We start from the raw sequence: 57,671 nt of genomic DNA, 5'->3' as shown, positions 1-57,671 counted from the left end.
GTGAGACTCTGACTTGTCCTTGTCCACCGCAGGTAGAACATGTTTCAACTTTAGTTCCAGGCTCTGCACCAGACCCAGTACAAACTTCACAGTTATTCCAACCAGGTACACGAATTTGAGTCTCGTGGCCTTTTGCAGCGTCTTCTAAAGAGATTTCCATGCTGTAACGTAAGTCGCTACCACGATACACCTGTGGTCCAGAGCGACCGCCACCACCCCTTGCATTACCAAAGATATCACCAAAAATGTCGCCAAACGCATCACCAAAACCTTGGGCTCCGGCACCGCCAAAGCCCCCCATATTCGGATCGACACCAGCATGACCATACTGATCATACGCTGCCTTCTTTTGCGGATCAGACAACATCTCATAGGCTTCTTTAGCCTCTTTAAAGTTAGCTTCCGCATCCTTACTGTCCGGGTTTCGGTCAGGATGATACTTCATTGCCATTTTTCGATAAGCTTTTTTTATCTCATCGTCAGTGGCATTTTTAGCAATACCTAAAATCTCATAAAAGTCACGCTTATTAGCCAAAGGATTTCCTTCAATTTACTGTGTTGAATTATTTTTTATCGACTTCTTTAAAGTCCGCATCAACTACATTATCGTCTTTTGGCTTCTGGTTTGCATCAGCAGATCCTGCAGCACCTGCTTGCGCATCTTGTTGCATTGATGCGTAAACCTTTTCGCCTAGTTTTTGACTTACTTTACCTAGTTCTTCAGTTTTCGCTTCGATTTCTTCTTTCGTACCAGTCTTTGAAGCTTCTTCCAACGTCTTCAACGCTTCTTCAATCTTCTCTTTTTCACCAGCTTCTAATGAAGCACCATGCTCGTCTAAAGATTTTTTAGTCGAATGAATGAGTGCGTCAGCCGAATTGCGGGCATCCACTAGTTCACGCAATTTACGATCGTCTTCAGCGTTCACTTCAGCATCTTTGACCATTTGTTGAATTTCTTCCTCAGATAGTCCAGAGTTCGCCTTAATCGTAATTTTATTTTCTTTACCAGTTGCTTTATCTTTCGCGCCAACGTGGAGGATACCGTTTGCATCGATATCAAATGTGACTTCAATCTGAGGTGTGCCACGGCTTGAAGGTGGAATACCTTCTAAATTAAACTCACCTAAAGTTTTATTGGCACTCGCCATTTCACGCTCACCTTGATAAACCTTAATCGTTACAGCCGGTTGATTATCTTCAGCAGTCGAAAACACTTGAGAATACTTAGTAGGAATGGTTGTGTTTTTGGTGATCATCTTTGTCATTACACCACCTAAAGTTTCAATTCCCAAAGACAAAGGTGTTACGTCTAACAACAACACATCGGTACGGTCGCCAGATAATACTGATCCTTGAATAGCAGCTCCAACAGCAACTGCCTCATCTGGGTTCACGTCTTTGCGTGGATCTTGGCCAAAGAATTCTTTTACTTTTTCCTGCACTTTTGGCATACGTGTCATACCACCAACTAAGATCACATCTTGGATATCAGTTAATGAAACACCAGCATCTTTCATCGCAATCCGACAAGGCTCAATCGTGCGAGCAACTAAGTCTTCGACTAAGCTTTCGAGCTTAGCACGGTTCATCTTGATATTTAAGTGCTTAGGTCCACTGGCATCAGCAGTGATATAGGGTAAATTAATATCACTTTGCTGACTTGAAGACAACTCAATTTTCGCCTTTTCAGCTGCTTCTTTGAGACGCTGGAGTGCGAGTACATCCTTACTTAAATCAACACCCTGCTCTTTTTTAAACTCAGCAATAATGTAATCAATAATACGTTGGTCGAAGTCTTCACCACCTAGGAAAGTATCGCCATTTGTTGAGAGAACTTCGAACTGCTTTTCACCGTCTACGTCAGCGATTTCGATAATTGAAACGTCAAAAGTACCACCGCCTAAGTCATAAACTGCAATTTTGCGATCGCCTTTTGATTGCTTATCTAGACCGAAAGCAAGTGCCGCTGCGGTTGGCTCATTAATAATACGTTTTACTTCTAGTCCAGCAATACGACCCGCGTCTTTTGTTGCTTGTCTTTGGCTATCATTAAAGTAAGCTGGAACTGTAATTACGGCTTCAGTGACTTCCTCACCTAAATAATCTTCAGCAGTTTTCTTCATTTTGCGTAAAACTTCAGCAGAGATTTGTGGTGGTGCATACTTTGTGCCACGGATGTCAATCCAAGCATCACCATTGTCAGCTTTAGAAATAGCATAAGGCATCAAATCGATGTCTTTTTGTACTTCTTTTTCTGAAAATTTACGCCCGATCAAACGCTTCACTGCATAGAGTGTGTTTCTTGGGTTTGTCACTGACTGGCGTTTAGCGGGAGCACCAACTAAAATTTCGCCGTCTTCCATGTAAGCAATAATTGAAGGGGTTGTGCGTGCACCTTCTGCATTTTCAATCACCTTAGGAGTATTGCCTTCCATTACTGAAACGCAAGAATTGGTAGTTCCTAAGTCAATACCGATAATTTTTCCCATAATATGTTTCTTTCAAAAAAGTAATTTAGTTAATTATTAAATAAGGTTGAACTTAACAATTTCAAGAGTAACAACTCGATTTATTTATTTTTTCTTGTCTTGTTTATTTATTTTGGTTGACTAACTGTCACAAGAGCAGGACGTAATACCCGATCAGCAATGGAATAACCCCGTTGCAACACTGTGACAATCGTGTTCGCTTCTTGCTCTGAAGGCACCATGGAAATGGCCTGGTGAAAATGAGGGTCAAACTTAGCACCCGCTTCAGGGTTAATTTCTAAGACTTTACCCTTTTCAAGAGCGCCAGAAAGTTGTTTTAAAGTCAGTTCAACACCTTCCTTTAATTTCTCTAGATCACCTTGATGGTGACTTAGAGCGGCATGCATACTATCCATAACAGGTAATAAATGCTCCGCAAAACTCTCAATTGCAAACTTGTGGGCTTTTGAGACATCTTCGATGCCTCTTCTGCGCATATTTTCAGTTTCAGCTTTTGCTCTTAAATGTGCATCACGAGCTTCGTCTAATTGTTTTTTTAGTTCTTCGATTTGAACTTCTAAGGTGAAAGTTGTCGACTGCTCGTCATGTAATGCGCTCACAGGAATTGTTTCATCTACAAAAGCTGTTTCAGATTGTTTATTTTCTTCAGTCATATCAATGCTTTACAAAAAAATTAAAGGATTAGTAACCACTATTACTCTATAAATAGGGTCAATTCGAATGAATTCAAGAGGAAATTAAAGAATTTTTGAAAAAAATTCTTAATTGGCTAACAGGATTTTTTCAACCGCTTGTCCCATAGCAATTCGATCTGCTATTTCTGCAGTGGATGGCACTTGAGTTTGCCAACCGCCAATATTCTCAAGAACAATAGTATGTAATCCATCTATCCAGGTTTCGTGGTCATTTAAACAAGGAATCACGTGGTATGTCTGTCCACCAGCATGGGTAAAAATTTCCTTACCTTCCATGGCTATTTCTTCTAATGTTTCTAAACAGTCTGCCGGAAAACCGGGGCAAAAGATATCAACTCGATTGGTTTTAGCTTTTCCGAGGGATTCTAATAATGGTGCAGTGTAAGGTTTTAACCATTCAGCTTTACCAAATCGAGACTGAAAACTTAAGATTGCATCCTCAGCAGAAAGTCCAAGCGCTTCTCTCAATAATCTCCCGGTCTTATAGCACTCACAATGATAGGGATCGCCTCTTAATAATGTTCTTTTTGGCACACCATGAAACGACATCACAAACTTGTCGCCATTTTTAAAGTCAGGGGTTCCGTGCACCTCCCAATAAGCTTGTACCCGTGCGGCTAAAGATCTAATGTAAGCTGGGTGATCATGATAATTTTTAACCATCCTCAAAGCAGGCGGGTTTCTTTTTCGCGAATGCACTTCAAAAACTGCATCAAAACTAGATGCCGTCGTAGTAGCTGAGTATTGTGGGTAAAGTGGCAGGACCAAGAGGCGATTTACTCCATCACTCTCTAATTCGTTCATGACTTTTTCAATCGATGGATTGCCATAGCGCATCGCCACAGCTACTTTGACATCTTTAGTTGATGCATTATTTGCCAGTTTTTTTTGTAACCCAATACTTTGATTTCTGGAATGGACTAGTAAAGGTGCACCGCCGCCTTCGGATTCATTTATCCAAACGCTGGCATATTTTTTTGCTGAGGCACTCGAGCGAAAAGGCAAAATAATGCCATTTAAAATGAACCACCAGATTAATTTGGGAACTTCTACAACCCTCGCATCAGAGAGAAACTGTTTTAGATAGGGTCTGACGGCTTTAGCCGTTGGGGCATCAGGAGTTCCTAAATTGATTAATAAAACACCAACCTTTTGGGACACTGCATGCGCTTTATCTTTATCTAAAATTAAATTTTCCAAGCAATTCTCTCTTAATTATTTTGACTCAAAGCGCTAGTTAATAATTTCGAAGTAATATCTACAATCGGAATTACTCTATCGTACGCCATACGAGTTGGTCCTATTACACCGAGTGTTCCAACAATAATATTATCCACTTTATAGGGGGCTGTTATTACTGCCATCCCATCAAGTGGGACTAAATCGCTTTCGCCACCAATAAATATTTGTACACCCTCAGCTCTACTAGAGACATCTAATAGTTGCAATAAGCCTGTACGTTTTTCAAAAACTTGAAAAAGTCGTTTGATTTTATCCATATCGGAGACAAATTCCCCTATTTCAAGCAGTTTCTTCTCGCCTGATATCACCATATTATTTTGGGGATCCGCTAAAGTATTTGAACTAGCTTCAACGGCTTGGTTCATTAAAGCTGTAATATCCTCGCGTAAGCCCTCTAATTCGTTTTTTATGCGATTACGCACTGATTGCAATTCCAAACCTGCAAAGTTTGTTGTAATAAAGTTACTCGCCTCAACGAGTTGAGAGGGTGAATAATCTTTGTTTGTGATCAGTATCCTATTTTGCACATCACCTTGCGGGGTAACCATAATCAGCAAGATTCTTTTCTCAGACAAGCGCAAAAACTCAATTTGCTTGAATACCTCGCTTCGCCTAGGAGTCAAGACAACCCCAGCAAAGTTCGACAATTGTGACAACATCTGAGCTGCCCCAGCAATCACCCTTTGAGGAGAATCTGGCACAATTTCAGCGGATAATTCCCGGTGACCAACCTCGTCTAGGGGTTTGATGGTCAACATCGTATCCACAAATAAACGATAAGCCCGAGGAGTAGGAACTCTTCCTGCTGAGGTGTGAGGACTACTGACAAAACCTAGTTCTTCTAGATCAGCCATCACGTTACGAATGGTTGCAGCGGACAAATCTAAACCGGAATGACGAGAAAGGGTACGTGATCCGATTGGTTGCCCTTCGGAAATGTGTCGTTCAATCAGTGTTTTTAATAGTTCGCGAGCTCTTTTATCCATCATGCAGACATTTTAACAAGAAGCTTTCATTTTCGTCACAGAACCTTGGAATGATTTCGGTGCAGTCTTACTTCAACATCATGGTTTATATTTTTCACAAGAAAAAATTCGCTTTTAAAATGACTAAGTACTCTTAAAGGCAAATTTAAAATATTGTAAGAGCAATGTCTCTATGGTTTAATCGAACTATGTCTATCCAAAATAATCCTCGTTTACCCTTCGCCAATGTTGCACTTGTTGGCAAATTTCAAGCTGAAGGGGTTGATCGCATTCTAGAAAATGTTTCCAAAATTATTTTGGAGAATGGTTTTAATGTTTATTTAGAATCCGAGACGGCCGAACATACTGGCATGAAGTCCGTTCCAATGTTAAAAATAGACGATTTTGCTGGCAAGATTGATATTGTGGTGGTGATTGGTGGAGATGGTACCCTTCTTGGCTTAGGTCGCAGAGTTGCAGGCTTAAATATTCCAATTATTGGCATTAACATGGGTCGACTAGGATATATGACCGATATCCCGCTAAATGATATTGAGGTGCATTTACCTGCCATGTTAAATGGAGCTTATGAGTCAGATACCCGAACCTTATTAGAATCACAAGTCATCCGGAATGGCTCTCCCGCCCATCAAGGAACCGCATTAAATGATGTGGTTGTGAACCGTTCAAGTCGATCAGGGATGGTCGAATTAGCAGTTGAAGTAAATGGTAGCTTTATGTATAACCAACGCTCTGATGGCCTAATTGTCGCAACGCCTACTGGCTCTACTGCTTACAGCTTATCTGCTGGTGGTCCAATTTTGCATCCTAGACTGGCTGGGATCGTATTAGCGCCTGTTTCTCCGCATGCTTTGTCAAATCGCCCTATTGTATTACCAGATGACGTCCTCATTTCTATTGAGATTACTGGAGGACGTGACGTAACAGCACACTTTGACATGCAAACCCTAGCGATTTTGCAAACGGGAGATCGCGTCACTGTCAAAAAATCTGCCCGTACCGTCATCTTATTACACCCAGTTGGTCACAGTGATTACCGAACACTTCGCGAAAAACTTCACTGGAACGAGTATCCTAGTAATTTTTGAATATGTTACAAAGTTTAGATATTCGTGATTTTGTGATTGTTGATCACTTAGAACTTGAACTTGGATCAGGTTTTACAGTGCTAACGGGTGAAACCGGCGCAGGTAAATCTATTTTGCTCGACGCACTCGCTCTAGCAATGGGTGAGCGAGCTGATATTAGTCAAATCAGAGAAGGATGTTCGCGTGCCGAAATTTCTGCTTATTTTTCAGTTAGCGATCATTTACTAACTTCGGTAAGTACTCTTTTAGAAACCTATGACTTCCCAATTGAACAAGAGGGTCGATCCGTCCTTTTGAAAAGGACAATCGACCAGTCAGGTCGAACCAAAGCATTTGTTAACGGTAGCGCTGCAACACTAAGCCAATTAAAAGAAATTGGCGAACACTTAGTTAATATTCATGGTCAACATCAGCATCAACTTTTACTAAAACCTGGTGCTCAGCGCGACTTATTAGATAGTCATGCCAACCTTTCTCAACAAGTTAATAAAGTTTCCGCAACTTATCGAGATTGGCAAGTCATTGAAAAGCAAATTCAATTAGCCAAGACAGCAGGTCTCAATCTTGTCAAAGAAAAAGAGCAACTAGAGTGGCAACTCGAGGAGCTAAATGTTCTTGCCCCGATCTTAGACGAGTGGGATGATCTACAGCTTGAGCACTCAAGACTATCTAATGCAGCTTCCCTAATTGAGGGCTCTCAAGAACTCGTCCAATTACTATCTGAGTCAGAGAATTCCATCTTAGATCAACTAGCAAAATCGCAAGGTTTACTGGATGATTTATCAGAGATGGATATATCGTTAAATGAAGCGAAAGAAGGTTTAGATTCTGCGCATATTCATTTAAGTGAAGCAACTCATACCATCAACCGATATCTGCAAAAACTAGATTTAGATCCCGAGCGTTTGTCGGAATTAGAGGAACGTGTTCAGGGTTATTATCGTTGCTCTAAAAAATTTCACTGTAGCCCAGATGAATTACCCACAAAATGGGCTGAGTTAAAAAATCAACTCTTTAACCTGAATGCTGCTCAAGATATTGAGTCTTTATTAAAAGATTCTAAAAGCAAAGAGAGTACCTATTTAAAATTAGCCCATGATTTAAGCAAAGCACGCCAACAAGCTGCGCTGAAATTTTCTAGTGCCATTACTGATTCGATGCAAACCTTGGCAATGAGTGGTGGAAAGTTTGAAGTAGAGTTACTCGCCCTTGACAAACCAGGTCCCCATGGACTAGAGCAAATTGATTTTTTGGTGGCCGGTCATCCAGGAGTTAAACCGCGTCCAATCTCAAAAGTGGCATCAGGTGGTGAGCTGGCTCGAATCAGCTTAGCGATTGCGGTGATTGCTAGTAAATCTAGCGCAACCCCAACATTAATTTTTGATGAGGTCGACTCTGGAATCGGTGGTGCTGTAGCTCAAACTGTCGGCGCACTCCTTAAACAGCTAGGGCAATCTCATCAAGTCCTTTGCGTAACGCATTTACCGCAAGTAGCCGCACAAGGTGATCATCAATGGCGCGTTCAAAAATCTTTAATTGATGGCAAAACGATTAGTAAAATCGAAGTTCTCGGCAGATCAGAACGAGTCGATGAAATTGCTAGAATGTTAGGTGGCGTTGAAATGACCCCAACAACCCTGCGTCACGCTAGAGAGCTACTAGACATTTAGTAATAATCGATTCCATAGATTTTTCACCGTTTGTCGAGCCGTTTCAATTTCTTTACTCATTACATCATCTTCTAGCTCTCTAATTTGCAAACCGTTTAGGCGTGTTTGATGTTGTAATTTTCGAAATAAGCGATAGGCATTGGCGACACTGAGTGCTTCCTCATCTGATATGAGATGACATTTTGCGCATTCATTGAGCAATGCTATATTACCAATATTTTGAATGAGCGACGGCTCTTGGTGTGCGTTTTTCAAAATCAAATATTGAATCATAAATTCGATATCAATCATGGCACCCACATCATGCTTTAAGTCAAAACTGTTTCCAGTTTGAGGATGACCCTGATGGAGCTTTTCTCGCATTGAAATCACTTCTTGAGTCAGTACCTTTCCATCCCGGGGAAATGATAATACGTCATTACGAATTTTTTCAAATTGCATACCAGTGCGTTCGTCCCCAGCGCAAAATCTTGCCCTAGTTAAAGCTTGATGCTCCCATACCCAGGCAGTATTTGCACCCACTTTCTTTTGATAATTTTCAAAAGACTGCACATTTGTTACTAATAATCCTGCCTCGCCATTGGGCCTCAGACGGGTGTCGATATCAAATAATACGCCTGCTCGGGTAGCGGTTGTAAGAGCTAAGATAAATTTACGTACCAAATTAACAAATATTGGTTGTAACTCATCACTCGACAAAGGGGTTAAGGTCTCATCATAAATAAATACTAAATCTAGATCAGAGCCATAGCCCAATTCTTTGCCACCCAACTTGCCATAGGCAATCACAGCAAAACCGAATTGATTTAATGGGGCTGTAATCTGATACTTCTTTTTAAGTCCTTCCCAAACGAAATTCAAAGTAACTGCAATAATAATATCCGCCAAGATGGATAACTGATCACTGACTTTTTCAATCGATAATTTAGGGGTACTAAAGCCACCCAAATCGGCTAGTAAGATTTGAAATATTTCTGATTGATGAGCTTGCCTTAATGTGTTCCAAACCGCTTCCTCATCCTGATCGGTATGTAAAATAAAATAGATTTTCTTTTCTAGATCAGCTTGCCAATCAACCCAATAGGTATCGACCTCTTTCTCAAAGCTTCGCTCATTACTGCTTAACAATAAATCATCTAGTAAGTGAGGATGTTTCATCAAGTATTGAGCCGCCCAATTCGATGCCTCCAATAAACGAATGACGCGTTCAATTGCCTTCGGATACTCTTTCAGCAAAGAAAGGTAGGATGATCTTCGAAAAATCACTTCTAATAAATCAAGTAGCTTCAGTAATGTATCCTCTTGAATTTGAGCATAGTGATCTAAGACATACAGTAGGATAAAGTCAAAATTGTGCTTACTTGTATCACTAATGAGCGCGAAACGATTAGTAGATTTGACTTGCTCTAATTTTTGTTGAAATTGTGGATATTGCTCAAAGCTGCCTGATGGACTTAACTGCATCAGCTCTTCATCTTGAGAGTCAAGGGTAAAAGCTTCTGAGAAATACTGAGCAACCATCATCTGATGCCCGGCTAACTCCTCTTCGAACTGCTCTTTACTTACAAATCCTAAACGTAGTGCAATTTGTAAAACCACTTCGGGGATATTGGGCAAATAATGGACTTGTGCATCATTTCGCCATTGCAATAAATGCTCTAATTTTCTCAAAAACGCATAAGCGCTAAGTAAAGTCTTTGCCTTATCACTTGGTATAAGTTGCAAGCGCTCAATATGCCCAATGACTTTTACGGTCGAACGGGTCCTTAAGCTACTTTCTTCGCCACCTCGGATCAGTTGGTACATTTGAGCTAAAAACTCAATTTCACGAATTCCACCTATCCCTAGTTTTATGTCAAAAGCCCGATCTGGATATTGACGGGCACGCAAGTTGGCCTCATGTCGAATTTGTCGATGCAGTCTTCTGATGGAATCAATAATGCCAAAATCCAAGTATTTACGGTAAACAAAGCGGCTGACAATTGCGTGTAAGTTTGTTGGAAAGCCGCTCGCATCAGCTGTCTCTAGTGGATAAACCAAGCGTGCTTTGATCCAGGCGTATCGCTCCCATTCGCGTCCTTGTACTAGAAAATACTCTTCTAACATTTCTAAACTAGAGACTAATGGCCCAGAATCCCCATTCGGTCGTAAACGCATATCCACTCTAAATACAAAACCCTGAGGAGTCATCTCAGTTAAGTAGCGAATAATTTTTTTACCTTGTAACTCAAACCATTCATGGTTCGAAATGGACTTATTACCACCAACAGTTGTTCCATCACATTCATATAAAAAAATCAAATCAATATCTGAACTGACATTGAGTTCTTTAGCTCCCAACTTGCCCATGCCAATAATCCACAATGGGATAGGCTGAGCCTCGGCATTTTGTGGCAGTCCATATTGAACACTTAAAGCATTTTGAGCATATTCACTTGCATATCTCAAGCCCAGCTGCGCCATCTCTGTAACCGCTTGCATGACCTCAGTTAAGCTTGCCAAGTTAGCAATATCACGCACGCCGAGCCACAACATGACTTTTTGCCTAGCCAATCTCAAATTGGCTAAAAAATTAGCCTCATCCAAATTAAGCCAATGGTCCTTGGGTAATTCTTTCTCAAAGATGAGTCTAATTTCCGAAATAGCTAATGGTTGAGGCGTTTTTTCCTCTAACCACTGCTCCCATGTTGGATTAGCACTCAACCAGCGTTGAACGAATTGTGAAAAATCTTTACTAATTTGAATGGGGGTTGTCATAAATTCCAAAAAATCAAGGAATCTTCAAAAACGATCAGCGTTCATCGCTTTAGTAGATAATAAGGTTTAATTTGTCTTATCTATTTTGCACTGCAAAAACTGAGTAATTATGCTTCAAAAGCTTCAAAAACTTCAACTAGACAAACTTTTTTTAAACGGAAAAAGGTTCATTATCTATTCTACCTACTTCGGGGTAGGTGTCTTCTTATTTGTCGCCGTTTTTTCGCAAATTATCATCAGATATCTTTTGTGGCCACTAGTCCCAAATTACCTACCTCAAATTAATCAAGTCATTAGTCAGTCGATCAGTGCTGATTTTCAAATCGGAGAAGTCAGGACATCTTGGAAAGATTACCGTCCCGCCTTTTCAATCAAAAATATCAAAATATCAAACCCGGTAGAAGAGGTAAATTCAATTAATAAAATTGGCTTAATTGAAAATAATTTGTTAGAAGTGCCACAAGTAGATGGAGTGATTAATTGGAATAGTCTTTGGGATTTATCTCCCCATTTTCAATATTTATCCTCTCAAGGTGTAAAGATACTTTTATCTAGAAACCCTAAAGGGGTTTGGAACATCGGGGGAGTTACTATACATCCGAGTGGTCAAGACTCTCAAATGCTTTCTTGGATTATGAGTGAAAGTGAATTGTATATTGGAGATCTACTCCTTGAGATTCATGATCAATTTGAAGAGGCTGCCAATTTTTCTCTAAAAATTGAAGCAATGACCCTCAAAAACAAGAGTTTTGACCATCTCTTTAATCTCAAATTAAGTTCTAAGGATTTAAACGGGGATCTCATTGCGAATGGAGAATTTAAACATCGCTTTGGCGCAAGTAAAACAAATGTCAAAAATTGGCAGGGGCACTTTAACTGGTCTGTTAATAATCTTGATATTAAGCAAATTTTAGATTTGACGAATATTCCTGCCCGAGGAAAAATTGGTGGGCTTGTGTTTCGGGGCGAATATGACCTTTTCTATGGAGGTTTGACAAAAGGTTCCACATTTTTAAACGCCGATGATATTAATTTTTATTGGAAAAACTCAAAAAATAATTTATTACTCAAGCATCTGGATACTCAGCTAGAACATCGGATTGATAATAATCAACAAGTTTTATTTACCAAGAATTTTCAGTGGAGTACTAGCAATACAAAAAATCCTGATACCTCTTTGACCGATATTGAAATTAAATTCGCAATACCCAATTCCAGTAATGAATTCACACATGTTTCTATACAAACTCCGTATTTAAAATTAGAGCCCATTCATCAATTAGCTCTCAGCCTTCCCTTGCCGAATCAATGGTTAAAAACTTTGAGAGACCTAGCAATACATGGAGAGGTGAAAGATTTAGATGCAAAATATAATCACCATTCTTCTACCTTGGATAAATTAAAGTCTAGTATCAATCCCCAACCCTATATTGAATTCCATGGAATGCTGCGAGAAGTTGGTTGGAATGAAATTCCTTCAATGATTCCTGGTATTCAAAATCTTAATGGAGAAATTTCAGGCTCAGATTCTTCTGGTCATATCGTTATCGATTCACCACAAATTCGAGTTCAAGCTGGGGACTTCATCGCTGCAAAAAATCTTGACTTTGAGAGGATGCAAGGAATATTGGATTGGAATCATAACAGTGATAAGTCTTTAGATGTGCAGTTAAGTGACGTTGTTATTACAAATAAAATGCTAAGCCTTCAAGGTGTCGTCAAGTATCTTCATCCGACTAAAGGCGGTAAAGGAAAAATTGACCTCAATATGAGTCTGAATAATACGCAACTTCCTTATTTAATGACTTTATTACCGAAAACCATCTCTGTTGATGCTCTTAAATATCTTCAAGGAACTATTATCGATGGAACTCTCGCTTCTGGGAACATAAGGATTGAAGGGGATCCGAAAGATATTCCTTTTATTAAAGAATCTAGTAGTAAATTTCTAATATCTTCCCAATTCAAAAACGTAACGTTTAGGCCCTTACCCACCCGAAATGAAATTCCAGGTGAATGGTTGCCAATTGAAAAAGTAGATGCAACGTTATCAATTAAAAATGAATTGCTGACAGTACAAATTCCAACTGGTCAATATAAAGATACCATGGCCAAGAATTTTAACGTCTCGATGAACTTAAAATCCAAACCAACAAAACTTGAAGTCAATGGAAATGTTAATGGCAAAGCTAGCGATTTTAAAAAATACATTCTAGCCTCTCCCCTTGGTTTTAAATATAAAGAGTCATTGGATACGCTGGATTTGAGTGGTGATGCCGGCTTAAACCTATCGATCTTAGAGACCTTTCAGGCTTCAAACCCTACTCGGGTTCAAGCAGATTTATCTTTATCAAATAATCAAATCCGCTTTAAGGATTTACCCGTCGGCAATATCAATACGGGGAATGTTCTGCTGGATCAAAAAGGAATTAAAACAATTAATATTTTAGGAAATTGGTTAGGTGGTCCATTGGCCGTTCAGACTAATAATAAACTCATCGAGGTTACAGGTAATTTAGATGCTAGTAAATTAATGGAAGCATTAGGGGTAGCCGTTCCAGTATTAAATAAATCGGTTAAAAACTATTTAAAAGGGAACTTAAATTATCAAAGTAGTTTTACATCCGATAGCGGAAATTTTACAAATTCTACTAGCTTTGATTTACGTCAAGTACAACTTGATTTTCCAGAGCCTATGGTTAAACCTATGGGGGCCCCGATGTTGGGAAATATCAAACTATCTGCCAATAATGGTGTACTAAATTGGCAGTTTAAATTAGATAATTTAATCCAATCGACTGGTACGCTCAAAGATGAAGTTGTAACGAAACATGCCCTAGCAATCGGTAATACTTTGTTGCCACAGGTAGATAAGGGTTTGAAAGTGCATCTTGACCTTGCTTCTTTAAACATGGATAAATGGAACCAATTACTAGATAAGCCGAAAAAAATTGATAGTTTGGATGACGCTAAATCTCTATCAAAAGAAGTCCCTCCCATTGATATTCAAGCGAAGATTAAAACACTCTTCATCGCTAATAAGAAAATCGAAGACCTTACGTTGGAAGCTGCCCATAACCAAAACCAATGGAAAGCGAGTGTGTCCTCTTCCTTAGCAGTCGGTGAGCTCGAATGGACTGATCCCGGTAGTACTCATCCTGCTGGCGCCTTAAAAGCGAAATTTTCTAAATTAACAATTCCGAATAATGAGTCTAAAGAATCTATTACAAGGGGCATCGAAAACTCTTCTGAACAAATGCCTGAACTCGATATTCAGGTAACCAACTTTGCATTAGGTAGTAGACAATTTGGTGAATTAAATGTTCTTGCTACGCCAATAGAAAATACCTGGATATTGCAAAAATTGAACGTTAAAAACCCTAATGGTATTTTTAATGCAACGGGTAAGTGGGAACTAAAAGCGAATAATGAACCAAGTAGAACTTATTTAGACTTTGTTGTTACATCAAATAATACGGGAGAGCTATTAAGTTCCTTAGGTTATGCCGAAGTTCTGGCCAATGGTAAAAGTGACATGGCAGGTGATATTTCTTGGGCTGGCGCACCTTTTGCCTTTAGTACTAAAACCCTAAATGGCAAACTGAAATTTGAAGTAGATAATGGCAAGGTTCTTCAGGTAGACTCTGGTGCTGCAAAGTTATTAGGTATTTTGAGTTTACAAGGACTATTTAAATTTGCTACTTTAAATTTTTCTGGCAGTGTGGGAGAAGTCGTTTCAACCGGTACCTCCTTTGATAAAGTTTCAGCTAGTGCAGTAATTCGGCGAGGAAATCTTCAAACGAATGACTTTGAAATGATGACTACCCCAGCAAAAATATCCATGTCAGGATTAGTGAATTTGAATCAAGAAACGCAAGATCTTCGGGTTGTTATTTATCCAAGGATTAATTTGGGATCAGCAGGGCTTGCGGTCTTTTATTTTACAAATCCAATCATTGGACTTGGAACCATGCTCGGGCAATATCTTCTCTCCTCGGGGGTTAATAAGGCCTTACAGTCTGACTACCTCATACAAGGAAATTGGCAAAATCCTGAAATTGTTCCACTTGATCAAAACGGTAATCCCATTGACCCTGAGGCACTCAAAACAATTCGTAGAAAAAACTTATTAAATGAGACTCCTGGCAAGTCCCCTGAAGAGAGCAAGTTGCCAAATTCCTCAAGTAAAGAACCTTAAAAAGGATATTTTCATATGATTAAAGTTGCTAGTATTCAAATGGTTTCAAGCTCAAACCCCCTAGATAATTTTAGTTCGGCTGAACGATTAATTGGCGAGTGCGCAAAAAATGGTGCAAAAATAGTAGTACTCCCCGAGTACTTTTGCCTTTTAGGTCAAAACGATCGTCAAAAGCTCAGTATTCAAGAGACTTTTGGATCTGGTCCGATGCAAGAAAAGCTTGCCCAATTCGCAAAATCTCACCAAATATATTTAGTAGCTGGCACTTTACCCATTAGCTCAAATGATCCAGATCGGGTCTGGAATAGCACTTTAGTATTCAATCCAGAAGGTAAAACAGTTGCTAGATATAACAAGATTCATTTATTTTCCTTTAGTAAAGGAAGTGAAAGTTATAACGAATCTTTGACCTTACAACAGGGCTCGGAGCCACAAACATTTCAGGTTCATGAGAATAATGAAACATGGTGTTTTGGCTTAAGTATTTGTTATGACATTCGTTTTCCTGAGTTATACCGCGCCATGGGGCAAGTGGATTGCCACCTAATTCCCGCTGCCTTCACTTATACAACGGGTAGTGCACACTGGGAAATCCTTCTTAGAGCACGAGCCATCGAAAATCAATGTTACGTTCTTGCCTCGGCCCAAGGTGGGTTGCATGACAATGGTCGCAAAACCTGGGGGCATTCAATGCTCATTTCTCCATGGGGAGAAATCTCAACTCAACTAGAAAACGGTGAAGGTTTTATACTTGGAGAACTAAATCGTCAAGAATTAGAGGATGTAAGAGCAAATTTGCCAGCGCTAACTCACCGTACACTTTAATCATTTATGACCATATACCAAGATCCTGCTTTACAAAGTGCGAAGACTCTCCTACTCGACCCGGGGGGAATTTCAGAATCTGACTTGCAAACCGCTCTTAGCACTATGTATCAACATCGTTTGGATGATGCGGACTTGTATTTTCAACATACTCGTAACGAGTCCTGGAGTTTAGAAGAAGGGATTGTAAAATCCGGTCATTTTAGTATTGACCAAGGAGTAGGCGTCAGAGCTATTTCTGGTGAGAAAACTGCTTTTGCCTATGCCGATGAAATAAATATAGATACTTTGATGCAAGCGGCCAATTCAACTAGAGTTATTGGTCCAGCGGGTGGTAAAAAGAAAATTATTTTAGGTGCGCAGCAGGATAATAGCCGCACCTTGTTATATCACGCCCAGGATCCAATCTTAAGTTTACCGACAGAGGCAAAAATTGCTTTATTAGAAAAAATTGAACGACGAGCAAGTGCTAAAGATCCAAGAGTAGTGCAAGTGATGGCTAGTTTAGCGGGCGAGTTTGATGTCATCTTGGTTGCGCGGGCAAATGGTAAATTAGTGGCAGATATTCGGCCTTTAGTACGTGTTTCGATTACCGTGATTGTTGAACAAAATGGTCGAAGAGAAATGGGTAGTGCGGGTGGTGGGGGTCGTACCAACTATTCCTATTTCACGGATGACCGAATTGATAACTGGGTCGATCAAGCAGTGCATGCGGCATTAGTTAATTTAGATTCAAGACCTGCACCAGCAGGAGCAATGACTGTTGTGATGGGGCCGGGTTGGCCCGGCGTCTTGCTGCATGAAGCGATTGGTCATGGCTTAGAAGGGGACTTTAATCGTAAAGGATCCTCTGCATTCTCTGGAAAAATGGGCCAGCGCGTCGCGGCTAAAGGTGTAACTATTGTTGATGATGGTACTTTAGATGGTCGACGTGGCTCATTAAATGTCGATGATGAAGGCAACTCAACCCAATGCACTACCTTAATTGAAAATGGCATTTTAAAAGGCTATATGCAAGATAGCTTAAATGCTCGGCTAATGAAAATGCCAATTACAGGAAATGGTCGACGTGAAAGTTATGCGTCTTTGCCCCTCCCGAGGATGACGAACACCTATATGCTCGGTGGTGATAAGGATCCTGCAGAAATCTTAGCGAGTCTCGACAAAGGGTTATACGCACTCAATTTTGGTGGAGGTCAGGTTGATATTACTAGCGGTAAGTTTGTATTTGCTGCAACGGAAGCCTATTGGGTTGAAAACGGCAAGATTCAATACCCGGTCAAGGGTGCGACGATTATCGGTAGTGGTCCAGAGTCTCTCAAGCAAATCACGATGATTGGTAATGACCTAAAGTTAGACGATGGCGTGGGTGTTTGTGGCAAAGATGGACAAAGCGTACCAGTAGGTGTCGGACAACCCACATTAAGATTAGAAGGGATGGTCGTTGGCGGAAGTGTTTGATTTTTTTGGTTCAGAAATCTTTTTGTGTTAAATTAATTACATGAATTCAGGAAAATTTTACTTCTTTAGCTTTTGGATCTCAGACTTGGCGGTCGAGAGGTAAGGGTTTAAAGTAAACACCTACAATCTACCGCCAAATAAGGCGGTTTTTTTTTGCTGTATTTTTAATTGTTGAAAGATTTTTGCCATGAACGATAAAGCTTTAAGCACCCAGGAAAATTGGTACGCTAGTATCGATAAGACTTCTTCTACTGACGATGAGCGCATCAAAAATATCAGCGTACTCCCCCCACCTGAGCATTTGATCCGTTTTTTCCCAATCTTGGGAACACCCATCGAAAAATTGATTCGTCACACAAGAAAATCGATTCGGGAAATTATTCATGGGAAAGATGATCGTTTATTAGTGATTATTGGCCCCTGCTCAATACATGATCCCGTCGCTGCGGTTGAGTATGCTAAACGTTTATTAGAAGTTCGTGATCATTACAAAAATGATTTAGAAATTGTGATGCGTGTATATTTTGAAAAGCCAAGAACTACGGTCGGTTGGAAGGGGTTAATTAATGACCCTTACCTAGATGGCAGTTTCAAAATTGAAGAGGGATTGCGCTATGCAAGACAATTACTCATGGAAATCAATCGTTTAGGAATGCCTGCAGGAAGTGAATTTTTAGATGTGATTTCACCCCAATATATTGGCGATTTAATTTCTTGGGGAGCGATTGGTGCGCGCACAACTGAGTCTCAAATCCACCGCGAGCTAGCATCTGGTCTTTCTGCACCCATTGGATTTAAAAACGGTACTGACGGCAATATCAAAATTGCAACCGATGCGATTCAAGCGGCTGCCCGTGGCCACCATTTCTTATCGGTTCATAAAAATGGTCAAGTCGCCATTGTAGAAACTTCAGGAAATGAAGACTGTCACGTCATTTTACGTGGTGGAAAAGCGCCTAATTATGATGCAAAAAGTGTAGCCGCTGCCTGTGAAGACTTAGTTGCTGCTAAATTAAAGCCATCTTTGATGATTGATTTTTCGCACGCAAACTCCAGTAAACAACATGAAAGACAAGTTGATGTCGCCAGAGATGTGGCTGAGCAATTAGCTAACCATTCCGATTCTATATTTGGCGTCATGATTGAAAGTCACTTAAACGGTGGAGCGCAAAAATTCACACCAGGTAAAGATGATCCAGCTAAATTAGAGTTTGGTAAGAGTATTACAGATGCTTGTATCGACTGGGATGACTCATTGAAAGTGCTAGAAATCTTAGCAAATGGCGTCAAAGCAAGAAGGAAGAAATAATCTATTTAGAAATATCGTAACTCAAAATAATCAATGGTCGATCGATTTGGTCGACCATTTTTTTAGTTACTCACTGATTTATTTACTTAGTTATTTATACTTAGTTAGTTACTAAGTTTCTTATTATCTAAGCGCTTTTGTGTGATTCCACAATACATCGCTACCGCCAGAGCTGAGATTTAAAAATCTTGCTAAGACAAATAACAAATCGGATAAGCGGTTGGTATATTGCCGTGGTGCATCATTAATCACCTCAAGGTTACCAAGCGCCACGATGGATCTCTCTGCTCTTCTGCAGATGGTACGGCAAATATGGGCTTGAGCGGCGATCCTAGTCCCACCAGGAAGAATAAATTCAGCTAATTTAGGCAGTTGAGCGTTGTAATGTTCTAAATAACCATCCAGCCGCAGCACATGCTCTTCTTTTAACAACTCAAAGTTAGGGATGCACAACTCACCGCCCAAATCAAATAGATCATGCTGGATTTGGTGAAAAATTACTTTTAATTCTGCTTCTACGGATGGAGGAAAAACCTCAGTCAGTAAGAGTCCAATGTGGGAATTCAGCTCATCCACATCACCCATGGCGCAAACTCGCAAATGATCTTTAAAGACCCTAGAACCATCACCTAGACCAGTTTCACCTGTATCACCAGTGCGCGTCGCAATTTGAGTTAGTCGATTTCCCATACAATATGATTATATGCTGAAATTATTCTATCTATAGAAGAGAAACTATGAACACCATCAGTACACCAAATCTAGAATTTAGACAGGAAGAACTCCTTACTCAACTTCGACCATTACTCGCCGAAGATGCGCTTCTTTGGGAGCCAGAAGATACGATTCCCTATGAGTGTGATGGTCTTGCTGCCTACCGTCAAAGGCCAATGGCTGTAGCTTTACCTCAAACCGAGGATCAAGTAATTCAAATCCTAAAAATTTGTCATCAACTCCGAATTCCAGTTGTTCCTAGAGGCGCTGGTACTGGCTTGTCCGGTGGCGCAATGCCGATTTCTAATGGCTTAGTGCTGTCATTGGCAAAATTTAAAAAGATTCTAGATATAAACCCCTTAGCAAGAACTGCCACCGTTCAACCCGGAGTGCGCAATTTAGCAATTTCTGAAGCGGTAGCAAAACATGGTTTGTACTATGCACCTGACCCCTCTTCCCAAATCGCTTGTACGATTGGTGGTAACGTAAGCGAAAATTCTGGAGGCGTACACTGCCTCAAATATGGTTTAACCATTCATAATGTATTGCGTATCCGAGCGATCTTAATTACTGGGGAAGTAGTTGAATTTGGTGGATTAGCCCCTGACTGTCCTGGTCTTGATTTATTTTCAGTCTTTATTGGTAGCGAGGGGATGTTGGCAGTTGTGACAGAGGTCACCGTAAAGCTAGTTCCCAAGCCTGCATTAGCCAAAGTAATTATGGCCAGTTTTGACGATATTGAAAAAGGTGGTAACGCGGTTGCAGATATTATTGCAGCGGGTATCATTCCGGCCGGTCTAGAAATGATGGATCAACCAGCAACTCTTGCGGTGGAAGCTTTTGTACACGCTGGTTACGATTTAAACGCTGCTACGATCCTTCTTTGTGAGTCAGATGGCACACCCGAAGAAGTAGCAGAAGAAATTGAAAAAATGAGTGCCGTTTTACAAAAAAGTGGTGCGACACGCCTTCAAGTTTCCGCATCGGAATCAGAACGTCTGCGCTTTTGGAGTGGTAGAAAGAATGCTTTCCCTGCTGCAGGCCGAGTTTCTGCAGATTACTATTGCATGGACGGAACTATTCCTAGAAGAAAAATCGCTGAACTGTTAAAGCGCATTAAAACGATGGAGTCGAAGTATCAACTAGGTTGTATGAATGTCTTTCATGCTGGTGATGGCAATATGCATCCATTAATTATGTTTAATGGCGCAGATCACAAAGAATGGCTCAGAGCTGAAGAATTTGGGGCAGAGATTTTAGAAACTTGCGTTGAACTTGGTGGCACAATAACTGGCGAACACGGCGTTGGTATTGAAAAAATTAACTCCATGTGTATTCAGTTTGGTGAGAAAGAACGGGCCATGTTTTGGGGGATTAAGGAGTCCTTTGATCCACAAAGACTTCTCAATCCAGATAAGGCCATTCCTACCCTCAATCGCTGCGCGGACTACGGTGCTATGAGAATCAGTAATGGTATCCTTCCCCATCCTGAACTAGAAAGATTTTAAGATGGCGGAACATATCAACCTCGATCCAGCTTTACAACAGTTTAGGTCGCAGATTCAAGAGGCAGCTTCTTCAGGGAAAAAATTACAAATTATTGGTGGCAATACGAAGTCTTGGTATGGTGATCCAGCCCAAGGTGAGTATTTATATACCTCTGGTTATAGTGGCATCGTTGACTATCAACCAGCTGAGTTAGTAATCACTGCCAAAGCTGGTACACCCATGGTAGAAATTGAGCAGGCACTCGCAGAAGCTGCGCAGATGTTTCCTTTCGAGCCGCCTCTTTTTGGCTCTAATGCAACGATCGGCGGTGTGGTTTGTGCTGGCTTATCAGGTCCTGGTCGAGGACAGTCTGGGGCATTAAGGGATTTTATTCTTGGCGTCAAAGTCATGGATGGTCGTGGTGATATCGTCACTTTTGGTGGTCAAGTCATGAAAAACGTGGCGGGTTACGATGTTTCACGCTTACTTCCGGGCTCCATGGGCACACTCGGCCTGCTCTTAGAAGTTTCTATTAAAGTATTGCCGCTGCCCGCCAAGACGCGAACACTATGCTTTGAGTACAATCAAGAGCAGGCGATTGAACAAATGAACCGTTGGGCAGGTCTTCCCTTACCACTTTCTGCAAGTTGTTGGATAGGTGAAAGCATAGGAAGATTGATGCTAAGATTGGGCGGCGCAAATGCTGCTGTCGAATCTGCAACTGAAAAAATGCTAGCGCAATACCCAGGTCAAGTCATTGAAGATGAACAAGCCTCCCAATTTTGGCAATCCATCAAAGAGCAGACTCACCCCTATTTCCAGTGTAAGGCCGAGGATACACTTTGGCGTTTCGCAGTTAATCCATTATCTGCGCCCTTGCCATTACATGGCGAAACTTGCATTGAATGGCTCGGTGGTCAACGATGGTTTAAAGGTCCATTAGAACAAGCGCAAGCGAATACTCTAGCGCAAGAAAATGGCGGTCATGCAAGCTTATTTCGAGGTAATAAATCTCAAGTTAGTTCTGTCTTCACCTCCCTACGTGATCGACCTTTGACAGCGCCACTTGCTATAGTACAAGAACGTATCAGAAATGCTTTTGATCCCAATGGAGTTTTTAAAACAAATAGAATGCCTTAAATTATGCAAACTGATTTATCTCCCGCGCTGCAAAATACCCCTGAGGGTAAAGAAGCCCAAAGACTGCTGGCTAATTGTGTGCACTGTGGTTTTTGTACAGCTACCTGCCCAACATATCAAATACTTGGTGATGAGCTCGATGGTCCTCGAGGCAGAATTTATTTAATTAAACAAATGGCTGAAGGTAGGACTGCTACCGTAAAGACCCGTGAGCATTTGGATCGTTGCCTTACCTGTCGCAATTGTGAAAGTACTTGTCCTAGTGGCGTTCAATATGGTCATTTACTAGACATTGGTCGCAAATGGGCAGAGGAGCAAGCTGCGCCGCGACCCATTAAAGAACAAGCTGTGCGGTGGTTATTAAAAGAAGGTTTAACAAGGCCAAATCTATTCAATCCAGCAATGAAAATTGGACGTTTTTTTAAGCCTGTCCTACCTAAAGTTCTACAAAAGAAAATTCCCGATAGTCCTGTTTACCCAGATCGTAAGATGGATCAACAGATCCAGGTTAAAGAGGAGATGTTGTTTCTTGAGGGTTGCGTGCAACCAGGAATGCTCCCCAATATCAATCAAGCAACCGAGCGCGTTTTAGCAAAATTAGGGATTCGACTCATTGCCCCGCCATCAGTAAGCTGCTGCGGGGCGTTACGTTTTCATCTGAATGATCACGAAAAAAGCTATGCCCAAATGCAAAATAATATTGATGCTTGGTACCCCCTTATTCAGAGTGGTCAAGTTAAAACATTGTTAATTAATGCCTCAGGATGTGGGGTAGCGATTAAGGACTATGGATATTATTTTAAAGACCACCCAGAATATGCTGAAAAAGCAAAAGTAATTAGTGAGGCGTGTCTTGATATTAGCGAAGTACTAGAACAAAAAATTGTCGATTTAAAAGAGCGTATCAACCTTCAAGAAGCTACTAGTGTTATTTACCATCCGCCGTGTACTCTCCAACATGGTCAGCAAATCCGCGGAAAAGTTGAACTGGTCCTCACAGCAGTAGGCGTCAAGGTCAATTTATGCCAGGATAGCCATTTATGCTGTGGGTCTGCTGGAACTTACTCGATATTGCAAGAGAAACTGTCTACTCAGTTAAGAGAACAAAAGCTAGAAAATCTTCTAAGTGCTAGTCAAGAGCATCAGGCAAGCACCATTATTTCAGGTAATGTAGGTTGTATTACACATTTACAAAATGATGCGATGCCAGTAAAACATTGGATAGAAATTCTTGATGATTTGTTGGTTTAAGATCCATACATATGAGTATTGCTGATCAACTCGAGGAATGTCAGAATCGTATTGCACAAGCTTGTGAGCAAGCGTCTCGATCAATTGCTAGTGTGCTACTCATCGCTGTATCCAAAACCCATCCGGCGCAGAGTGTCGAAGTGGCATTGAATGCTGGTCAAAGACATTTTGGCGAAAACTATGTTCAAGAATGTATCGAAAAAATAAATCTTTTAAATTCCCTCCGTGCAGAAATCATTTGGCACTTCATTGGGCCATTGCAAAGTAATAAAACAAAAGTGATTGCCGAACAAGTAGACTGGGTACAAAGTATTGATCGCCTCAAAATTGCCCAGCGTTTGTCTGCTCAACGCCCTACTCATCTCCCACCTTTACAAGTGTTAGTGCAGGTCAACATTAGTGGGGAATCGACCAAAAGTGGCGTTCAACCCAGTGAGACCCTTCAACTCTGTCAAGAAATTTTAGGCTTACCCAACTTGCAATTACGCGGACTCATGGCAATTCCTGAGCCTGGAGTTGGGTCGACCTCTCTAAAAGAGTTACATACTTTGTTTGAAACGATACAATCCGAACTAGGTAATTACAAACATTTTGATACTTTATCGATGGGCATGTCCGACGATTTAGAACTTGCGATTGAGTCAGGTAGTACGATGGTACGCATTGGAACAGCCATCTTTGGTAAGCGTGATTAATAGTAAATAGAACTTCTTCAATAACCTTTATAAGAAAACAATGATTACATTAGTAAAGCCTGAAAACACCCGAATCGCTTTTATTGGCGGTGGAAATATGGCTTCAGCCATTATTGGTGGGTTATTAAAAAACAATATTACCGCCGACCAAATTCTTGCGGTAGACCCAATGGCGACGGCTAGAGATCGCCTTGAAAAAAGTTATGGTGTGCGTTTAGCCGGCAGTATCAGTGAAGCAGAGAATTTTTTAGGCGCGGCTGACTTAATCGTCCTAGCAGTGAAGCCTACCCACTTAATGGACGCGTTAGATCAACTCCAGCAAGTCCTCAAACAACGTCAAAATATTCAACAGGATCCAGTTTTAGTCTTAAGTATTGTGGCAGGTGTTCTCACTCAAGATATTTGTAAAAAATTAGGTCATGATAGAGTCATACGTTCTATGCCCAATACTCCAGCTTTAATTAACCAAGGAATCACCGGGCTCTTTGCCGGTAAAGGCGTTAAAAAGCAGGATCAACAATTAGTTGAATGGGTTTGTGGTGCCATTGGTAAATCTGTCTGGGTTCCCTCTGAAAAACAATTAGATGCCGTCACTGCCATCTCTGGCAGTGGTCCAGCTTATGTATTTTTTATGATTGAAAACTTGTTACAAGCTGGGATTGAGTTAGGTCTAAGTCCTGAGAATGCACTTCAACTCGCCAACCAAACGATTATTGGTGCTGGGATGCTAGCCCAACAATCCCAGGATGCGCCAGGTGTGCTACGTGAAAAGGTAACGTCTAAAGGTGGCACGACTTTTGCGGCTCTAGAAGTTTTACGTCAAGCAAATTGGGGTTCAACCTTAAAACAAGCCGTCAATGCAGCGAACGAACGTAGTAGTGAAATGGGCCAAGAGTTTACGAATTCAATGAAGTGATTAGCGCGTTGCCAACGAAACGGCAACGCCAGCAAAAAGTACTGCGCCTAACCAATTATTATGATTAAACGCCGCAAAGCATTTCATGCGATCGCGGGTTCGCACTAAAGTGTAATGATAGACAGCACATAAAATTGCTCCACCCAAGCCTAGCCAAAACCAAATATTCAATTGATAACTCCAACCTAAGAAGCCCATGATGGAGAAAAATAGTCCATAGTTCAGCATAATCGCAAGTACTTCATAAGAGCCGAAAGTGATGGCTGAAGTCTTAATCCCGAGTTTAAGATCATCGTCACGATCCACCATCGCATAAGCAGTATCGTAGGCGATTGCCCAAGCAATATTTCCTAATAGCATCAACCATGCTTGCCAAGGAACACTATTTAATTCCGCAGCGTAAGTCATGGGAATACCAAACCCAAAAGCAATTCCTAGGACTGCCTGAGGCATTGCAAAAAACCGCTTTGTAAAAGGGTAAATAATGGCAATAGCAAGTGCGGCAAAAGAGAGTTGAATGGTTAATGTATTTAACTGTAAAACTAATAAGAAGGAAATGATGGCTAAAAAAGAAGCCACAAATAATGTTTCCTTGCCACTAATTTTTCCTGAAGTGAGAGGACGATGTTCGGTTCGCTTCACGAATTTATCAAAATCTCGATCAGCATAATCATTGACTGCACAACCAGCACTACGCATTAAAAGGGTACCAAGCGAGAAGATGAAGATGTGCAAAATCGGTGGGTGACCATCACTTGCTAAAAATAGTGCCCATAAAGTTGGCCACAACAATAGCAAGGTACCAATTGGTTTATGCAAACGCATCAGGTACCCATACTGAACTAATTTTTCAACTATTTTCGCCATCTTTATTGTCTTAGAGAATTTTTATGATTTCAGAAAATCTGCTCTTGAACCCAACCACCTACGAACATGTTCTTGTGCAATTACAGGATGATTTTGTAACAAATCATGAGCAAAATCTCTGGCTATTTCAACCAACCAAGCATCTCGATTTAAATCTACAAAACGCAGCATCGTGTCACCTGATTGTTTTGCCCCCAATAGTTCACCAGGCCCCCTCAATTCTAAATCACGTTCTGCAATCACAAAGCCATCATTGCTTTCCCTTAAATTTTGTAGGCGTTCTTTAGCCGTCATTGAGAGTGGTTCTGCGTACATTAAAAGACATACTGATTGCTCTGAGCCTCGCCCAACTCGCCCTCTCAATTGATGAATTTGAGCATATCCAAAACGTTCTGCATGTTCTATAACCATTAAGGTAGCATTCGGGACATCGACACCGACTTCAATCACGGTTGTACTCACCAACATTTGAATTTCACAATTTTTGAATGCCTGCATAATACGGGACTTTTCTGCTGCAGGAAGTTTGCCATGAATAAGACCTACTTGATATTGCGGTAATTCAGCGGTAAGTTGTTCATAGGTCTCTAACGCCGTTTTTAATTGCAAAGCTTCTGACTCTTCGATAATCGGACAAACCCAATACGCTTGTCGCCCTTTGATCAACTCACGTTGAATCCCCTCTACTACTTCAAGTCGTCTAGTATTTTTAATAAGCCTAGTAATGATAGGGCTTCTACCTGGTGGCAATTCATCAATCACAGATACTTCTAAATCCGCATAGTAAGTCATCGCTAAAGTTCTCGGAATAGGGGTCGCTGTCATCATTAACTGATGGGCATAGATAGATTGATCACCATTTTTCGAATAGAGTTGCAAGCGTTGCAATACCCCAAATCGATGCTGCTCATCAATAATGGCTAAGCCTAGTTTTGCAAAATGAACGCCCTCTTGGATCAATGCGTGAGTCCCTATCACTAGTTGCAGTGACCCATCCATGATTTGTTGTTGAACTTCGCGCTTTTCTTTTACCTTGAGACTACCTGTTAACCAACCAACAGATATATCCATTCCCTCGAACCAAGGCAATAATTTTAAAAAGTGTTGCTCCGCTAAGATTTCGGTTGGGGCCATTAAAGCAACTTGATACCCATTATCCAGTGCGCATGCCGCAGATAAAGCTGCGACAGCCGTTTTACCACTGCCTACGTCCCCTTGCAGTAGACGATTCATCGGAAAGTCTTGATGTAAATCGTTGGCGATTTCTTGCCACACCCTTTTTTGTGCATCCGTTAATTCAAAGGGGAGTTTATCTAATAGTTTTTGAACATAGCCATTTTGGGGGTTGTTTAAAACAGGAGCTAATCGTTTTCTTCTCTCGAAATGCGCTCTTTGCAAAGAAATTTGTTGAGAAAGTAATTCTTCAAATTGCACGCGGCGCCAAGCGAGATGCGTTCTGTCTAGTAGTGACTCTTTATCCTCTGTGGCTAGTGGTTGATGCAGAGTTCGTATCGCTGATTCTAAGCTGGGGAGATTTTTTAAAAATGCATATTGAGGTTTTAGAAAACAGGTTGAGGGGATTATTTCTCTTAAGAACGCATTCGCCCTGCTATCTAATAATCCTTTATCAATCGCTTTTCGAATGATAGTTTGACTAACCCCAGCCACCGTCGAATAAACAGGAGTTAATTGATTCGGCAGAGGCGTATCAGGCTGGCAGGCCTTCACGGTTGGGTGGATCATCTCGGGGCCATTAAACCCGTTTCGAATTTCTCCACGCACTCTCAGGAAAACTCCTACGGCCATTTGTTTTTGTTGGCTTGGATAAAAGTTAATAAACCGTAAAATTAATTCTTGTTCTTTATCCGCTATTTTGATAATTAATTGGCGTCGAGGACGAAAGGTAATTTGCGAGTCAATTACTTGACCTTGAGTTTGAACTGAGAATTGACTTTGTTTAAAAATCGCGGTGTTGATATCCAATAATTCCGTTTCATCTTCATATCGAATCGGCAAATGCAATGCCAAATCGGCAGGCGTGTTTAAGCCTAATTTGGATAATGGGGACTTATTTTCTTCTTTCGCCATGCTATTCCACTAAAATGTCCTTTATTTACTTTCTATCATGCAACTATCCGAATTTGACTACGAACTACCTGAGGAACTGATTGCCCAGTTTCCTCTTGATTCCAGGACATCTAGTCGCTTATTAGATGTCAATATAAGTAGTTCCTCCGTTTTGCAGATGGATGACCTTATTTTCTCCGATATTGTTGGATTACTGAATAAAGGTGATTTAATTATCTTCAATGATACAAAAGTCATTCCAGCTAGAGTTTTTGGCCATAAAGACTCTGGCGGTAAAGTGGAATTGCTAGTTGAACGTATTTTGAGTGAAACAACGCTTCTTTCTCAAATTCGCGCATCAAAACCAGCACAACCTAATTCAATTATTTACATTGGGGGTGAGAATCATCCTATTCCGATCAAAGTAATCGAAAGAAAACATATTACCTCAGCAAATAATCAGTCATCAGAAATCTCACCCTTTTATTTATTAGAATTCCCTGAAAACTGTTTAGACATTCTCAATCAAGTTGGTGAACTACCCTTACCGCCTTATATTTCTCATCTGGCTACTGAAGATGATATTCAACGTTATCAAACGGTGGTAGCAAAAAACCCTGGTGCTGTAGCAGCTCCTACAGCAGGCTTACACTTTGATGACGTATTGATTGAGCAATTAAAAAATAAGGGAGTTGAATTAGCGTTCGTTACTTTGCATGTCGGTGCTGGTACCTTTACTCCAGTTCGTGCAGAAAACATCACAGAGCATCAAATGCATTTTGAGCGTTATTCGATACCACCAGAAACTAGAGCAGCTATTCAGTTAGCAAAAGCTCAAGGTAGGAGGGTCATTTGTATTGGCACCACTTCATTAAGAGCAGTTGAATCCGCTGTAAAGATGGGCGATAGTGGAGATACAAATTTATTTATCACCCCAGGTTATACATTCAGTATTGTAGATGCCTTGATCACTAATTTTCACTTACCAAAATCTACTTTACTCATGTTAGTCAGTGCTTTCGCCGGAACAGATACAATCAGAAAAGCTTATCAACATGCCATAGAAAATAAGTATCGATTCTTTAGTTATGGCGATGCCATGTTTCTCAAAAAATTTAATTGATTGTCAGTATGACTAATAACTCTATACCTAACTTGCAGTTTGAAGTGTCACATGAAGACCCTCAGTCCTTCGCTAGAAGAGCTAGTTTTAAAGTGCCTCACGGAACACTCCAAACCCCTATGTTCATGCCAGTTGGGACCTATGGAACCGTCAAAGCTCTTACCCCTAGGGATTTGAAAGAGGCTAAAGCGCAAATCATTTTAGGTAATACTTTTCACCTTTGGCTGCGCCCAGGGATTGAAATCATTAAACAATTTGGAGGTCTTCACAACTTTATGGGCTGGGATCAACCCATTTTGACTGACTCTGGTGGATTTCAAGTATTTAGTTTGGGGGCGCTGCGTAAAATCAGTGAGGAGGGCGTTACTTTCGCCTCACCTGTAAATGGCGATAAGTTATTTATGTCACCTGAAGTGTCTATGGACATTCAGGCTGCATTAAATAGTGACATTGCTATGCAGTTTGATGAATGTACCCCCTTTGAAACGGGTGGTGTACCCACTGCAGAAAGCACCGTTAGAGAATCATTAGAAATGTCACTCAGGTGGGGGGCCAGAAGTCTGCGTCGATTTAGAGAGTTAGAAACAGGTAATGCTTTATTTGGCATTGTGCAAGGTGGCATGTATGAACACTTACGGGATGTTTCATTAGAAAGTGTTGCTGAGCAAGGCTTCGACGGTATTGCAATTGGTGGACTTTCAGTTGGCGAACCAAAACCTGACTTTGAGCGTGTTTTAAGCCATATTGGCCCTAAGTTACCTAAAAATAAACCAAGATATTTAATGGGCGTTGGTACTCCTGAAGACTTGGTATTTGGAGTTTCAAAAGGTATTGATATGTTTGATTGTGTGATGCCGACGCGTAATGCCAGAAATGGGTGGTTATTTACCCGTTTTGGGGATCTAAAAATTCGAAATGCGACTTATAAAACCGATAATCGCCCTTTAGACCCTACTTGTAGTTGCTATGCCTGCAAGAATTTTAGTCGGGCTTATTTACACCATTTGCAAAAAGTCGGAGAGATTTTAGGCGCGCAATTGAACTCGATTCATAACATTCACTACTATCTGAACTTAATGTCCGAAATCAGAGAATCGCTTGAAAAAAACAGCTTTTCTGAATTTATTAAAGAATTCCATCACAATAGGTCAATCGGCACAATGGAAATTACCTAGGAAGTAGAGAATGACATCTCTCTTCCGTTAAAATCGAAACAATTAGTTTTGAAATCATTTATTTAATTTTTATAAGGAAACAGTATGTGGATTAATAATGCTTATGCCCAATTTGGCGGCGGTGGTGCAGATAGTGGTATTTCATCTATCGTTATGATGGTGGGTATGTTCGCAGTCATGTACTTCATCATGATTCGTCCCCAAATGAAACGTCAAAAAGAATTGAAAGCCATGTTGGAAGCAGTTGGTAAAGGTGATGAAGTTACAACCACAAGCGGCTTGATGGGAAAAATTGTTGAAATGAATGAACCCTACGTTACGGTTGAATTAGCACCTAACTTGCAAGTAAAAATGCAAAAAAATGCTATCGCAGCTGTTTTACCAAAAGACACTCTGAAATCTCTTTAATTTACTGACTATGAACCGTTATCCACTTTGGAAATATGTAATTATTGTTGTTGCTCTATTCATTGGGGTGATTTACTCCCTACCTAATCTATTTGGTGAAGCCCCCGCAATTCAAATAGCGGGTGCTAGAGTAGGTTCTAAAGTGGATTTAAACGTTCAGCACCTAGTAGAGTCGAAGTTAACTTCCGCAAATATCGTTAGTAATGGAAGTTTTCTTGAAACAGTTGGATCAGCAAGTAACCTAAAAATTCGCTTTAAAGATACCGATACTCAACTCAAAGCAAAAGATTTAATTGAGCACGAACTCAATAAAGATATAGCTAATCCAGATTACATCGTAGCGCTCAATTTGCTATCTAATACTCCTAATTGGCTCATCAGTATTAACGCTTTATCCATGCCCTTAGGTCTAGACTTAAGAGGTGGTGTTTACTTTTTATTGAAAGTAGACATGAAAGGAGCAGTAGAGAAAAAAATTACCGCCCTAATGAATGATGCTAGAAGTCGTTTGCGTGAAAAATCGATTCGTTATCAAGGTATCGAAAAATCTGGTGAAACTATTTCGATGAATTTTAGTAATGAAGCAGACGCGAACCGAGCAATTGAGGCACTTAAAGAACCGCTCAATGAATTAAGTTTAAAAATTGAAAAAAGTGTTGATAGTTTCAAAGTTGTCGGTAATTTAAAAGCTGAAGCGAGTAACGCTATTCAAGACAACGCTCTCAAACAAAACATCTTGACCCTGAACAAGCGTGTGAACGAATTAGCAGTAAAAGAACCTGTTATTCAAAAACAAGGTAATGATCGGATTGTTGTGCAATTACCCGGCGTGCAAGATACCGCTCGTGCTAAAGATATTATTGGTAGAACGGCAACCTTAGAAGCACGTTTGGCAGATCCAGTTCAACCCTATATTGGATTAAATGAGCCAGCACCCCTGGGTTTAGATGCATTTCCATTTGGCGACCGTCAAGGTGTCTTTAAGAAAAATGTGGTGATTACCGGTGAACGTATTATTGATGCCAGTGCTGGCTTTGATCAAAATCAAAGACCTTCTGTTAATTTGACCTTAGATGCAGCTGGTGGTCGAGCGATGCTAGAAATGACCCGCGAAAACTTACAAAAGCCAATGGGCATGATTTTATTTGAAAAAGGTCGAGGTGAAGTACTTACCATAGCGACAATTCAAGGTGAGTTTGGATCTAAATTCCAAATTACGGGCCAACCCTCTGCACAAAGCGCCAATGACTTAGCCTTATTACTGCGCGCTGGCTCTTTAGCTGCGCCTATGGAAATTATCGAGGAAAGAACAATTGGACCAAGTCTTGGTGCTGAAAATATTGAGAAAGGCTTTTCCTCTTTAATTTATGGATTTGCGGCAATCGCCATCTTCATGTTGGTGTACTACGTTATTTTTGGTATGTTCTCAGTCGTTGCTCTAGCCGTCAATTTATTACTTTTGATTGCGGTTCTTTCGATGTTGCAAGCGACATTAAGTCTACCCGGTATTGCAGCGATGGCATTGGCACTAGGTATGGCGATTGACTCCAACGTACTCATTAACGAACGGATCAGGGAAGAGCTTAGAAATGGTACTGCCCCACAATTAGCCATTGCAACCGGCTTTGAAAAAGCCTGGGCAACTATTTTTGACTCCAATGTAACAACACTCATCGCAGGTATAGCACTTTTAGCTTTTGGCTCTGGTCCGATTAAGGGCTTTGCAATTGTGCATTGCTTAGGTATTTTGACGTCAATGTTTTCAGCAGTATTTTTCTCTAGAGGCCTTGTGAATCTTTGGTACGGTCGTAAGAGAAAACTCCAATCAATCTCAATAGGTTAAACAAAATGGAATTTTTTCGCATCCGTAAAGACATTCCTTTCATGCGCTACGCGCTATTTTTGAATGCAATTTCCTTTATTACTTTCCTCGCTGCTATTTTCTTTTTGTGGTCAAAGGGTCTTAACCTATCGATTGAGTTTACTGGTGGAACTGTTCTAGAAGTGAAGTACTCCCAAGCAGCTGATCTTGAAAAGATTCGGTCATCAATCGGGAACTTAGGATACAGCGATGTCAATGTACAAAATTTTGGTAGCTCCAAAGACGTCATGATTCGACTTCCTTTAATCAAAAATAGTGATGGCTCGATGATGAGCTCTTCCGACCAAAGTCAATCACTCATGACCGAACTAACTAAACTGGATGATTCAGTCAAGTTACAACGAGTTGAATTCGTTGGTCCTCAAGTCGGCGAAGAGTTATTGTATGGTGGTATTAAAGCGCTTATCTTTGTAATTTTAGGTATTGTGGTGTACTTGTCAGTTCGCTTTGAATGGAAATTCGCTATTTCAGGCATCGTTGCGAACTTGCATGACGTCATTATTATTTTGGGATTCTTTGCATTCTTTCAGTGGGAGTTTTCACTCTCTGTTTTAGCCGCTACGCTTGCAGTACTTGGCTACTCTGTTAATGAATCAGTGGTTATTTTCGATAGAATCAGAGAGAACTTTAGACGCTTCAGAAAATTAGAAACGCCTCAGATTATTGATAGCGCCATTACAGGTACTATCAGCAGAACCATTATTACTCACGGCAGTACACAAATGATGGTTTTAGCTATGTTAATCTTTGGTGGAGCATCCTTGCACTATTTTGCGGTTGCCTTAACCATCGGTATCTTGTTCGGTATTTACTCTTCAGTATTCGTTGCAGCAGCTATCGTAATGTGGTTAGGAGTTAAACGGGATGATTTGCTGAAGATTGATGTGAAAAAAGATAATGAGAACTTACGGGACGAAGATCCTAATTTTGGCGCCAAAGTTTAATCTCTAAAAACACGGTTTAGATCCTCAACTCATTTTGATAAGTTGAGGATTTTTTATTTAAAGTTTAAATTCCACTCAATCGAGATTTCATTGTTAACACTAAGTAATCCTCCCAGTGCAGAAAACGGCTCTACTGAAAAATCAAGTAGTTTAAGACTTGTTTCACCAGTAATGGTATTAATCTTGTTGTTTGCTGACTTAGTGACTTTAACCAAAAGATCACGTTCAATCATTTGATCTTTGACAATAATTTTTGCATGAATCATACTTTTCTTTGGGTCGAAGGAAGTAATTGAGACACGAACATCAGGAAAATTTTTAGCATCCAACATTTTCAGCATGTTTTGCTTGGTTGCTTCTTTTTCAGACACATTTAATTCATCAGGTAACATTTTGCCCTTTAGTAAAACAGGCTCATCCATCGTCATTTTCGCAATCTCAAAACTAAAGTACCCCTGATTTTTTGCTTCATCAACCCAGCCATCTAAATTACGGCTTGCAACAATATGTTGATGGCCAAGAAAGCTCAGAAATCCAGCCTTGTTGACATGCACAGTCAATATACTTTTCTCAGGATTTATTAAACTGGCGCCACTTGGTACCATTAATTTTCCAGAGTACAAGTTTTGCCTCAAAGGAGGAGTCGTCGTAGGATAAATGGTCTTCTCAGCTGGTAAATAAATATTACCTACTAAGTTATTAGAATCCCAAGTGCCACTTGCCGGAGGAATGGTATTTGGAACTTGAGTTAAAGTACACGCCGCCACTAAAATCAGAAGTGGCAACACAGCCCATTGGATATTTTTTTTCAATTAGTCCGCCTTTATTCCCTGTTCATTAATTGTCTTAGCCCACATCGTCGCATCTTTTTTCATTAATTCCGAAAAGGCGGCAGGAGAACTAGTAACCGGATCCAATCCTTGCAATAAAAAGGTTTTACGCACTTCTGGATCAGCTAAAGCTGTTCTAATGGCATTACCTAATTTAGTACTAACTTCATTGGAAATTCCTTTAGGAGCCATAAATCCAAACCACATTTGTGCATCTACTTCGCCAACTTTTAACTCTGTAAATGTCGGAATATTCGGCGCATTGGGGTTTCTATTTTTCGCTCCGATACCTAAGGCTCTTAACTTATTTGCCTTAATATAAGACATTCCTACATGAATTGGTAAGAACATAGCATCCACTTGTGCGCCTAATAAGTCCGTTACAGCCGGTGCTGTTCCACGATAAGGCACATGCAAAATAAATGTTTTTGTTTGATTCTTTAACATTTCCATCGCTAAATGATGCGGAGTACCTACACCAGGTGACGCGTATGATAGTTTGCCTGGATTGGCTCTGGCTGCAGCAATAAATTCACCAGCCGTTTTATAGGGGGAGGATTCCGGTACAACGAGAAGTAAATCGCCATGAGCTGCCAAGGTAATTGGTACTAAGTCATTCAAGGGGTCAAAGCTAGCTTTAGGATATAAGGTGCGGTTCATGACGATGGTATTAACTGTCACTAATAAAGTTGTTCCGTCAGGCTTTGCTCTCACCACTGCCTCAGTACCAATATTTCCCGATGCACCAGCTCGGTTATCAACTACTACTGGTTGCCCGAGTAATTCAGATAGTTTAGGCCCAACTGCTCGCGCAATCGTATCGATGCCAGTACCAGGAGTAAATGGCACGATTAATTTAATGGGGCTACCGCCTTGAATGGGTTCGACAGTTTGACTGAAAACTTGCGTTGAAAATAGTCCAACGAATAAAATAAATAAGGAAGTTTTGATCTTTTTCACACTCGCTCCAATTATGCTGCAACGGTTTTTTTATCATATCCAGCAACATTTTTATACCGCTGGGTAATCGCTTCCAATTCTGCTTGGCTAATTACGTCATCGATATGATTAAATGGTTGATCGTTCGTACGCTCCCAGACTTCACGTAATATCGCATCTGGTGGGTTCGTACGATTCATTTTCACGACATTGCCAGTCGCCTCCAAACGAACGTCTTCGTAAAGCTTCAATGCCCGTTCAACATCCGACTCACTACTTAAAAATTTCGCTAAACTTTGTGCGTCTAAGATAGATTGGCCCGCACCATTGGAGCCTCTCGGGTACATTGGATGAGCAGCGTCACCAAGTAAGGTGACTTTGCCTCTGGACCAAAATGGTAAAGGGTCTTGATCAATCATCGGAAACTCAAGAATACTATCAGCCGCTCTGATCATTGCGGGTACATCTAACCAGTCAAATTGCCAATCTTCAAAGGACCCAATAAAATCTTCGATCCGACCTTGTTTGTTCCAATCTCGCTCTAAATGATTCGGGGTTTCCAATTCTGCAACCCAATTAATCAACTGAGTACCCTGGCCATCAATATTATTGCGAATCGGATAAATCACCATTTTTCCTTGGGTCAACCAGCCAGCACGAACCATACTTGCCTCAGACAAAAACGCTTTACCACGTGTCACACCACGCCACATATTGACGCCTGAATAGAGTGGTTTGCCTTCTGTAGGATGTAGTTGCTTACGAATAACAGAGTGCACCCCATCACAAGCAATTACAGCGTCACCTGTTACAACAATTTCAGTTTGATCGTCAGATCTAGCTTTTCTAAAATAGGCTTGGCCAGTGGACTCGTCTACTCTGATACAGTCCATACCAAGATGCAGATGCTCTTTACCGATTTTCTTTAAAAAATCTGCCAGCAATGTCATCTGCAAATCGCCTCGATGAATGGAGAATTGTGGCCAGTCATACCCTGCCAAACGTCCAGAAGGCTCAGAATAAATCTTTTGCCCAAAGCGGTTAAAGAAAATTGCCTCTTTGGTGAGGACCGCTAATTTACTTAACTCTTCTTCAAGTCCTAAAGATTCACATAAAAAACGACTGGCATGGGGCAGAATATTAATGCCAACACCAACTGGTTTAATTTCGGAGACTGACTCATATACATCACAAGTAATACCAACATGATGTGCAGCTAGAGCCATCGTTAAACCGCCAATTCCACCGCCAACAATAATTAAATGCATTTTTATATCCTAAAGGCTTTGAGTTATTTGATCTGTTTTAGAGTTTTAAAATCTAGCAAGTCCAATATTCCTCTATGATAGTGAGGAATTATTCAAAATAAAAAATATCCGGAGTAGCTATGTCCTACCATTCTAAAGCATCAGATCATTTTTTTGAGTATCAAGCCACGCACGGTTCGATAAAAATTGCTTATCGAATTGAAGGTTCAGGGCCACCTTTATTACTTTTACACGGATTTCCACAAACCAAATCCATTTGGAATCGCCTCATTGCGCTCTTGCGGGATCACTTTACTTTAATTTCTCCCGATTTAAGAGGTTACGGCTCCTCCTCAAAGCCAGCTGGTCTGCCTGATCATGCCAACTACTCAAAGCGTGAAATGGCGAATGATATGGTTGCACTCATGCATCACTTAGACTTTGCTGAATTCCAATTAGTAGGTCATGATCGTGGCGGTAGAGTTGCTCATCGCTTGGTAACCGACCATCCTGGTGCGGTAAATAAGTTAATGGTATTAGATATCTCACCTACCTACACCATGTATGCCAATACCACTCAAAAATTTGCGACTGGCTATTGGCACTGGTTCTTTTTGATTCAACCCTATCCCATCCCTGAAACTCTTATTGGAAATAATGTGGAATTTTTACTCCCTAAAATGATGGGGGCAAAAGCAGGGTCAACCAATACCTTTGATCCAGAAGCTTTTAAAGAATATGTCCACTTCATGAAAGAACCAGCTGGCTTGCATGCGATGTGTGAGGACTACCGAGCTGCTAGTACGATAGATTTGGTGCATGATCAAGAATTTAGAGACGCTGGAGAAAAATTAAAGATTCCCTTTAAAGTACTGTGGGGAGAAAAAGGGGTTGTACATCAATGTTTTAACCCGTTAGAAGATTGGCAAGTGATTTTTGATAATGTAACAGGTAAAACGGTTCCTTCTGGGCACTATATTCCGGAAGAAGTTCCAGAAATACTCGCGTTTGAAATTAAGAACTTTTTCAATTAGCCTTTAGAAAATTGATTGTTTTTCTAGTTGCACCTTGATGATGATAAGTAAATAGAATGCCTTGTTCCCCCATGGCTTTTACCTTATCGGGTTGAGCTAATAATTGCTCTAAAACGCTGATCAATCGAAGAGTCATTTCGTTTTGACTTATGCTTTCATGTTGCTCACAAATAGAAATCGCCGCTCCGCATGCAATTGCATCCTGAGATACTTGTTTAAAGTTAAAGGTAGATGGGCCTAAAATGACGGGCTTACCTAATGCACAAGGTTCTATCAGGTTTTGACCACCAGTCCCTAAGAGCGTTCCACCCATCACAACAATATCGGATGATGCGTAGTAAGAAGCCATTTCACCAAAACTATCACCAATCACGACATCAATCTCCACGGGAATTGATTCTGAATCACACAACTCGGATCGCTTAATCATTTGTAAATTTTGCTCGTTGACGTACTCTTCGATTTCGGGGAGACGTTTTAAATGTCTCGGCACAATCAACAGAAGAGGTTTGGGCTCAAAATGGATAGCTTTAATAGCATTGATCAGAATATTTTCTTCACCCTCTCTCGTGCTAGCCGCCATGATAACGAGACGATTAGGCCAACGATTATCTTTCCAATCTAAGCCATTAGAAATCAGGTCATTTGAAAGATTTACATCAAATTTCAAATTTCCGGTAATTTGAATATTTTCTATCCCCAGAGCTCTGTAATGCTTTCCATCTAACTCAGTTTGTGCTGCGACACCACTTAACATTTGACACATCGTTTGACTAATAGAACCCCATCCCATGAATTTTCTGAAGCTTTTTTCTGAAAGTCGACCGTTGATGAGATACATCGGTACATTGCATTTTTTTGCATAAAACAATAAGCCTGGCCATAGCTCTGTTTCGATCAGTAATCCCTCAGGAGGAGAAAAGTGGCGTAAAAATCTTAAGACTGGCCAGAAGAAATCATAGGGGACGTAGACTTGGCGAAGTCTGCCATGAGCAATTGCATTGGCAAAAATCTGCTCAGAAGTACTTCTACCACTCGCAGTCATGTGGCTCAGTAATACCTTTTTACCGCTGGCTAATAATTCCTCAATTAAAGGTACTGCAGCTCTAGTTTCGCCCATGGATACGGCATGTATCCAAACATCAGATTTAAAATCCGAAAAGGGAGCATAAAACCCAAATCTCTCAAGAATGTGTTGCCGATAGCCTGGCTCTAACTTACCGCGTAGCCATAACCTTAAAATGACAAAGGGAATAGCAAAGTGCCATAGAAATTGGTAAATAACAAAAACAAGTAAAAATAATCTTTTACCACCTCCCCGAACCGGTTTTGGATACAGGGAGTCGACCATCATTGACCTTAGAGAGACTCGATCCGCAGAGCTAACTCAGCAGCTTTACCAATATAGTTAGCTGGTGTCATAGCGAGTAATAATTCTTTTGCAGCTGGCGGAATAGCTAATTGATTAATAAAAATTTGCATTCCTTCTTTCGTAATCGCCTTACCACGGGTTAATTCCTTCAATTGCTCATAAGGATTGGGGATTGCATATCTTCTCATTACCGTTTGGATTGGTTCTGCTAGAACTTCCCAACACTCATTCAAATCTTGCTCTAATCTTGAAGGATTGACTTCCAACTTTAACAAGCCTTTCAGAGCACTATCATAGGCTAATAGACTATGACCAAAAGCCGTGCCTAAATTACGTAACACCGTTGAATCCGTTAAGTCTCTTTGCCACCTTGAGACTGGCAGTTTTTCTGATAAATGTTTAAGCAATGCATTAGCAATGCCAAGGTTACCCTCTGAATTCTCAAAATCAATGGGGTTGACTTTATGAGGCATGGTGGAAGAACCAATTTCACCCTCTTTCGTTTTTTGTTTAAAGTATCCCCAGGCAATATAACCCCAAATATCGCGATTCATATCTAATAATATGGTGTTCGCACGCGCAAAGGCATCGAACAACTCTGCCATGGCATCATGAGGCTCAATTTGGATGGTGTAAGGGTTAAATTCTAAATGTAATCTACTTTCCACCACATCTTTACTAAACTTTTCCCAGTCAAAATCAGGATATGCGCTTAAATGTGCATTGTAGTTGCCAACTGCCCCGTTCATTTTGCCCATCATCTTGATAGCCTCAATCTTACGCATTGCTTTTTCAAGACGTGCGGCAATATTTGCCATTTCTTTTCCCAATGTTGTGGGAGAAGCCGGTTGACCGTGGGTTCGAGAGAGCATCGGTAAATTAGCGTGAGTGATGGCTAGAGCCTTTAACGCTTCCAACACCACTCTTAATTTTGGCAGCATCACCTCATGAACAGCGCCCGTTAACATTAATCCGTGAGATGTATTGTTAATATCCTCAGAAGTACAAGCAAAGTGAATAAACTCACTTGCATTTTCAAGCTCTGTTTGACCTTTGACTTGTTCTTTTAGCCAATATTCCACAGCTTTCACATCATGGTTAGTGACTGCTTCAATTTCTTTAATTCTAGCTGCATCTTCGACTGAGAAATGCTCAACTAGCTTCAATAAATAATTTTCAGCTGCTTCCGAGAAGCTTGGCATATCTGGTAAACCCGCTTTAGTTAGAGCGATTAACCAATGAACCTCTACTTTAACCCGCATATGCATAAAAGCTGACTCAGAGAGCCAAGGTCTTAAATCATTAGTTTTTGTTGCATATCTGCCATCAATTGGCGAAAGAGCGGTGAGATTAGTGTGGAGATTTGAAGGCATTTGATAAGATCTATAATTAATTTGTTATATTCTATTCTTTATCCTTGTTGTAAGGATATTTTTAAGGGATTCACATGAAATTAGTCGGTTCACTCACTAGTCCGTATGTTCGTAAAGTACGGGTTACATTTTTAGAAAAAAAGATTGATTTAGAACTTGTTGTTGATGGAGTATGGACTCCAGATACTATTTTAAACTCGATTAACCCACTTGGAAAAGTTCCTACTCTTCTTTTAGATGATGGTAGCTCTATGTATGACTCAAGAGTCATTGTCGAGTATGCTGACGCACTTAGTCCTGTAGGCAAATTAATTCCGAATACCGGCCGCGAAAAAGCAACCGTTAAAACTTGGGAAGCCCTATCAGATGGTGTTTTAGATGCTTTGATTCTTACCCGTTTAGAAAAGACTTGGGGTCCAAGAAATGGTCAAGTCTGTGATGCTTGGGTAGAGCGCCAAATGGGTAAAGCGCATGCTGGACTTTTACAGATGTCAGTTGGATTAGGTCAAAATACTTGGTGTTTTGATAATCATTTTTCTTTGGCTGATGTGGCAGTAGGTGTCACTCTTGCTTATACCAGTTTTAGGTTCCCAGAAATTGATTGGGCTACTAAGTATCCAAATTTAAACGAGTTTTACAAGAAAATATCCCAAAGAAGCTCTTTTATCGAAACAGAGTTTCCGAAGTGAACTTTTTTTAATTCAAAGAATTAGGTGGTGGTCATACAATAATGCCACCACCCAAACATACCTCGTTAAGGTATAAAACTGCGGATTGTCCGGGAGTAATTGCCCATTGTTGCGCATTAAAATCCAAACTGAAGTCATTTAAACCCAATTGATTATTTTTCAAATCTAGTTTGCAAGTTGCATCCCCTTGGCGATATCTTGTTTTAGCACCATAGCTTACTGATACATCAGGTAGCTCACCTCTGATCCAGTTCGTATCTTGCGTTTGTAAGGTTCGTGAATACAACAGCGGGTGCTGATGTCCCTGAACCACAATCAAGGTATTGTTGGCCAAGTCTTTACCTGCCACAAACCAAGGGTCTCCTGACCCTGCTTGACTACCCCCAAGACCAATTCCTTTGCGCTGACCCAATGTGTAAAAGGCGAGGCCAATATGTTTGCCGACCGTTTTACCCTCAGGAGTCTTCATCGGCCCTGGTTGGCTTGGCAAATATTTACTTAAAAACTCTCTAAAAGGTCGCTCACCAATAAAACAAATTCCCGTTGAGTCTTTTTTCTTTGCATTGGGTAAGCCAATTTTTTCTGCAATTTCTCGTACTTCTGTTTTATTTAGGCTACCTAGTGGGAACATCACTCTACTTAATTGTTGCTGATTAAGTCGATGCAGGAAGTAACTTTGATCTTTTGAGAGGTCAGTGGCTTTTAAGAGCTCAACTTTTCCTTCGTATTTTCTTACTCTGGCATAGTGTCCTGTGGCAATGGCATCTGCCCCAAGTCGCATGGCGTGATCCAAAAAGGCTTTAAATTTAATTTCGGCATTACATAAGACGTCAGGATTGGGAGTCCTCCCGGCTGAATATTCTCTTAAGAAGTCTGAAAAGACACGATCTTTGTATTCAGCTGCAAAATTGACTGCTTCGACATCTATTCCAATTAAATCAGCAACACTAACTACGTCTATCCAGTCTTGACGGGTTGAGCAGTATTCTGAATCATCGTCATCTTCCCAATTCTTCATAAATAACCCAACAACATCATACCCTTGCTGTTTCAGAAGCCAAGCTGCAACGGAAGAATCAACGCCCCCAGACATCCCCACCACAACTTTTGATGGAGGCTCAACAACACGGTAGTTGTTATCTAAATCATTTGGTAAATAAACGTTTTTCACCTTAATATTGTATTATTAAAGGTTTAATAGCGTGAAAATTCATGATTTATCATAAAATTACGCTTTATTTTAAATTTAATTCAACAATAAATTTTAGGGGAATTGCATGCGGATTGGTGTTCCACTTGAGACCAGAATCGGGGAATTCAGAGTAGCAGCTACTCCCGAGACGGTTAAAAAATTAGTAAGTTCAGGACATAGCGTATTAATCGAGGCTGGTGCAGGAATTGCTGCGAGTGTTCTCGATTCTGCCTATGAAGCAGTTGGTGCCAAAATTTCTTCGAAAGAAGAAGTTTATGCAGCCGAACTGGTTTTAAAGGTGAGAGCTCCTTTTGAGAATGAATTGTCTATGATGACCTCAGGCTCAGTGCTCATAGGGATGCTAGATCCATTTGACAATGCAATGATTGCTGCAATGGCTACCCATGGTATTACTGGCTTCTCATTAGAAGCTGCGCCAAGAACTACACGTGCTCAAAGTATGGATGTACTGTCTTCACAAGCGAATATCGCGGGTTACAAAGCTGTGATGATGGCGACCAATTCTTATCAACGTTTTATGCCAATGCTCATGACGGCTGCTGGTACAGTTAAAGCAGCTCGCGTCTTAATTTTAGGTGCTGGGGTTGCAGGGTTACAGGCAATTGCTACCGCGAAACGTTTAGGCGCTGTAATCGAAGCGTCAGATGTTCGACCTGCCGCCAAAGAACAAATCGAATCTTTAGGTGCGAAATTTGTTGACGTTCCTTTTGAGACAGAGGAAGAAAAAGAAATTGCACAAGGTGTTGGCGGCTATGCAAGACCAATGCCTGCTTCTTGGATGCAAAGACAGTCTGTATTAGTTGCTGAACGCGCAAAACAGGCTGATATAGTAATTACTACTGCTTTAATTCCGGGTCGTAAGGCACCAATGCTTTTATCTAGCGAGACGGTTGCTCAGATGAAACCAGGCTCTGTTGTAGTTGACTTAGCAGCTGGCAAAGGTGATAGTGGTTCAGGCAACTGTCCTTTGACAGAAGTAGATCAAATTGTAGTTAAACACGGTGTGACAATTATTGGTTTGAGCAATCTACCATCACTTGTTGCAGCGGATGCCTCTGCTTTGTATGCTCGCAACGTATTCGACTTCTTAAAATTAATTATTAATAAAGAAGCTGGATTAACTATTCCAACCGATGACGATATTGTGACTGCATGTTTGATGTGTAGTAATGGTCAAGTCATTCGTACTAACGCTTAATTGGGAAAATCATGGAAATCAGTCACGGTGTTTACAACCTTATTATTTTTATTTTAGCGATTTATGTTGGCTACCATGTAGTTTGGACGGTCACTCCAGCGCTGCATACCCCGCTCATGGCAGTTACTAATGCAATTTCTGCAATTATCGTGGTTGGGGCGATGTTAGCAGCTGCTCTTACCACTGGTCCTGTTGGAAAAATCATGGGAACTTTGGCCGTAGTGCTTGCAGCGGTTAATATTTTTGGTGGGTTTTTAGTGACCAAACGCATGCTAGAAATGTTCAAGAAAAAAGAGAAAAAAGTAAGTAAGGGAGAATCAGCATGAGCATGGATTTAATCACAATCTTATATTTAATTGCTTCGATTTGTTTTATCCAAGCTTTAAAAGGTTTATCTCATCCGACTAGTTCTATCAGAGGCAACCTCTTTGGTATGGTTGGAATGGCAATTGCAGCCGTCACTACCTTGGGTCTCATTAGTAAAATGGCAACCTTAGCTAATGTCTCTTTCATTGACGGCATCGCTTATGTTTTAGGTGGTCTAGTTATTGGCGGTAGTGTCGGCGCTTACATGGCAAAAAAAGTCGAAATGACAAAAATGCCTGAACTAGTGGCTTTCATGCATAGCATGATCGGTCTTGCAGCGGTATGTATTGCTGTTGCAGCTGTTTCAGAACCTGCCGCTTTCGGCATTGCGGTTCCGCTACCTATTGGTAATCGCTTTGAGCTCTTTATCGGAACTTTTGTTGGCGCCATTACGTTTTCTGGATCTGTTATCGCATTTGGTAAGTTATCTGGCAAATACAAATTTAGATTATTCCAAGGCACTCCTGTTTCATTTAAAGGTCAACATCAACTTAACTTAGTTTTAGCATTATTAATGCTCGGTTGTGGTGTAGCCTTCGCGTTTGCAGGTGGTAACGAGCCAGCTTGGACACCATTCTTATTAATGCTAGCGATTGCTTTTGTACTTGGTGTTCTGATCATCATCCCAATTGGTGGTGCTGATATGCCAGTAGTTGTTTCTATGTTGAACTCTTACTCAGGTTGGGCTGCTGCTGGTATTGGTTTTTCATTAAATAACTCCATGTTGATTGTTGCGGGTTCTTTAGTAGGCTCTTCAGGCGCCATCTTGTCCTACATTATGTGTAAGGCAATGAATCGTTCTTTCTTTAATGTGATTCTTGGTGGTTTTGGTGGTGATGCAGGTTCTGCTGCAGCAGCTGGCTCACAAGCACAACGCCCAGTGAAGAGTGGTTCTGCTGATGATGCTGCGTTCTTAATGGGTAATGCCGAAACTGTCATTATTGTTCCTGGTTACGGTCTTGCAGTTGCTCGTGCTCAACACTCACTAAAAGAATTGACTGAGAAGTTAATTCACAAAGGTGTTTCAGTAAAGTACGCTATTCATCCTGTAGCTGGTCGTATGCCTGGCCATATGAACGTTCTTTTAGCAGAAGCTGAAGTGCCTTACGATCAAGTGTTTGAAATGGAAGACATCAACGGTGAGTTTGCTCAAGCTGACGTGGTTCTCATTTTGGGTGCGAATGACGTTGTTAACCCAGCTGCTCGTACACCTGGTAGCCCAATTTTCGGTATGCCTATTCTTGAAGCATACAAAGCTAAGACTGTGATTGTGAATAAGCGTTCTATGGCTTCTGGTTATGCTGGTTTGGATAACGAACTGTTCTATATGGATAAAACAATGATGGTCTTTGGTGACGCGAAGAAAGTTATTGAAGATATGGTGAAGGCTGTTGAATAATTACCTAACTGCTTTTACTTTTTAAATTAACCCCTTGAAGTTTAAGGGGTTAATTTTTTTCTAAATAAAAATTTTGAAGGTACTCTGATTTGGGTGAATAATACCTAATACATTTAATTGCGCAAGATTGTAGCCTTTTTTGTTAACAAATGTTGAGCCCAACAATTGATGGCACTGCTTTTTTATAGCTAAAAAATTCTCTTGTTCATCAAGTTGCTGAATAATTTTTTCGTTGTTTTGTAATGCTAGAATTTGATCCACTATATTCATTCAATAACCTTTTAAGTGTCATTCGTTACATCTATCATGATACTAAAATTTTGTCTTGTCATGTAATCTGTAATTAAATCATGATAATCATTAACCATCTTTCTTAAGATTAAATCATTACTATAATCTTCAATTTCTAATCTTAGCTTTTCTCTTAAAGTCTTTATTCCAATTCGACGACCATGCGAATGCCATTGCTTGTTATCACCAAGAGTTTTAGCAATCTGCTCAGCCCTATCTTCTTTTTCTTTATTTGTAACTTGCTTATTTTTTAATAACAAATTATTTCGATGTGTCTGCCATGATTTAAATTTATATTTAACAAGCCACTGTTTTAGTAAAGTTACAGATAAATCTTTTGCCTGTTCATATCTTCGCAACTCAGCCATATCCTGGTTTTGAGCAATTTGAAACTCCACTGCGGTAATAGTTCCATTTGCAGATTTATTGAGTAATTCCTCAAATTTATCCAAATACCCCAATGCGGGAACCCACTTTCCGTCTTTAGACTGAACTTGCGGATCAATTGGCCCCAGCGAAGATGAGTAATCCATAAAAATTTTATCTCCAGACATACAAAAAATTGTTCCAGCAGACATTGCCACATTTGGTACGAAAATAAAAACTTCAGGATAAAAATGGCGGATCATTTCAACCATTTTTTCTACTGCCTCCGCTTCTCCACCAGCTGTATTTACTAATAGGATTAATCTCGATTTCCTTTGGTTTTGACTACATTCGATTAATTCCAACCTTTGTCGAAACCAAGGCAAATAACTTGAAGAAATATCTCCGTAATAACCAAAAACATCAGCACCAAAATGGTTTTCTATATTTGCTCGATAAGCCACTAGCTGACTTTTGAATAATTTATCTATTGTTCTCATTTGCTTTGTTACGACTTCTTTTTAAAAAATTAATTTATTCTTTTATTCTAGTAGGAAGTTTTACTTGTGAAAATTTAAGGTAACAATTGATTTAGGGGTATTCCTCACTGAGTATTTAAGTCTAACTAATAAAACGTTCGTTGTTTAACAAGTGGGTCTTTGGGAAAGTTCAACGAATTAGTAATTGAAGACTTTCCCAATTTGAAAAAACTAGGTTAACTTTATTTTTAAAATAATTTATCTGAATTCGTCCTCAGAATTTTTAAGTTACCCTAATTTTTTAAAGTAGAATTACTTACAAATCACTGTTCTATCAGAGACGTCACACTTTAGAAGCGCTTTGCCATTAACATCGAACTCTGTAAATAGCCACTTCTCACCCATTTCATCTTGACGTTCCAAAGTACCAAAACCAAAATCTTGATAACTTGAAAACTCTTTAATCTTGAGTAATTTTTTCTGAACATCAGATAATTTAATCTCAACATTATTTATCTCTTCCAAGGATGATCCACTATTTCCAGTGACAATTTCAGCAGGACGATTAATGTCATAGGTGATCGCCTCAAAGATATGGTTATGACCATGTATCGTAAAGTTAATGGGTGACTTTAATAGCTCTTCTCCATTTAGACCAGCAAGAATATTAGTAAATCCAGTTGGATACAGTTGATACTCTGATTCACTATCTTTCTTTTTACTAGGTAAAACGATATTGAGTGGATGATGACTTCCAAAAATATTAAATTTTTTGTTGAGTGCTATCTTCTCAATTGTCTTAAATTGATTAACGTAGATTAAGAAACTTTCATCTTTTTCAGTAATTTTTTTGTTTGCATTCTTTGCAGAGTCAAAAACAATGAATTGGGCTGACTTGCCTAAGGGAACTGAAAACGGTTCTGAGTAATCCCCAATTACATCGTTAGAATGGTCATTACAGCTTCTTTTTTCATCCCAACTATGAGTATCAATAAATCGATGCCAACCTTGTCCAGCCCTTGAACAAGTTTCATGATTACCTCTTACAAAGACCCAAGCCGCTTTTTCTAAAAGTGGTTTTGCAGGTACAAAAAAATCAGCCTTCCAAGTATCGTATCCATAACCCCATGGTGAGCCTTTACAGCCAGGTAAGTTATCTGGACAAGGGCTTTCACGATAATGAAGATCGCCTACATGGATTACTAGATCTGGGTTTTTAGCAGCGGCGTTTGTCATGACCTCAGCAAATGGCCACTTTGACTGATCATTACAATCTTGATAAAAGTTCTCAGCCCCTTTTAATCTACAACCTGTATCCCCGATGACAATGATTTTTTTAATTTCACTAGCTGGTCGTTTAAATACCTGATTATTGACTTTGCCCTCTTTCGCGTCTTTTGGCCAAACCATTTCACAAGTCAATACGGGGAAATCGGACTCAATGACATCGGATTTTTTTCTAAGCGGGATTTTTGCTCCTGCTACCCTTACTTTCATTTCTTCAGCTTTTTGAGCATCCCACTGAACAGTAGGACATTTCGGTAAATTCGTTACTGCTCTGAGAATATATTGATTGTCACCCACTACTAAATAAGGTTGCACGTATTCTGCATTGTCTTGTGTTGCAAAACCAAGGTTCACTATAAATACGCTCCCCAATAAGATTGCAAAAGAGAGAAGTTTTTGGATTATATTGTTCATCATTGATTAATCATTACAGTTTAAGTTAACGAGCACGCTCATTGGTTTTGTTTGACCTATAAATTCTGTAGGTGGTTTTGGATATTTAGCATTTTTTACAGCGTTTAAAGCAGAGGTATCCAACATTGGTATGCCACTTGTAATTGCGACAACTGCGTTAGACGGAATACTATCTAATAGATTAAATTGCACTCTAGTTTTACCCTTTAAATTCATATCCTTTGCAGCAGATGAACATGAAGTAGCAGCTTGTATCGCAGCGTTTACCTGACCTCTGTAAATTGCCATTGGGTCGGGCGTGCTTACGTTAGGTTGAGCTGGTGGTGCAGTTTCACTCTTAGAAGTAACATTAGACGGCGCAGTTTCTTTAACTAAATTATCTGCAGGTTGATTAGTTACAGGAACACTTTCGGTTCTCACGACCTTTGGAACATTTGGCTTTACCACTGGTACCACTTTAGGTTTTGGTGGTTCAGGTGGTTTTAGCGCTTTAGGCTCTTCACTCATTACTAGATTGATACTAACGTCTTGAGGCTGAATCTTATCGTTAAATATGCCTGTAAACGTTATGAAAGCAAATCCAAGCACTAGTAATTCAATTAATAATGCTTGACCTATAGTACCTAACGAATATAAAGGAGTAGTATTTTTACTTAACTCCATAAAAACCTACTTTTTAATTGGATTTATTGTGTGCTGCTAAAGCAATCTGCGTAGCACCGCTAGATTTAATTGCATCAATTACATGCATTAAAGTTTGTAAGGAAACACTGTCTGCTCCTACAACTGTAATCATTAAATTTGATGTGTCTTTTTGCTTTAACAAATTAGTTAACTCACCAGCCAACATGGCCTTGTTATCAACAATCAAACTATTATTTTCTAAAACCTCAACTGTCATTTTAGAATTTTGAATAACAGTTGTCGTCGAACTAGTTGGTAACTTCGTCACATGACCGCTGGTAGGTATCATTTTCAAGGCCATCATAATGAAAAACACTAGTAAGAAGAGCATGATGTCGATCATCGGAATGATCTCTATCCTTGGTTTTCTTGATTCTAAATATCTCATAATGGCTTCAAATTTTTAAATTCTTCGGCACGGTTAAGCACCATTACTTTAAATGTTTCCATTTGATGCAATAAAAATCTAATCTTGTAATTAATATTGTTATAAAAACTTAGACCAATCATTGCAATTACCAGTCCAAAAGCAGTTGATATCAAGGCCTCAGAGATTCCTCCAGATATTTGTACTGCTGAATTTTGGATATCAGTAATGAAAGCCATTGCATTAAACATACCCACGATAGTGCCGAAGAGACCTAACAAGGGAGCAAGTGTAATAATCGTATCAAGTATCCACACTCCTTTGTCCAAGTGGGGTACTTCTAACATGATGGCCTCTTCTAATTTTCCGTCCAAGGCTTCTCTATTTTGATCTTTAATATTCGTGTTAAGGACAATTTTAAGTAGTTGAATGATTGGATAATCATCATGTCCTTTTTCTAAAGCTTGTAGTGTATCTAATTTAATACCTTGCTTAGACTGACAAAGTTTAATTAATTCATCACCGACCCGACGCATATCCGATAAGTGTTTCAACCGCTCGACAATAATAACAATTGCTACGAAAAGAATTGCCATCATCAAATAAAGAATACCACCTGAGCTGTTTGCAAGAGTTAGAAAATATTGTAAGTTCATTTTTTGTTTTACTTTTTATGTACTATTATTTAAGCTTTTTTAAAGAAAATACTCACCCAGGTTATCGACCGGGGTGAGTAATAATAATTAACTATTTACGTTAAAAAATCTTAGAAATTACCTGTCACGCCTGCATACAATGAACGACCTGATGTGTAGAGAACTGTATCAGTAGAACTTGCACCTAAGACTGAAGTAGCTGAACCAAATTTAACCGCAGCAATATATCTATTGTCAAAAATATTGTCGATACCTACTCTTAATTTCATGCTCTTCACAAATGTTGGGATCTCAGAGAACATGTAATTGGCAGACAAACTTGTTAAGATCATTGGATCTAACTGGTAAGCTTGGTTGATTTGAGTTGCTTTGGTATTATCTTGCCACATTGCACCGATGCGCTTCACCGTTCCACCCAATGACCAGTTATTTTCTCTATAAAATAATCCAATAGTTTCCATATCTTGTGGGACGTTAGCAACTGATAAACCTGTAGTGTCATACGTTGAAGAGTAATACATCGCATTTAAATACAAGTTTAAGTTACGAGCAAGCATTACGTTACCCGAACCCTCAACACCTTTATAAGTTGTGGCCGGTGCTTGATAGTAGCTAGTAACTCCATTAACAACTTGTGAAGAATAGGACACATCTGCGTTTGTTTGGAAAACGTCAAAATCAACGGAATATTTAGGCGTTTGGAACACTGAACCAATTTGATATGTCTTTGTTTTCATTGGGTCAGGCAAAGTTCCGACCAATGAACCGCTTACGTCATATGTACTGGTTGGAGGAATCAAATCTCCAGTTGAATATTGAGCATAAACTGACCAATTTTTTTGAATCATATAACGTGCATCCAAGAACGGTAAAACATCAGTGTATGTTCTTGAGTTCATTACAGATGGTGCACCACCTAAATTACCTACTGTGCCGCTATCTGCATATTGGGTTAGGCTATGCGTAAAAGAGTTATATTTAACACCTGGAGTAACTGTTAACTCTTTTGTTGCTTTCCATGCGAATTCTGCATATGGTTGCAAAATTGTTGTCTGGAAATCTTCATTAAAAATAACGCCGCCTGAAGCTTGTTGACCAGTAATATAATTTACATAGGTCTGATGTCTTGGTGTGTCTGATCTTTCCGTTTGAATACCTGTTCTCAATGTACCAATATCAAATTCTTTTGATAAACGAAGGATATTACCCATTGTGTGATAAGAATTCAGCTTATCGACACCTGGCTTTGAAGAGGCTAACAAAGATGCTGATGTTTGATCAGGAGCTGAAATGTTTGCGTAATTTTGTTGGTTACTATAGTAATTGAAATAAGTTTTGTTATCCAGTTTCCAACCATCGCCTAAATTCGATTTAAAACCTAAGTAGTTGAAAGAAGTAGTTACGTCATAGTTGTTATAGCCTAAATAATCAGCACGGGCTGGATTATTGCTGTTGTAATAATTCAAATCACCTTTATAATTTCCAGGAACTGCCGCGGCTGCGCCAGGAATTGTATAAACAGCGTAAGTTGAAGGCTGAATTGTTCCACCAGAATTTGACAAATAGTGCACCCATGATGCGAAGATTGTCATTGTTGTATCTGGCGTTAATGCTGACTCTAACTTGAAGCTTGCACCATCTCTATACTGTCTGTTGTAGGTTTGTGCACCATCAGAGTCCATGTGGTGAATATTGAATAAGATTTTTGTTGCAGGTGCATTTTCTAAATAACCAGTTGCTAATTCCATTCCGTATTCATTGGTATTGAAACTACCAAAGTTATAAAATGCACTAACTCTATGTTCATTGTCTACAGGACGTGATAATAAACCAACCGTTCCACCAAAGTTTGCAGGTCCGATTGATGCAGCTGTACCTGGACTTCTATCAGAAGTAATACCACCAATGAATGGGGCTGGGAAAAAGGCTTGTGAGTGGTGTGTTGGGTCGTTAGTATCGTTATATGGGATACCGTCAAAAGTCATAGTCCAGTTGCCATCTTTGAAGCCACGGAACCAGATTTTGTCGTCGTTATTACCTGGACCGTTAGATGAAATACCATAAGCACCTGGCAACATACCGTTTGCAATATTTGCAAAGTTTGACATAGGCGCAGTAAAGTTATCAATATACTCTTGGCTTAATTCTGCTACTGGTCTCGCAACATCTAAAGATGTTCTAACTGGCGATAATTTGACTGAATCATAATTTTTAGGGTTTGTTGCCTCGCCAGTACCGCCAGTTGCATTAACAATACCAACGTCAGTAACTTGTTGAGCGAATGCTGAATGTGGTAAAACCAAACCCAACATTGCCATACCAGCAAAAATTGGATGTAATTTAAAATTGTTAGCTTGCTTTTTCATATCAATCCTTTATATAAGTAATAAAGTTATGATATTTCTGCTTTGTTACCTATCTGTTACCGAATTGTTTCATTTTTATTAAACAATTGTTTAAGTTCTTCTCAAAAATAAAGCACCCGAAGGTGCTTTATTCAAGTTACCGATTCTTTGGTAAATTACATCATACCGCCCATACCACCCATACCACCCATGTCGCCCATACCACCTGGCATTGATGGACCATCGTCTTTTGCTGTTTCAGCAATTGCACAGTCTGTTGTTAATAACAAACCAGCTACTGATGCTGCGTTAACGAGTGCTGTCTTCGTAACTTTAGCTGGATCAATAACACCTTGTTCAACTAAATCACCATACTCACCTGTCGCGGCATTGTAACCGTAGTTACCTGTTCCAGCTGCTACGTTATTGATAACAACGCTTGCTTCGTCACCTGCATTGGATACGATAACGCGAAGTGGCTCTTCCATTGCGCGCAATACAATACCAATACCTGCATTTTGATCAGCGTTATCGCCTTTCAAATTCAAGATTGACTGTTTTGCACGAACCAAAGCTACTCCACCACCAGGCACAATACCCTCTTCTACAGCTGCACGAGTAGCGTGTAATGCATCATCAACGCGTGCTTTCTTCTCTTTCATCTCTACTTCAGTTGCTGCGCCAACACGAATCACTGCAACACCACCAGCTAATTTAGCTACGCGCTCTTGGAGTTTTTCACGATCGTAATCGCTAGTAGCTTCTTCGATTTGGGCACGAATTTGTTTTACGCGTGCTTCAATTTGCTTTTCATCACCAGCACCGTCAATAATCGTTGTATTTTCTTTACCGATTTCAACACGCTTTGCTTGACCTAGATCATCTAAAGTTACTTTTTCTAATGTAAGGCCAACTTCTTCTGCAATAACTTGACCCTTAGTTAGGATAGCAATATCTTCCAACATCGCTTTACGACGATCGCCAAAACCTGGAGCTTTAACAGCACAAGTTTTGAGGATGCCACGAATGTTGTTAACTACTAAAGTTGCCAATGCTTCACCTTCAACATCTTCTGCAATGATGAGTAATGGACGACCAGATTTAGCTACTTGCTCGAGTACTGGGAGCAAATCACGGATGTTGCTAATCTTTTTGTCAAACAATAGGATGTATGGAGTTTCCATAATCACAACTTGTTTTTCTGGGTTGTTAATGAAGTATGGTGATAAATAACCACGATCAAACTGCATACCTTCAACAACGTCTAATTCATCTTCTAAAGATTTACCATCTTCAACAGTAATAACACCTTCTTTACCGACTTTTTCCATTGCTTCAGCAATTCTTTGGCCGATACTTGTATCACTGTTAGCAGAAATCGAACCAACTTGAGCGATTTCTTTAGTTGTTGTACAAGGCTTGCTTAACTTTGAAATTTCAATCAAAGCTGCTGAAACTGCCTTGTCAATACCGCGCTTTAAATCCATTGGGTTATGACCAGCAACTACAAACTTCATACCTTCACGCACGATTGACTGTGCAAGTACAGTTGCAGTTGTTGTTCCATCACCAGCGTCATCAGCAGTTTTGGAAGCAACTTCCTTAACCATCTGAGCGCCCATGTTTTGCAATTTGTCTTTTAATTCGATTTCTTTAGCAACAGAAACACCGTCTTTAGTAACGATTGGACCGCCAAATGAGCGCTCTAATACTACGTTACGACCTTTTGGTCCTAGTGTCACTTTCACGGCGTTGGCTAGAATGTTTACACCTTCTACCATACGTGCGCGTGCTGAATCTCCAAATACTACGTCTTTAGCTGCCATGTATATTTCCTCTCAATTATTTTTTAATTACTTCTGAACAACTGCCATGATGTCTTCTTCACGCATCACGAGTAATTCATCGCCTTCAACTTTAACTGTCTGACCAGCATATTTACCAAACAATACGCGATCGCCAATTTTCACATCTAATGCAATAATTTTTCCGCTGTCATCACGCTTACCAGGTCCAACTGCAAGGATTTCACCTTGATCTGGTTTTTCTGTTGCGTTGTCAGGGATAACGATTCCTGATGCTGTTTTTGTTTCTGTATCTAAACGTTTGATGATCACACGATCATGCAATGGACGTAAATTCATGCGTTCTCCTAAAAATAAATCAAGTTAAAAACCAATAGTTAACTATTCAAGTTATTGAATTCATTAACAAAAAATACACCTAGAATAAATTGTTAGCACTCTATAGAGGTGATTGCTAACAATTATAGTATTTGTAGTATTTTTTTGCAACAGAGGTTCATGTTCGCTTGGATTTACGATTTCAATGAGCAATTAATTGCGCAAACTCCTAGACTAAGTCGAAAAAACTAAATGACCGACAAGAATAAGACAATCAACGTAGAGAACCTGGATTTAAGCCAACCAAATAATCCTTTGGATTTACGGGTGTGCCAGATTTAATAATTTCAAAATGTAAGTGGGGGCCGGTAGACCTTCCGGTATTACCAATCAAAGCTATCTTTTCACCAGCCTTAATATCTTGGCCTTCAGACACCAAAATCTTACTTGCATGGGCATACTTACTTACCAATCCATTCATGTGCTCTATTTGGACTGTTAAACCATAAGCATTGTCCCAGCCAGTACTAATTATTTTTCCATCACCAGCCGCAAATATTGGCATTCCAATGGGACCTTGAAAATCTAAGCCAGTATGATCGCTTAGATAATTATTAAGCGGATCCGTACGTACACCAAATCCACTAGATAGACTAACAAAAGAAACAGGGATGGATATTGGAGTGCGGGCTAAATCATCATAATATTGACTCCAAACCTGGTTTGATTTCTCAATCCGCTTTTGGCTAAGACTCATTTGACCCAGAGTTAAATTCATCAAATCCAACAAACTTTTATTCGACTCTAAATTTTTAGGTAAAAAAGCGCCACCAATATCTTTCTCTGTTAAGTGCTCTTTGAACTTAACATTGGGAGTTACTAGTTTTGTTAGTGCTTTATTTTTTTCTTCAAGCTCTAATAATTTATCGTTGATTTGTTGCTGCTTTAATTGAATTTCATTCAATTTGCTTCGATAAAAATAATTCAAATTATCAATTTCAAAACCTGAATGAACGTTACCTAAAGATTTAGCTATCGCTGGACTGTATTCAATAGCCCAACGGAATCCTACAAATTGCAATAAAGCACCTAAAACGATAAAGGAAAGTATGAGTCCTAATAATGTAAGGAGAACATTTTTAAAAGTAACATTAAAAGTTCTAATTTGACCTACTGGTCCAGACACCCAAATCAATTGCATAGTTCAAATGTTAAGTTTTTTTATGAGCAATCAATTTAACAGGACTTTCATCACCCGGTTTATATTCATCTAAATTTCCATGAATTTTCGCACCAACTGCAATTCCAATTGAACCATATTGGATATTGCCTTCGACTTGAGAGTTACCTAAAAGTTCAACTCTTTCGAGTGCAAAAATATTACCTGTTAGTTTTCCGGAGACAATCACATGTTGTGCATGAATGTCTCCGATAATTTCAGCAGATTCAGAGATGGCAACGGTTGCATTTTGGTTTTCTTCTTGAAAAACGTTTCCAATTAACTTTCCATCAATCCTTATCCCTTTGGATATGACTAAGTCTCCCTTGATTACTAGTGAAGTTCCAATAATTGACTCGAAGTTTTCTTGGGACTGCCCTAAGGTAAATTCTTTTTTAAATTTCAATTGCCAACCTCTTTAAATAAGTTATCGAAAATGCTTTTGAAAATAGCTAATTAATTAAGTTTTATATAAGTTCGGAAAAATGTCAATATAAAGACTCCTAATATGTTTTTCTAACATTAAAAAAATCAAAAAAAAGCATTTTCAATAATGAGCTTTGTAGGAATGTTCCTACAAAATTATCAGCCATCACCTCTATGAATGCTTGAGTTAAAAAACTAGACTGAAATTTCATAGTTAAAGCATAAGGAGTTGTAAATGGCATCAAAAAAGGGAATTTATTCTGTTTTTAAGAACATCATTAAAAAAGAAAATGTTTTGTTTCAGTCAAAACCCCAAGAAAAATTTTTGGAATCTCAGATTGTTAATTTAATGCCAATCTTTGACACGATGACGCAAGAATTTTCAGGTGTTTTGCATCAATCGCTTATAGAAGCCACAAGCGATCAAATTATTCAACAAGTTCAAGATGGTTTAAAGAATATTGCCTATTGGCATTGTCATGGCCGAGCAATTAGTTCATTGTTACCGATACATCAAAAAAATCTTAGTAATGTGGTTTTATTGGAGCAACTGATTGTACAAATCACTTCTTCCAACTTACCAATTGGTCTCATTAAAATTCCAATAATGGGGCTCCAGGAGACGGTCAACGAAAACTTCATCCCAAGTTTATTGAAGTTGCAAAGGCTAGGTATCATTTTTGAGTTTTGGGGTTTCAATGGAAGTGAACAAGAATTTATTTGGTTAAAACAAAAGTTATTTTCTGGCGTTCACTTATCAATTGGCCTTCTCAGAGCCGTATCAATGACTACACATACTAAAGAAATTTACCACCAATTAACAACCCTAATTTCTACTCAAAAAATCCATACTTATAGCGGGGGTATCTCTTTAGTGCATGATTTAACTTTCGCAAGAAATATGAAGCTGAATTTTTGCTATGGAACTTTATTAATGCCATCTGTCACTAAACATCAAATTTTGAAAATTAATGATAGCCAATTTGCACATTTATCAGTAAATAAAAAACCGCATTCCTCAACTAACGGAGAGAGAAAACTATGCTAGTTAAAACAATGCTAGTCGATGATCATCCTACGATGATTATGGCATTGAAAAGCATTATGAGTAGTCTAATTACGTTTGAAGTTATTGAAACAGCAACTAATGGCACAAGTTGTTTAATGCTTTGTAACTTACTTAATCCAGACTTAGTTATATTGGACTTAGACATGCCAGACATGGATGGCTTTGATGTAATACGTAGACTACGTGCTAAGCACCCTAATATAAGAATTTTAATTTTTACAAGTTTAGATGAAAAAACTTATGGGAACAGGGTTCGAGCAATCGGGGCACATGGATACCTAAATAAATCAGTTAGTGCAAAAGTTTTTATTTCCGCATGTACCTCAGTCGCTCAAGGATTCTGTTTTTACTCCATCGCGTCGATGGATTTTAATCGGATTGAGATCAATCAACAACTTCAATCTTTATCACAAAGAGAGTTTCAAGTATTAAAGCATTTAGGAAAAGGACTAGGAAATCATGAAATCTCTGACACACTTCACATTAGTCATAAAACAGTTTCCACATACAAGATGCGGGTATTTGAAAAACTTGGCATTGACAATATGGCAGATCTAATTTGTTATTGCCGAGAAAACAAAGTTTGTGATTAAGGAGAAAACAGCATATGAACCAATACTTTCAATTTAACTTTTTAAATAAATCCTTAATTTTATTTTTAATACTTTTAATAACTATTTACTTTTTTCATATACCAGAAGATGGATATTTAACTTTACAAAGATCACATACTGCATCTTGGTTACTGGGCTTTATATTTTGCCTATGTACATTTTTAATTTTGATTTGCCAAGTTGCTTGGCAATCAAGGAAGTCTTACTTACACAATATCGACAACATGAATAAATTAGTTAAATCTAAAATTAATGCAATACAAGCGAATGAAGCTAAAACG

The 57,671-nt window shown here is 39.7% G+C and carries 49 protein-coding genes and 1 pseudogene (1 of these 50 cut by a window edge); 24 read left to right on the top strand and 26 right to left on the bottom strand.

All coding sequences use genetic code 11. The features are described 5' to 3' along the window. The 5 genes from dnaJ to hrcA all read right to left on the bottom strand — a co-directional run. Nucleotides 1-535, bottom strand: partial view of a molecular chaperone DnaJ gene (gene dnaJ / locus AOC35_RS15005; RefSeq protein WP_108648511.1) — the 5' portion only. 596 nt of this gene lie to the left of the window's left edge; only the first 535 of its 1,131 coding nucleotides appear in the window; the start codon lies at nt 533-535; its stop codon lies off the left edge, out of view. A 28-nt stretch (nt 536-563) separates the two neighbouring features. Then, nucleotides 564-2,489, bottom strand: a complete 1,926-nt coding sequence (gene dnaK, locus AOC35_RS15000; protein WP_108648509.1) for a molecular chaperone DnaK — start codon at nt 2,487-2,489, stop codon at nt 564-566. A gap of 107 nt (nt 2,490-2,596) precedes the next feature. Beyond that, nucleotides 2,597-3,142: a nucleotide exchange factor GrpE gene (gene grpE, locus AOC35_RS14995; protein ID WP_108648507.1), complete on the bottom strand. Its 546-nt coding sequence runs from the start codon at nt 3,140-3,142 to the stop codon at nt 2,597-2,599. A 108-nt stretch (nt 3,143-3,250) separates the two neighbouring features. Continuing rightward, nucleotides 3,251-4,384, bottom strand: coding sequence for a ferrochelatase (hemH, locus tag AOC35_RS14990; RefSeq protein ID WP_425440633.1), 1,134 nt, complete (start codon nt 4,382-4,384; stop codon nt 3,251-3,253). An 11-nt stretch (nt 4,385-4,395) separates the two neighbouring features. Further along, nucleotides 4,396-5,412, bottom strand: a complete 1,017-nt coding sequence (gene hrcA / locus AOC35_RS14985; RefSeq protein WP_108648505.1) for a heat-inducible transcriptional repressor HrcA — start codon at nt 5,410-5,412, stop codon at nt 4,396-4,398. 188 nt (nt 5,413-5,600) lie between these two features. Here hrcA and AOC35_RS14980 point away from each other — a divergent pair, with 188 nt between their 5' ends. Both AOC35_RS14980 and recN read left to right on the top strand, forming a co-directional pair. After that, complete coding sequence (locus AOC35_RS14980; RefSeq protein ID WP_108648502.1) at nt 5,601-6,500, top strand: NAD kinase; 900 nt, start codon at nt 5,601-5,603, stop codon at nt 6,498-6,500. Between the two features lie 2 nt (nt 6,501-6,502). After that, on the top strand, nt 6,503-8,170 hold the full coding sequence (recN, locus tag AOC35_RS14975; protein WP_108648500.1) for a DNA repair protein RecN: 1,668 nt from the start codon (nt 6,503-6,505) through the stop codon (nt 8,168-8,170). Here recN and glnE read toward each other — a convergent pair. Continuing rightward, on the bottom strand, nt 8,159-10,927 hold the full coding sequence (glnE, locus tag AOC35_RS14970; protein ID WP_108648498.1) for a bifunctional [glutamate--ammonia ligase]-adenylyl-L-tyrosine phosphorylase/[glutamate--ammonia-ligase] adenylyltransferase: 2,769 nt from the start codon (nt 10,925-10,927) through the stop codon (nt 8,159-8,161). The genes recN and glnE overlap by 12 nt on opposite strands. A 109-nt stretch (nt 10,928-11,036) precedes the next feature. Between glnE and AOC35_RS14965 the strand changes: the two genes are divergently transcribed. From AOC35_RS14965 to AOC35_RS14950, 4 genes are all read left to right on the top strand, one after another. Beyond that, nucleotides 11,037-15,125, top strand: a complete 4,089-nt coding sequence (locus tag AOC35_RS14965) for a YhdP family protein (protein ID WP_108648496.1) — start codon at nt 11,037-11,039, stop codon at nt 15,123-15,125. A 15-nt stretch (nt 15,126-15,140) separates the two neighbouring features. After that, a complete protein-coding gene (locus tag AOC35_RS14960) occupies nt 15,141-15,950 on the top strand; it encodes a carbon-nitrogen hydrolase family protein (protein ID WP_108648495.1) in 810 nt (269 codons plus the stop codon). A 6-nt stretch (nt 15,951-15,956) separates the two neighbouring features. After that, nucleotides 15,957-17,411, top strand: a complete 1,455-nt coding sequence (gene tldD / locus AOC35_RS14955; protein ID WP_108648493.1) for a metalloprotease TldD — start codon at nt 15,957-15,959, stop codon at nt 17,409-17,411. Between the two features lie 187 nt (nt 17,412-17,598). Further along, a complete protein-coding gene (locus AOC35_RS14950) occupies nt 17,599-18,720 on the top strand; it encodes a 3-deoxy-7-phosphoheptulonate synthase (protein ID WP_108648491.1) in 1,122 nt (373 codons plus the stop codon). Between the two features lie 123 nt (nt 18,721-18,843). On the opposite strand, the gene AOC35_RS14945 is transcribed toward AOC35_RS14950, so the two are convergent. Further along, nucleotides 18,844-19,410, bottom strand: a complete 567-nt coding sequence (locus tag AOC35_RS14945; RefSeq protein ID WP_108648489.1) for a cob(I)yrinic acid a,c-diamide adenosyltransferase — start codon at nt 19,408-19,410, stop codon at nt 18,844-18,846. Between the two features lie 47 nt (nt 19,411-19,457). Between AOC35_RS14945 and AOC35_RS14940 the strand changes: the two genes are divergently transcribed. The 5 genes from AOC35_RS14940 to proC are packed head-to-tail and all read left to right on the top strand — an operon-like array spanning nt 19,458 to nt 24,924. Next, the gene (locus AOC35_RS14940) at nt 19,458-20,942 is read left to right on the top strand and encodes an FAD-linked oxidase C-terminal domain-containing protein (RefSeq protein WP_108648487.1); all 1,485 of its coding nucleotides are present in this window, start codon (nt 19,458-19,460) and stop codon (nt 20,940-20,942) included. 1 nt (nt 20,943) lies between these two features. Further along, entirely contained in the window at nt 20,944-22,062 is a 1,119-nt protein-coding gene (gene glcE / locus AOC35_RS14935; protein ID WP_108648485.1) for a glycolate oxidase subunit GlcE, read from the top strand. Between the two features lie 3 nt (nt 22,063-22,065). After that, entirely contained in the window at nt 22,066-23,313 is a 1,248-nt protein-coding gene (gene glcF, locus AOC35_RS14930; RefSeq protein WP_108648483.1) for a glycolate oxidase subunit GlcF, read from the top strand. 11 nt (nt 23,314-23,324) lie between these two features. Beyond that, nucleotides 23,325-24,008, top strand: a complete 684-nt coding sequence (locus AOC35_RS14925; protein ID WP_108648481.1) for a YggS family pyridoxal phosphate-dependent enzyme — start codon at nt 23,325-23,327, stop codon at nt 24,006-24,008. A gap of 40 nt (nt 24,009-24,048) precedes the next feature. Beyond that, nucleotides 24,049-24,924: a pyrroline-5-carboxylate reductase gene (gene proC, locus AOC35_RS14920; protein WP_108648480.1), complete on the top strand. Its 876-nt coding sequence runs from the start codon at nt 24,049-24,051 to the stop codon at nt 24,922-24,924. Here the strand turns inward: proC and ubiA are convergent, their stop codons facing one another. Both ubiA and recG read right to left on the bottom strand, forming a co-directional pair. Further along, a complete protein-coding gene (ubiA, locus tag AOC35_RS14915; protein ID WP_108648478.1) occupies nt 24,925-25,791 on the bottom strand; it encodes a 4-hydroxybenzoate octaprenyltransferase in 867 nt (288 codons plus the stop codon). Between the two features lie 21 nt (nt 25,792-25,812). Continuing rightward, entirely contained in the window at nt 25,813-27,879 is a 2,067-nt protein-coding gene (gene recG / locus AOC35_RS14910) for an ATP-dependent DNA helicase RecG (RefSeq protein ID WP_108648476.1), read from the bottom strand. Between the two features lie 37 nt (nt 27,880-27,916). Here recG and queA point away from each other — a divergent pair, with 37 nt between their 5' ends. From queA to secF, 5 genes are all read left to right on the top strand, one after another. Beyond that, a complete protein-coding gene (queA, locus tag AOC35_RS14905) occupies nt 27,917-28,981 on the top strand; it encodes a tRNA preQ1(34) S-adenosylmethionine ribosyltransferase-isomerase QueA (RefSeq protein WP_108648475.1) in 1,065 nt (354 codons plus the stop codon). Between the two features lie 8 nt (nt 28,982-28,989). Further along, complete coding sequence (gene tgt, locus AOC35_RS14900; RefSeq protein ID WP_108648873.1) at nt 28,990-30,156, top strand: tRNA guanosine(34) transglycosylase Tgt; 1,167 nt, start codon at nt 28,990-28,992, stop codon at nt 30,154-30,156. 84 nt (nt 30,157-30,240) lie between these two features. Further along, on the top strand, nt 30,241-30,564 hold the full coding sequence (gene yajC / locus AOC35_RS14895) for a preprotein translocase subunit YajC (protein ID WP_108648473.1): 324 nt from the start codon (nt 30,241-30,243) through the stop codon (nt 30,562-30,564). 10 nt (nt 30,565-30,574) lie between these two features. Beyond that, the gene (gene secD, locus AOC35_RS14890) at nt 30,575-32,407 is read left to right on the top strand and encodes a protein translocase subunit SecD (protein ID WP_108648471.1); all 1,833 of its coding nucleotides are present in this window, start codon (nt 30,575-30,577) and stop codon (nt 32,405-32,407) included. A 5-nt stretch (nt 32,408-32,412) separates the two neighbouring features. Next, entirely contained in the window at nt 32,413-33,390 is a 978-nt protein-coding gene (secF, locus tag AOC35_RS14885; RefSeq protein ID WP_108648469.1) for a protein translocase subunit SecF, read from the top strand. 53 nt (nt 33,391-33,443) lie between these two features. Here secF and AOC35_RS14880 read toward each other — a convergent pair whose 3' ends face one another. From AOC35_RS14880 to AOC35_RS14870, 3 genes are read right to left on the bottom strand one after another with little or no spacing between them, the layout of a single operon-like run. Next, nucleotides 33,444-34,202, bottom strand: a complete 759-nt coding sequence (locus tag AOC35_RS14880) for a YceI family protein (protein ID WP_108648467.1) — start codon at nt 34,200-34,202, stop codon at nt 33,444-33,446. Further along, the gene (locus AOC35_RS14875; RefSeq protein WP_245898533.1) at nt 34,203-35,180 is read right to left on the bottom strand and encodes a Bug family tripartite tricarboxylate transporter substrate binding protein; all 978 of its coding nucleotides are present in this window, start codon (nt 35,178-35,180) and stop codon (nt 34,203-34,205) included. Between the two features lie 11 nt (nt 35,181-35,191). Beyond that, nucleotides 35,192-36,427, bottom strand: coding sequence for a flavin-dependent oxidoreductase (locus AOC35_RS14870; protein ID WP_108648464.1), 1,236 nt, complete (start codon nt 36,425-36,427; stop codon nt 35,192-35,194). Nucleotides 36,428-36,546: 119 nt separating this feature from the next. On the opposite strand from AOC35_RS14870, the gene AOC35_RS14865 reads away from it, so the two are divergent. After that, the gene (locus tag AOC35_RS14865) at nt 36,547-37,440 is read left to right on the top strand and encodes an alpha/beta fold hydrolase (RefSeq protein WP_108648462.1); all 894 of its coding nucleotides are present in this window, start codon (nt 36,547-36,549) and stop codon (nt 37,438-37,440) included. Here the strand turns inward: AOC35_RS14865 and AOC35_RS14860 are convergent. Next, nucleotides 37,433-38,791: a 3-deoxy-D-manno-octulosonic acid transferase gene (locus AOC35_RS14860; RefSeq protein WP_159077623.1), complete on the bottom strand. Its 1,359-nt coding sequence runs from the start codon at nt 38,789-38,791 to the stop codon at nt 37,433-37,435. The genes AOC35_RS14865 and AOC35_RS14860 overlap by 8 nt on opposite strands. An 8-nt stretch (nt 38,792-38,799) precedes the next feature. After that, on the bottom strand, nt 38,800-40,185 hold the full coding sequence (gene purB / locus AOC35_RS14855) for an adenylosuccinate lyase (protein ID WP_108648459.1): 1,386 nt from the start codon (nt 40,183-40,185) through the stop codon (nt 38,800-38,802). Nucleotides 40,186-40,259: 74 nt separating this feature from the next. Here purB and AOC35_RS14850 point away from each other — a divergent pair, with 74 nt between their 5' ends. Further along, nucleotides 40,260-40,874 carry a glutathione S-transferase family protein gene (locus AOC35_RS14850; RefSeq protein WP_108648457.1) on the top strand — a complete coding sequence of 205 codons (615 nt, stop codon included), beginning with the start codon at nt 40,260-40,262 and terminating at the stop codon, nt 40,872-40,874. A 37-nt stretch (nt 40,875-40,911) separates the two neighbouring features. On the opposite strand, the pseudogene mnmA reads toward AOC35_RS14850, so the two are convergent. After that, a pseudogene (mnmA, locus tag AOC35_RS14845) lies at nt 40,912-41,976 on the bottom strand (tRNA 2-thiouridine(34) synthase MnmA); the annotation flags it as partial. Nucleotides 41,977-42,151: 175 nt separating this feature from the next. Here mnmA and AOC35_RS14840 point away from each other — a divergent pair. From AOC35_RS14840 to AOC35_RS14830, 3 genes are read left to right on the top strand one after another with little or no spacing between them, the layout of a single operon-like run. Beyond that, entirely contained in the window at nt 42,152-43,285 is a 1,134-nt protein-coding gene (locus tag AOC35_RS14840; protein ID WP_108648455.1) for a Re/Si-specific NAD(P)(+) transhydrogenase subunit alpha, read from the top strand. A gap of 11 nt (nt 43,286-43,296) precedes the next feature. Then, entirely contained in the window at nt 43,297-43,611 is a 315-nt protein-coding gene (locus tag AOC35_RS14835; RefSeq protein WP_108648454.1) for an NAD(P) transhydrogenase subunit alpha part 2, read from the top strand. Beyond that, a complete protein-coding gene (locus AOC35_RS14830) occupies nt 43,608-45,050 on the top strand; it encodes an NAD(P)(+) transhydrogenase (Re/Si-specific) subunit beta (RefSeq protein WP_108648452.1) in 1,443 nt (480 codons plus the stop codon). Before AOC35_RS14835 ends, AOC35_RS14830 begins: the two co-directional genes overlap by 4 nt. 60 nt (nt 45,051-45,110) lie before the next feature. Here the strand turns inward: AOC35_RS14830 and AOC35_RS14825 are convergent, their stop codons facing one another. From AOC35_RS14825 to AOC35_RS14775, 11 genes are all read right to left on the bottom strand, one after another. Continuing rightward, nucleotides 45,111-45,320: a hypothetical protein gene (locus AOC35_RS14825; protein ID WP_159077622.1), complete on the bottom strand. Its 210-nt coding sequence runs from the start codon at nt 45,318-45,320 to the stop codon at nt 45,111-45,113. 11 nt (nt 45,321-45,331) lie between these two features. After that, entirely contained in the window at nt 45,332-46,207 is an 876-nt protein-coding gene (locus tag AOC35_RS14820; protein WP_108648448.1) for an SDH family Clp fold serine proteinase, read from the bottom strand. A gap of 291 nt (nt 46,208-46,498) precedes the next feature. Further along, complete coding sequence (locus AOC35_RS14815; protein WP_159077621.1) at nt 46,499-47,887, bottom strand: metallophosphoesterase; 1,389 nt, start codon at nt 47,885-47,887, stop codon at nt 46,499-46,501. A 6-nt stretch (nt 47,888-47,893) separates the two neighbouring features. After that, nucleotides 47,894-48,550, bottom strand: coding sequence for an energy transducer TonB (locus tag AOC35_RS14810; RefSeq protein WP_108648444.1), 657 nt, complete (start codon nt 48,548-48,550; stop codon nt 47,894-47,896). Between the two features lie 13 nt (nt 48,551-48,563). Further along, nucleotides 48,564-48,959, bottom strand: a complete 396-nt coding sequence (locus AOC35_RS14805; protein ID WP_108648443.1) for an ExbD/TolR family protein — start codon at nt 48,957-48,959, stop codon at nt 48,564-48,566. Then, nucleotides 48,956-49,594: a MotA/TolQ/ExbB proton channel family protein gene (locus AOC35_RS14800; protein ID WP_108648441.1), complete on the bottom strand. Its 639-nt coding sequence runs from the start codon at nt 49,592-49,594 to the stop codon at nt 48,956-48,958. The genes AOC35_RS14805 and AOC35_RS14800 overlap by 4 nt, the downstream gene beginning before the upstream one ends. Before the next feature lie 110 nt (nt 49,595-49,704). Beyond that, the gene (locus tag AOC35_RS14795; protein WP_108648439.1) at nt 49,705-51,960 is read right to left on the bottom strand and encodes a TonB-dependent receptor; all 2,256 of its coding nucleotides are present in this window, start codon (nt 51,958-51,960) and stop codon (nt 49,705-49,707) included. Nucleotides 51,961-52,115: 155 nt separating this feature from the next. After that, a complete protein-coding gene (groL, locus tag AOC35_RS14790; RefSeq protein WP_108648436.1) occupies nt 52,116-53,765 on the bottom strand; it encodes a chaperonin GroEL in 1,650 nt (549 codons plus the stop codon). A gap of 27 nt (nt 53,766-53,792) precedes the next feature. Further along, nucleotides 53,793-54,083 carry a co-chaperone GroES gene (gene groES, locus AOC35_RS14785; protein ID WP_108648434.1) on the bottom strand — a complete coding sequence of 97 codons (291 nt, stop codon included), beginning with the start codon at nt 54,081-54,083 and terminating at the stop codon, nt 53,793-53,795. 253 nt (nt 54,084-54,336) lie between these two features. Next, nucleotides 54,337-55,263, bottom strand: a complete 927-nt coding sequence (locus tag AOC35_RS14780; RefSeq protein WP_108648432.1) for a M23 family metallopeptidase — start codon at nt 55,261-55,263, stop codon at nt 54,337-54,339. A gap of 10 nt (nt 55,264-55,273) precedes the next feature. Beyond that, nucleotides 55,274-55,687, bottom strand: coding sequence for a bactofilin family protein (locus tag AOC35_RS14775; protein ID WP_108648430.1), 414 nt, complete (start codon nt 55,685-55,687; stop codon nt 55,274-55,276). 255 nt (nt 55,688-55,942) lie between these two features. Here AOC35_RS14775 and AOC35_RS14770 point away from each other — a divergent pair, with 255 nt between their 5' ends. The 3 genes from AOC35_RS14770 to AOC35_RS15675 form a co-directional block, all read left to right on the top strand. Continuing rightward, entirely contained in the window at nt 55,943-56,755 is an 813-nt protein-coding gene (locus AOC35_RS14770; protein WP_108648429.1) for a hypothetical protein, read from the top strand. Continuing rightward, a complete protein-coding gene (locus tag AOC35_RS14765; RefSeq protein ID WP_108648428.1) occupies nt 56,749-57,369 on the top strand; it encodes a response regulator in 621 nt (206 codons plus the stop codon). The genes AOC35_RS14770 and AOC35_RS14765 overlap by 7 nt, the downstream gene beginning before the upstream one ends. Before the next feature lie 14 nt (nt 57,370-57,383). Beyond that, on the top strand, nt 57,384-57,671 hold a 288-nt coding region (locus AOC35_RS15675), incomplete at its 3' end, for a hypothetical protein (protein ID WP_211307534.1).

The organism is Polynucleobacter rarus (assembly GCF_003072505.1).
GTDB classification, from domain to species: Bacteria; Pseudomonadota; Gammaproteobacteria; order Burkholderiales; family Burkholderiaceae; genus Polynucleobacter; species Polynucleobacter rarus.
Note: the sequence above shows the minus strand (reverse complement) of the source record. Positions and strands in the feature narration are given on the sequence as shown.

What these genes read in the sequence shown, in the direction of transcription:
- dnaK (WP_108648509.1), bottom strand. Translation starts at nt 2,489, where the DNA reads ATGGGAAAAATTATCGGTATTGACTTAGGAACTACCAATTCTTGCGTT.
- grpE (WP_108648507.1), bottom strand. Translation starts at nt 3,142, where the DNA reads ATGACTGAAGAAAATAAACAATCTGAAACAGCTTTTGTAGATGAAACA.
- hrcA (WP_108648505.1), bottom strand. Translation starts at nt 5,412, where the DNA reads ATGGATAAAAGAGCTCGCGAACTATTAAAAACACTGATTGAACGACAC.
- AOC35_RS14980 (WP_108648502.1), top strand. Translation starts at nt 5,601, where the DNA reads ATGTCTATCCAAAATAATCCTCGTTTACCCTTCGCCAATGTTGCACTT.
- recN (WP_108648500.1), top strand. Translation starts at nt 6,503, where the DNA reads ATGTTACAAAGTTTAGATATTCGTGATTTTGTGATTGTTGATCACTTA.
- glnE (WP_108648498.1), bottom strand. Translation starts at nt 10,927, where the DNA reads ATGACAACCCCCATTCAAATTAGTAAAGATTTTTCACAATTCGTTCAA.
- AOC35_RS14965 (WP_108648496.1), top strand. Translation starts at nt 11,037, where the DNA reads ATGCTTCAAAAGCTTCAAAAACTTCAACTAGACAAACTTTTTTTAAAC.
- AOC35_RS14960 (WP_108648495.1), top strand. Translation starts at nt 15,141, where the DNA reads ATGATTAAAGTTGCTAGTATTCAAATGGTTTCAAGCTCAAACCCCCTA.
- tldD (WP_108648493.1), top strand. Translation starts at nt 15,957, where the DNA reads ATGACCATATACCAAGATCCTGCTTTACAAAGTGCGAAGACTCTCCTA.
- AOC35_RS14950 (WP_108648491.1), top strand. Translation starts at nt 17,599, where the DNA reads ATGAACGATAAAGCTTTAAGCACCCAGGAAAATTGGTACGCTAGTATC.
- AOC35_RS14945 (WP_108648489.1), bottom strand. Translation starts at nt 19,410, where the DNA reads ATGGGAAATCGACTAACTCAAATTGCGACGCGCACTGGTGATACAGGT.
- AOC35_RS14940 (WP_108648487.1), top strand. Translation starts at nt 19,458, where the DNA reads ATGAACACCATCAGTACACCAAATCTAGAATTTAGACAGGAAGAACTC.
- glcE (WP_108648485.1), top strand. Translation starts at nt 20,944, where the DNA reads ATGGCGGAACATATCAACCTCGATCCAGCTTTACAACAGTTTAGGTCG.
- glcF (WP_108648483.1), top strand. Translation starts at nt 22,066, where the DNA reads ATGCAAACTGATTTATCTCCCGCGCTGCAAAATACCCCTGAGGGTAAA.
- AOC35_RS14925 (WP_108648481.1), top strand. Translation starts at nt 23,325, where the DNA reads ATGAGTATTGCTGATCAACTCGAGGAATGTCAGAATCGTATTGCACAA.
- proC (WP_108648480.1), top strand. Translation starts at nt 24,049, where the DNA reads ATGATTACATTAGTAAAGCCTGAAAACACCCGAATCGCTTTTATTGGC.
- ubiA (WP_108648478.1), bottom strand. Translation starts at nt 25,791, where the DNA reads ATGGCGAAAATAGTTGAAAAATTAGTTCAGTATGGGTACCTGATGCGT.
- recG (WP_108648476.1), bottom strand. Translation starts at nt 27,879, where the DNA reads ATGGCGAAAGAAGAAAATAAGTCCCCATTATCCAAATTAGGCTTAAAC.
- queA (WP_108648475.1), top strand. Translation starts at nt 27,917, where the DNA reads ATGCAACTATCCGAATTTGACTACGAACTACCTGAGGAACTGATTGCC.
- tgt (WP_108648873.1), top strand. Translation starts at nt 28,990, where the DNA reads ATGACTAATAACTCTATACCTAACTTGCAGTTTGAAGTGTCACATGAA.
- yajC (WP_108648473.1), top strand. Translation starts at nt 30,241, where the DNA reads ATGTGGATTAATAATGCTTATGCCCAATTTGGCGGCGGTGGTGCAGAT.
- secD (WP_108648471.1), top strand. Translation starts at nt 30,575, where the DNA reads ATGAACCGTTATCCACTTTGGAAATATGTAATTATTGTTGTTGCTCTA.
- secF (WP_108648469.1), top strand. Translation starts at nt 32,413, where the DNA reads ATGGAATTTTTTCGCATCCGTAAAGACATTCCTTTCATGCGCTACGCG.
- AOC35_RS14870 (WP_108648464.1), bottom strand. Translation starts at nt 36,427, where the DNA reads ATGCATTTAATTATTGTTGGCGGTGGAATTGGCGGTTTAACGATGGCT.
- AOC35_RS14865 (WP_108648462.1), top strand. Translation starts at nt 36,547, where the DNA reads ATGTCCTACCATTCTAAAGCATCAGATCATTTTTTTGAGTATCAAGCC.
- AOC35_RS14860 (WP_159077623.1), bottom strand. Translation starts at nt 38,791, where the DNA reads ATGGTCGACTCCCTGTATCCAAAACCGGTTCGGGGAGGTGGTAAAAGA.
- purB (WP_108648459.1), bottom strand. Translation starts at nt 40,185, where the DNA reads ATGCCTTCAAATCTCCACACTAATCTCACCGCTCTTTCGCCAATTGAT.
- AOC35_RS14850 (WP_108648457.1), top strand. Translation starts at nt 40,260, where the DNA reads ATGAAATTAGTCGGTTCACTCACTAGTCCGTATGTTCGTAAAGTACGG.
- AOC35_RS14840 (WP_108648455.1), top strand. Translation starts at nt 42,152, where the DNA reads ATGCGGATTGGTGTTCCACTTGAGACCAGAATCGGGGAATTCAGAGTA.
- AOC35_RS14835 (WP_108648454.1), top strand. Translation starts at nt 43,297, where the DNA reads ATGGAAATCAGTCACGGTGTTTACAACCTTATTATTTTTATTTTAGCG.
- AOC35_RS14830 (WP_108648452.1), top strand. Translation starts at nt 43,608, where the DNA reads ATGAGCATGGATTTAATCACAATCTTATATTTAATTGCTTCGATTTGT.
- AOC35_RS14825 (WP_159077622.1), bottom strand. Translation starts at nt 45,320, where the DNA reads ATGAATATAGTGGATCAAATTCTAGCATTACAAAACAACGAAAAAATT.
- AOC35_RS14820 (WP_108648448.1), bottom strand. Translation starts at nt 46,207, where the DNA reads ATGAGAACAATAGATAAATTATTCAAAAGTCAGCTAGTGGCTTATCGA.
- AOC35_RS14815 (WP_159077621.1), bottom strand. Translation starts at nt 47,887, where the DNA reads ATGAACAATATAATCCAAAAACTTCTCTCTTTTGCAATCTTATTGGGG.
- AOC35_RS14810 (WP_108648444.1), bottom strand. Translation starts at nt 48,550, where the DNA reads ATGGAGTTAAGTAAAAATACTACTCCTTTATATTCGTTAGGTACTATA.
- AOC35_RS14805 (WP_108648443.1), bottom strand. Translation starts at nt 48,959, where the DNA reads ATGAGATATTTAGAATCAAGAAAACCAAGGATAGAGATCATTCCGATG.
- AOC35_RS14800 (WP_108648441.1), bottom strand. Translation starts at nt 49,594, where the DNA reads ATGAACTTACAATATTTTCTAACTCTTGCAAACAGCTCAGGTGGTATT.
- AOC35_RS14795 (WP_108648439.1), bottom strand. Translation starts at nt 51,960, where the DNA reads ATGAAAAAGCAAGCTAACAATTTTAAATTACATCCAATTTTTGCTGGT.
- groL (WP_108648436.1), bottom strand. Translation starts at nt 53,765, where the DNA reads ATGGCAGCTAAAGACGTAGTATTTGGAGATTCAGCACGCGCACGTATG.
- groES (WP_108648434.1), bottom strand. Translation starts at nt 54,083, where the DNA reads ATGAATTTACGTCCATTGCATGATCGTGTGATCATCAAACGTTTAGAT.
- AOC35_RS14780 (WP_108648432.1), bottom strand. Translation starts at nt 55,263, where the DNA reads ATGCAATTGATTTGGGTGTCTGGACCAGTAGGTCAAATTAGAACTTTT.
- AOC35_RS14770 (WP_108648429.1), top strand. Translation starts at nt 55,943, where the DNA reads ATGGCATCAAAAAAGGGAATTTATTCTGTTTTTAAGAACATCATTAAA.
- AOC35_RS14765 (WP_108648428.1), top strand. Translation starts at nt 56,749, where the DNA reads ATGCTAGTTAAAACAATGCTAGTCGATGATCATCCTACGATGATTATG.